A 57671-nucleotide genomic window follows, 5' to 3' on the forward strand; every position below is an offset into this window, starting at 1 on the left:
CGGACACGCGCGAAGCTAGGGCCCGCAAGGGGTTGGCTCCAGCGCATTCCGTTTTTGTCCCTTCCAGTGTTCAACAACACGAACGAAAAATAATCACACCAGGGTTTTTATATAAAACCAAACCATAAGAAAAATCATATACAAGTAGAAAGGAAAACAAGAATGAAAATTAACAGCAAGCCAGTCACCGGCACAAGCTTCGCATACGACGGATGCCACAAAATCTACATCTGCGAAAACACACAAGATGAGCAAGACGCGCAAAAAACCGGATACACCATCCACCCCATAAGCGAGCTTGAAAACACATACGAAAACTCGTGCGACCTACGCTTCATCCACAACTGGACACTCGATAAAGACTATGTCTCCCAACTAGAGCCCGCCTTATTCCAAGAATAGCCCATGCTTCACCAGAAAGCGCCGTATTTAATGCAATGCAGAAGTCTGCAACATTATTGTTAGCAAGCTCTACGCTATCAATCGTTGTGACAAGTTTTTCGCGCAACTGTTGCGTAGTAGTATGTGCCCAATTCATTTGAGCATCAGGATTAAGAGAGCGAATCTCTTCCCGTTTTTCCTCGTCAAACTGGAGAGCTGCGGAAGGAGCATTAAACGTTACAAGATCGTTGACGTTATCATCTGGGTTGGTTAAAATATTAAGTACTTTCATCAAAAGACTCCGCATTGTTTCTTGATGAAAAGGCTTATTCGATAGCTCAGAGGTATTGCTCTGAGCTATCTTAATTTTTAGGAAAGGAAAGATATTAAAATTTGTGGCTTTGTAAGAGATTAGTTAGGAAACCCAGAGGTCCATGGTTCAAATCCATGCCCCGCTACTGAAGCCAAGAATCACACGAATTTCTCACGATTGTTGTGGTTCTTGGCTTTTTTATTTAATAACGCATAAGTCAGTCAATCTGCAATCGCCAAAATACAAGTCATCTTCATAAGAATCAATAAAGAAGTATTGCAAGGCGACGGCGAGCGCGCGCTAATCGAGCATCATCTGCAGGAAGCATAGCAAAATACTCAAGCATTCTAGATCGAATAGCCTCAGCATCCGAACGATGTCCCGCAGCCAAAAAATCAAGCAAACGGCCAAAAGCGTCATCAATATGACCATCAATCATATCGACATCTGCCACAGCAAGCTGCGCATCTACATCATTAGGATTATCGCCAGCAGCCTTTCTAACCGCAGCAACATCAGTATTAGTATTACGCGAAAGCAACAAAGCTTTTGCATGTTCACGCGATGCGAGCACATCATGAGGATCCGCTTCCATTACTTTTGCATACTCACGTGCAGCACCTTCATAATCACCCTTCATAGCAAGCGAATGAGCTTGCTCATGAGCAGGCGGAACACTCTCAACAGAATTATTCTCGGAACTATCTTGATCTGAGTCTTTAGACGTTTCAGACTTTTTCTCAACCGAGGATTCCACAAAAGGAGCAGTTCCAGCAACACCAGAGCGTTCAGCAACCTGAACCAATTGCGGCAAAATAGTGCCACAAATCTGCTGTAATTCCTCATCGCTAGGTAATCCTTGCGAAATTGGCATAGGGCGTCCGCCAATCAAACCATAAATTGCAGGAAGTTGCTCAGCTCTCAAAGCTTGAGCAATACTTGGGCTTTCGTCTGCATCAATACGCGCCAACTGCATACGACCGTCGAGCGCGTTAACAGCATCCGCTAATTTCTGCGCCACATCATAATAGGCCTCGTCATTAGCTTGCCAAAGCAAAATAACAATTGGGAAACTTACAGACGTTTGCACCATCGCCTGAAAAGACTGCTCATTAACATCGATTACATAGCCGCCAGCTTTTGGAGCAGAAGAACCAGTAGAACCCGATGCAGCTTTAGCAGCTTGCTTAGCTTGAGCTTCTACGCGACGCTTTACGCCTTCTAAATCTACAGCCCCAGCAAGCGAAAATCCGCCAGGATTCATGCCTTGCGCTTTGCTACTCACCATTTTTCCTCTTTTCCAAGCACACTACATTGCACTTACAAATTTATAAAGCTTCTACCTTAATAGGCTGACGCTCAGCACCAACAGGAATAATCTTCATATGAGAACTAGCTGGAGGAACTACTAGAGCAATAACATTTACGTAAGTTACTCGCATAGTACCTTTTGCTTTACCGTCGCCAAATAATGCTTTTTCTTCATCAGAAGCAGGACGAGATTCACGCCCTTCACCAGCTTTACGAGTCCACACAGAATCTATGCGCGCAACAACCAAATCACTTCCATCGCTTGAACGCATAATGCTTATTTGTTTGAGATTTGGTGTAAAGACTTGTTCTTGAGAGCCTTTATTTCGCTCCATTCCAGCTTGCACTGCTTTAGAAAGTTCAACTAACTTTTTACGCAAATAATCGTCAGCAAAATGCTTTGCGTACTTGCTGTTTTCACCATTTTGTAAAACGTCAGCGTACGCAGCTACCGCTTCATCTGGAGTCATCACCAAACCAGTGTCATTTGATTTTCCCATTGAAGCACCAATACTTGGAACAGCAAATTTAGGAAGATGCACACCAGGGAAAAGTCGAGCCACAGCCCACAACTTATAATTCGACCTAGCTCGTTGCTGACGCAAAACAAGCAAACGCTTTGATTGCTGATCTTTAGTGGTGGTTGTAATTGTCATTAAGTCTCTAGGCCACCCAGCATTTGTTGGCACAATAGTTTGCGCGGCTTCACGCGGAATAGTGGCCTTAGGATCTAAGTTTCCAGTTTTGTTTGCAATCGTAAGCTCGCTCGTACGAATATCGAGAGCAGGTCCAGAAACTGCTTGAGATAATGAATCCACATCTTTTTCGTCGTTTGCCTTTTCTAGAGTGCGAAGCAACCCCAAGCGGATATCTTTTTCTTGCAGCATAGTCACATTAGGTAACTCTTGATTACTACGCGCTTCAGCAGGTTTCGGCACCTGCCCATCGCAAGCAGATAATCCGGTTACCATAACCGTTGATACAACACATGCTATTAATGTGACTACGTTGTTGCGCAATACGCCTCTATTTTTACTTTTTACTCGGTGAATATCGACATTACTATTACGCATTTTACTCATTTCCTCGCTCACTTGAAGAATTACCGCGGTAGCCTTTCCCATTTTTTCTGTAGCGACCGTTACCGCCGTCTCCTCTAAACCCATTTCGTTTTATGCGAGATTGCTTATCGTTGCTATTTTTAGACGAATTTTGACGTTTGTTTGATTCTGAGTTGCGATAGTTTTCGTGCTCATTAAGCTTTTTCTTACTAGATTCATGTGAAATCTTGCTATTACTATCTGAAGGCTTGACCGTTTCTAAACGTTTCTTTGCAAACTTTTCAGAATTATTAGCATTATTTCTATCGTTCTGACGATTACGCCTCTTGTTATTCTGCTGTGCATACTTATTTTGCTGCTGACGCTTATTCTTATAATCGTTCAGACTATTGCCATCCGACGCGCTTGCGTAAGATTTTTTCTTATTTCGCGGAGTCTTAATATTCTGAGAATTCCGCTTATATTGCTTATTTTCTGAATTTGCTGATTCTGCTGAATTTCCAGAATATTTCGCATTTCCTATATCTTCCGCATTTGCTAAATCTTCTCCGTTTGCCGCAGCATCCTGATTGTGCAAATCATTAAATTCATCATCAGCATTGTCTAAATCATCTAAATAAGAATTATCGTCATGTTGCTGCATAAAGCGCGTGGCAAACGCAAGCATTTCATCTTGCGCAATAACAGTAGTTTCAGCCAAAGAATCAGTAGATGCAACCGCTGTAGAAGCAGACGCAATTCGAGTTTGCATACCATTTGAGTCGCCGCTTTGCATTGAATCTTTGCGACGACGCGCATGATCTCCATGCCTTGCGTGGCTTCCAGAATCCTTCTTGTGTCGTTTGTGACCAAAAATACCAGACATGGTTCCAGAAATCGCCTCAGCAAAGGTGACTTCGTCACGCTGTGCAGACTTTACTGCCAACACTCCTGAACGGCTAGCTATTAATTGCTTATTACGACGACGATGCGGAGCCATTGCAAAAATAGTTGCAGAAAGTATAGCTAATACTGCAAAAAGCACTCCTACAAAATATAAAGGCGTTGCAAAATCTGGAATTTGATTACGACGCCACCGCAATTCTACGGAAGCTTCCGGCACATTATCCCCCAAATCAATTAGCAAAACACGTCTAGCAGCCTGCGAGCGCAGTGAAGAAGAAGACGCATCATGACTATTTGACTTACTAGCGCGAGTGCCCGATTTAGGCATTGTGCCGCTTGCAACAGCATGATCATACGACGCAGAACCAGAAGATTGAACATAATCTGCAGTATTTATTGCCAATTTCGCTAAACCAAGCTGGCATGTAACTATAGGCCATAAATTAGATTCTTGGAATTTTACGTCAGGATCCTTAATGTCCACAGAGTCACCCGCTTGCACAGAGGTTTTACCAGACACTTCAGAAACTGAAAGATTATTCCAATCACGCAAACCAGTAATTCTTTGTACTGGAGAACCTGCCACCCAGCCTCTTACGTCTTTCGTTAAACCTACAGCAACACAAATAGGCTTACGCGTATGCAAAGCAGCAACACTAATACGAACCCTGTTATCTACAAGATTCAAAACACCAGGATCAGTGACAATATAACGAGTTCCAGATACGTTAGCGTACGCAATAACAACGTTGCTAGGCTTCCAAAATGTTGCGTTAGCAACTCCAAGAACAACGCTTAATACTGCAAGCAAAGCAAAAAATGGAGCTACAACGCCGCGCATGATTTTACTGCGCAAAGTGAGCCGTCGCATTGGTCGTCGCATTGGTCGTCCTTCTATATCAGAAGCATCTTCTATATTTGTCATAACGATACCATTCTACAGTCTTTTAATATTACTTGCATGTTTTGATGTAAAAATCAGTGTCAAGCGGTAATGTGAGGCTATGAAAAAAATCAAAACATTAGAACAAAAATCCTTTTTGCTTCGCACTTTTGCAACTATTAGTGCAGTGGCAATGTGTGTAGTACTCGCTTCATGCGGAGAAAGTTCCAACAACAAAAACAATTTAACTGATGAGAACGCTCAAAAAGCTGGAATGCAGTTGCTGGAAGGCGTAAGCGCATCTGGAGCACTTGGGAAAAAGCCTAAAATAACACTGAAAACGCCTGTAAAAGTAAAGCAAAATACTTATGCTGTTTTGCAACGAGGCAACGGAGAAACAATTAAAGAAGGCGATCGCGTATGCTCTCAGGGCATTGTGTTCGACTCCAAAACCGGCAAAGAGCTTATGAATACTTGGGAAAAAGGCAAAGCTGATTGCTCGATTTACATTAATAAAAATTCTACAAGCCGCCCATATTACGCTTTGATTAAAGGCAAGAAAATTAATACAACTATTGCTTTTGGCGTAAGTGAAGGATATAAAAATCCTTCATATGTTATGGTTCTTACAATGGTTTCGCGATCAAAGGCTATAACTAGAGCAACGGGCAAGGCTGTTACGAATATTCCCGCAAATTTGCCGAAGGTAACTCTTGATAAATCTGGAGCACCAACCTTAGATAAAAATAACTACGTTCCAGACGGAAAGCTTGTTTCTCAGACTTTGATTGAAGGAACCGGCAAAAAAGTAACTGCAAAAGACACAGTTTCTGCTCATTACACTGGCTGGACTACTGATAAAGACGGTAAATTGCATCAATTTGATTCTTCTTGGCTTCGTGGCATACCTGCAGACTTCCAACTTGCTGGAGGAGTAATCCCTGGTTGGACTAAAGGCTTAACTGGAAAGAAAGTTGGCTCCCAAGTTCTTTTGGTAATCCCACCAGAAGATGGCTATGGTAAAGAAGAAAAGAAGGACGCGCGCGGAAACGTAACTATTCCTGCAAATGCCACGCTGTACTTTGTAGTCGATATTCTCTATGCTTCGTGAGATTTGTAATTTTGCAAACTGTTGCAAAATTAACTAGCGATTCATAAATAATAAACCCCTCCTTCCCGAGGGGTTTTTACATATTTAGAACACATATTTAGAACAGACGAAGATCGTTGGACTCGACTCCACGCATTTCATCGTAATCCAATATTAAGCAAGTAAATCCACGATCCTCAGCCAAAACGCGAGCTTGCGGACTAATAGTTTGCGCAGCAAAAATACCTCTAACCGGCTTAAGTAACGGATCTCTATTCAGCAACTCACAATAACGCGTAAGTTGCTCAACGCCGTCGATACCGCCATGCCGCTTAATCTCAATAGCGACATGTACACCATCCGCGTCCTGAGCCATAATATCCACTGGGCCGATAGCCGTAGGATACTCACGGCGCACCAACGTTGCACCATCGCCGATTCGTTCAATCTGCTCAGCCAAGTAACGTTGCAAATGATCCTCAACACCATCTTTAATTAAGCCAGGATCCTCACCCAAATCGTAAGTATTATCGCTATAAACATGCTCGAGCGAAACCATAAGCAAATCATCGCTTTTAGCGGCAGCAACACGCAAAATACAGCCATCTACAACAACGCCAGCATCGGATTCGCCGCTATCTTCTTTACGTAAAACACGCATACTACAAGGAGCTACCATCCAATTAAGAGGTTTATACGCACCAAGCTCAGAAAAAATAAGTACGCTGCCATCTGCTTTAATAAGCAACACTCGCTTAGCTAAAGGAAGCGTGGCATTTAACCTACCTGTATACTCTGCACTGCAATCTGCAACAATAATTCGCACACAGCAAGCATAACAGAAATCAAGTAAAGAAGTACCTTACTTCCCCAAAGCTTCAGCTAAATCGCGATTCTGCCAATGTTGATGTAAGGCGCAGTATCCGCCGAACAATACGAGCCACACTAGTCCGCCAATTGCAGAAGCTCGCGTATCGTCGCTAATAAACAAAGTCACATACACAAAAGCAAAGAACGCTATAGTAAGAGAATTCAAAAGCTTATAATGCGGCATAACGAAGCCATCTGGCATAAAATCAGCAGATTCACGGTATTTACGATGCGTAACCATAATCAAAATATAAATCATGATTATCACTGCCGAAGAAGCCGAAGCAAACAAAATAAACGCACCATGAATACCAGGGATCGAATTAATAATTGGTGAAAGAAGAATCAAAGCAGACGAGAACAAAATCGCGCGAGCAGGAACCTTCGTGCGTGAAACCTTACGCAACTTACCCAAAAGAGGCGAAGGTGACTCAAGCGCGATTTGATACATGTGGCGACCAGCAGAATACAGCAAAGAATTAAGCGCAGAAGAAGCAGCTGTAATAACCACAAAGAACACAAGCGCAGAAGCCCAATGCAATCCCGCGTATTGGAACACCATAATGAATGGTGACATAAATACGCCTTCCGCATTCGTAGCCCTAAACTGTTGCCACGGCACAATAAGCATAATCGCTATGAGAGCACCAACATAGAAAACCAGAACGCGTACAATAATCTCGTTAACAGCCTTTGGCAAAACCTGGCGAGGATTCTTAGTTTCCGAAACAGTCACACCAACAAACTCAATAAGCTGGTACGCGTAAAACACCATTTGGAAGCTCATTAAGAAGGAAAGCCAGCCATTTGGCATAAGCGAGAAATTGTTGAAAATATTATCTAATCCAGCGTGACCAGCAGGACTCATTACACCACCATGCAAAGGAGTTGCAGAGTAATGGTAACCAATTAAAGCCATAACTACGGCTGTGACAATAAGAGCAACAATTAGCGTAATTTTAATCATTGAGAACCAAAACTCAGTTTCCCCAAATAGCTTTACAGCTACCAAATTTATGCACACTAAAGCCGCTAAAAATACTACTTCTATCAGCCATTTCCAATGACTTACGTCAATATCGAAAGTTTGGAAGAATGTGACACAATACGTACTAACTGCCGTAATTTCGCTCATACCAATAAGTACAAGCACAAACCAATACGACCATCCGGCAAAATTACCCCAACCTCTGCCAAGATAACGTGTAATAAAACTAATAAAAGTATGCTGGTTCGGATCCTTATACATAAGTTCGCCAATGCCACGCATCAGCAGGAACATAATCAAGCCCACAATAATGTAAACGAATACGATACTAGGACCTGTTAAGCTAATAGATTTTCCGGAACCAAGGAATAAGCCTGTGCCAATAGTGCCACCAATAGCAATAAATTGCACGTGACGCTTGGTAAGACTACGCTCCATTTGGTTTGCATTGCTACTTGCATTTTCTTGCGCAGATACGCGAGAAGATTGGTTTGAAGATTGATTATGAGAAGATGTGCTATTGTGCGTCTCTGCAGATTCTGTTTGTTTAGAACCTACATTAATGTCACTATTCACAGTCTCACTCATTATTACAACTCCGTTCCTTAATAGCCACGAATTTCTAATTTTATAGGAACCCTTAACTATTCATTACGCATTCCACAATTCGCGCAACTATTCCACACTTTTAAGTGAGCTTACTGGATCTATGCGATCCAAAGCTGGGTTGGTAGCCCATTGCACAATTAACGCAAAAATTAGTGTTGCAACGCCAGCAATGCAATAGCTTAAAGGAGCTACTTCAACTTCAAAATACAAAGACGGCATACGAAGCGCGCTAGTCAACAATCCTGCAATAAGCCTTCCTAATGGCAATCCAACTGCAATGCCGATAACAGTTAAAGTAAGCATTTCTTTATGCACATAGGAATGAACTTCTCTACGATAAAAACCAAGAACTTTCAGCGTAGCCATTTCGCGAGTACGTTCCGAAATATTAGTACTTGCAAGAGTAAAAAGCACAGCTAAAGCTAAGCCAGCAGCCAAAGTTACGATTAAAGCAACAACAGCATTCATAAGATCAAAACTAAAAGCATGCTTCATACGCGTAATATTCATAACAGCAAGCACACCGTCACGTTCAGAAACCTTGTCGGCATATTTAATTTTATTATTATCGCTACCTCGCAAACGCAAAATTAACGCATTATGTTTCAAAAGCTTACTGTTTTCTCCATTAAATAAGCGTTCGTAGCAATGTTCAGTCATGTAAATATTAGAACCGATAAGATTACGAACAATAGCTTTAACTTTAACCTTCGCACGTTTAAAACTAGTATTCGTCACATTAATTTCGCTACCACGAGTAATGTCCAGAGATGCAGCAGCGCTTTGAGAAAGCAACGGACCTTCATCCGTAAGTTTAACAGTTTGCAAATTATTGTTCACATCCTGCAAATTTACAAGATGAGACAAAGCTTTTGTGTCTTTTACAACAATCAACTGCACGCTTTCCGCATCCTCAACATGACGACTATTCGACTTATTTGATTGATTTTTAGCTATTTCTCCAGAGCCCACATAAGCCGGAAGTATAGTTTCTACTTTATTATTTGACTTGTCTTGCTCAACGCTTTTCTTCATATTTTGGAAAGATCCTGGAGCCGAGATAGAAATCATATCGTATCGATAAATTCCCTCGTATTGGCGAATACCCAAGGTCGCAACAGTATCGTTCAAAGCAAGACCGCAAACAATAAGCGCTGTGCAACCGGCAACTCCACCAATAGTCATGCACAATCTGCCTTTGAATCGCGCCAAATTGCGAACAGTAACCTTATTTAAGAAACTCATTCGCTTCCAAATCCAAGGCAACCTTTCAAGAAGAACGCGAGAACCAGCTTTTGGAGCTTTTGGTCTTAACAAAGCTGCAGGAACTTGCTTTGTTTCTCGCCAACTAACAACGATTGTGCATATTGCAACAGGAATCACAAATGCTAGCACACACAAAGAGCCATATAGCCAGTCATACTTCAACCTAACGTCTGGAACGGCGTATAAACCACGCAAGATTTTTAGTAAAAGTGAAGGGATTGCAAGAAAACCCATAATATCGCCAATTCCGCCGCCAACAAAGCACGCAAATATTGCGAAGAAAGCATGTCTTGTTACTGCAGTAGAACGACCGTATCCCAAACTTAAGTATGTGCCAATAAGCCCTCGCTCTTCTTCAACCATACGAGCCATAGCAGTTAAACTCATCATCATTGCTACAACAAGAAATACTGCCGGGAAAGCGTATCCAAGTGACTGTATTGAAGCAACGTCAGAACGCAAACTAGCATAACTATCGTTAGCTATACGAGTAGATATATGCCATTGAGCTTGAGGAACACGTTTTTGAATCTCTGACTTAATTTGTTTACGAATTTGCTTTTTTGCTTGCTCTTTAACAAAATTTGGAGCGCGCTGAAGTCTAGGATCGTTTGCAATAATGTTTTTTACTTCTGAGTTAACTTGGTTGTCGATAATTTGATTACGTCGAGCTGTTTCTCGCTTAGATTGCACGCGTTCTTGAATCTGTTCAGATGCATCGTCGACAATGCCCCGATAATCTTTAGAAAAAACATTGACATGTTGAGTATCATTCAAACGTACCGATATTGCTGTATACGGCAAGCCGGTCACGTTATCAGGAGCAGCAGAAGTAAATATTGGATATCTAGACGTCACAGAGTTACGAAATGCTTTAGATTGATAGCCATCAGGATTGTTTAAATCGTTGCTATCTAGCACGCTACCAGTTATGCGCAAACGATAAGTTTTAGACTTTGAATTAGAAGAATCAAGATTTCCAACGTCCACATTTTGCTGCATGTTGACTACTATCACATTGCCAATGCTCAAGCCACTATCGTGTAAAAATCGCTGAGTTACAACAGCTTCACTATTATTTTTAGACATATTGCCCTTAAGCAAATGCAAACGATTAAGATTTTTTTGCGATTCTACATAATGCACGAAATTCATTGCGTATGAAGACTTTGCATCATCTGTCGCGTGTGCTGTTGCTTTCCAAGAACGCTCTGCTTCAACTTCACTCACACTTGGCAACGCGCGTAATGCTGCAACATCGTCTTTAGTTAAACCAAGAGTAGATACGATTTGCAAATCATAAGCATGCAATTTCGCATACATATCGTTAGTAGCGAGAAACATGTCGTTGCAGCCTGCATAAATACCAGTCATAACAGCAACGCCAAGCATTGCAATAACCGCAAGAACACAGAAGCGACGCCATTCGCGAACCCACATTCTAATTGCGCTAATAAATACTATTGGCAGCAATGAGTGCGTGCGCTTACCTTCACTGCCATTATTGGCGTTTTTATTATCAGATTGCTTTGAAACTGCTGTTACTTTCCGCATAACAACCACCTAATCACCACTCAATATCGGCTATAGCCATAGGATGTTCTTGCACAGTTTCGTCTACAACTTTTCCAGAACGGAAACGAACAACTTTGTGAGCCATCGGAGCAATGGCAGCATTATGAGTAATAATCAGCACTGTCATGCCTTCAGTTCGGCAAATATCTTGCAATAATTGCAATACTGCCTTACCTGTTTCATAATCCAAGGCACCAGTAGGCTCGTCACATAACAATAATTTAGGTTTTTTAGCAAGAGCTCGCGCAATAGATACGCGTTGCTGCTCACCGCCAGAAAGTTGAGCTGGGAAATTATGTAGCCTTTCTTTCAAGCCAACATCAATAAGCGTTTGAGCAGGGTCAAAATGATCTGCACAAATTTGCGAAGCTAACTCTACATTTTCAAGAGCAGTTAAATTTGGAACTAAATTATAAAATTGAAAAACAAAACCAATGTCTTCTCTGCGGTAGCGAACCAAATTACGACCTTTTAGCTTAGTAACATCGCAATCGCCAACAACAACACGACCGCTTGTTGCAGTATCCATACCACCCAAAATATTTAATGCTGTAGTTTTTCCCGCGCCAGATGCACCTAAAATTACTGTAAGCTCACCGCTCTGTGCAGTAAAACTGGCATCATCTAAAGCTCGCACAGCACCAGAACCTGATGGGTATTCTTTCACTACATGATCAAAAGTTATATATGCCACAACACACCTTCACAATATGAGAAACTATAAAAATTCAACTTCTATTTATTTGTATTATCTACCGTTATATTTCGTACTATTTTACTAAATGAGCGCAAAATTCGCTAACTTACTTCAGCGATGACACTCCACATCTTTCCATGCAATACGCATTACCAAGCCAAGTATGACGAGAATTTGGCCAGACAGCACCTAAACGCGGAGCACATTGACTCATCCATATACTTGGCACACGCCCATCTGCGCTTTGCGAACCAAGCAAATTAAATCCATTCTTGCTTTCAAGCCAATCTGGATGTTGTGTTGCAATAGCAAGCCCTTCTTCCAGCGTAAGAGGCAAACGCTCATCAGAATCAATAAGCTTACGAGCAACATCAGGCTCTCGATTCAAATACGATGAGCCAGTATGCGGATCGACAACTATATAGAACGGACCTTCAGGAAACTCATACCCGTCTTTAGGAAGAAAACTTATGATATCTCGCGGAGGCATAGTAGTGAATCCAGCCATGCGATTAATACTCGTCCGAGAAATCAACGATTCAGGCGAAACTAATTCACGCGTAGGAATCAATAAAATATTCGCACCTAAACTACTATTTTCAAGCGCACATAATATAGGATTTGCCAACTTACGAAAAGCATTGGCACTCATATCAGCCACATCTGGATACCCAAGTGCCACTATACGATCGAGTTGCTGCTGTATTTCTTCAGATGCTATTGACATAATTCCAGTTTACGCAAAATCTTACATAATCGCGAGCGCAATATAACCATAATTAGTTTAGGAAATTACGCTTTTTAGCAATAATTTCCGCCAATTGCACAGCATTTAATGCAGCACCTTTTCGCAAATTATCGTTAGTGATAAAAAGTGCCAATCCCTTATTTCCATCTACTGCTTGATCTTTCCTAATTCTGCCAACATAACTTGCAGATTTTCCGGCTGCTAGCTGAGGAGTAGGAATATCGTTAAGTTCAACTCCTTCAGCATTGCTCAATACTTCGCGAGCCATGTCTGGAGTTACATCATGCTCAAACTCAGCGTTTACACTCATGCCGTGACCAGTGAAAACACCTACTCGCACACAAGTACATGAGGCTGCAAGATTTGGCAAATGCAAAATCTTACGGCTTTCATTGCGCAATTTTTGTTCTTCGTCAGTTTCTTCAGATCCGTCATCAACTATTGAACCAATAAAAGGCACTACATTAAAAGCAATAGTACGAGCAACTTTTGTAGGCTCAGGGAAATCTATTGCACTACCGTCGAAAACGAGTTTATCTGCTCCTTGGTTTAATGCAGCTTGAGCCTCATTCATGAGTTGCAAAGCACCGGCTCGACCGGCACCAGAAACAGCTTGATAAGACGAAACTATTAAACGTTTTAATCCAAAAGCATCAGCAAGCGGCTTTAATACAGGCATGCAAGCCATAGTTGTGCAATTTGGATTTGCTACTATTCCTCTTGGAATAGTATCTAAATCTTCAGGATTTACTTCCGCAACTACCAAAGGCACATCGTTATGCATACGCCATTGCGAAGAATTATCTACTACAATTGCGCCAGCTTCAGCGAATTCCGGAGCCCAAATTTTTGAAGTTCCGCCGCCTGCAGAAAAAATAGCTATATCAATTCCGTGCAAATCTGCTTTTTCTACATCTTCTACAACTACGTCTTTGCCACGATATTGCAAAACTGTGCCAGCAGAATGAGCAGAAGCCATAAAACGTAAATCTTTTATTGGGAAATCACGCTCGTCAAGCACTCGACGCATTACCATACCAACTTGGCCAGTTGCGCCAAGTACTGCCACGTTCACGCCTTTTTCGTTGATAATTGTCATCGAGACTCCCTTAAAAGTAAGCACGTATAATTTCTACAGTTTTTACAATTCTACAATTTAAATAATTTAGTTAATTTAATAATTTAATAATTTAAATTGCTTCAGCGCCCGCTTCCGCCGTACACTACTGCTTCAACCTGACTTGCGTCCAAACCGTAAGCAGTATGCAAAGCGCGAACAGCTTCATCAATTTGTTCAACAGGAACCATGGCAGCAATACGAATTTCCGAAGTAGAAATCATCAAAGTATTTATACCATGTTCACTTAGCGCAGTGAAGAAGGTAGCAGCTAGGCCTGAATGTGTTTTCATACCAACGCCAACAACAGCTACTTTTCCTACTACTGGAACGACATCCATAGAAGTAAATTTCAATTCATCATGCGCTTCTTCTAGAACTTTACGGACTGCTTCCATTGATGCTCCTGGAGCAGTAATAGAAATATCTGCTGTACCAGTAGAAGCACTTGCTTGCGCAATCATGTCAATATTTACATTTGCTTTTGCAAGAGTTGTAAATACTTTCGCAGCCATACCAGGAATATCTGGAATACCGCGAACCGTAATCATTGCCTCACTGCGATCATGAGCAACGCCAGAGATAACAGGAGTTTCCGGACCTAAATCAGGAAATAAATCGCCCATAGTCGAAAGAATATCGTGGTTTACCATTGTTACCGCCTTTAAGCTCGAAGATTATTTGACATTATCTATTAATATTTAGTTTTGTATTTTCTAACTCAGATTAGGCAAATCGTTCGGATTAATATTATTTGGAACTATAAGCGTTCCGTTCCTATGTGAGAATGAACTTCTAACATGAAGAGGCATACCAAAACGCTGAGCGTACTCAACACAACGCAACGCAAGCACGCGCGAGCCGCAAGATGACATTTCAAGCATTGAATCATAATCAATTACAGGAATACGTTTTGCAGTTGGCACAATACGTGGGTCCGCAGTAAATACTCCATCTACATCCGTGTAAATCTCACATACATCAGCACCTAAAGCAACCGCAAGCGCTACAGCGGAAGTATCCGAACCGCCTCTACCGAGAGTCGTGTCATCTCCAACTTCGTTAATTCCTTGGAACCCGGCAACAATTGCAACACTGCCTTTGCTAAGAGCTCTTCTGACACGATCAGGCTTAACCGCACGAATATGCGCAGCTCCAAACTGAGTATCTGTCATAAATCCAGCTTGAGAACCAGTAAAAGAATAAGCATGAGATCCTTGAGCATGAATAGCCATTGCAAGCAAACTCATAGAAATTCGTTCGCCTGCTGTCATAAGCATATCCATTTCGCGAGCAGGAGGATGAGTGTTTACACTCATTGCTTGATCAATTAAATCGTCAGTCGTATCTCCCATCGCTGAAACTACAACAGCAACATCATTGCCTGCTGCTTTTGTAGAAAGAATGCGTTTGGCAACACGTTGTATGGAATCCGTATCCGCTACAGAAGAACCACCGTATTTCTGTACGATAAGCGACAATTTTTACCCCTTGCTCATGTCAATATTGATAAACGCACAGGATATGCCAAATAATGGCTTCAATATCAGACTACCAACTATGCCCTATTTACTAATAATGATTTGTGCTCATAAAAACAATATTCAAAATTACACAGATTGACGACCAGAAAATGCACGACCTAAAGTGATCTCATCCGCATACTCTAAATCTCCACCAACAGGCAATCCACTTGCCAAGCGAGTAACTTTAATTCCTAGAGGATCGAGCAATCGAGCCAAATACGTAACAGTCGCTTCACCTTCTATATCAGGATCAAGCGCAAGAATAATTTCTTGAACTTTTGCATCTTTAAGACGTTCAAGTAATTGCGTAATTGCTAAGTCCCCAGGCCCAACATTTGCCATTGGGTTAATTGCACCACCAAGAACATGATAAACACCTGAATATTCATGAGTTCGCTCAATACTCATAATGTCTTTAGGTTCTTCAACTACACAAATTTTGCTATGATCACGCCGAGGATCTGCGCATACTATGCAAGGGCTCTGCTCACATACGTTTCCGCATACATCACAAAAACGCACACTTTCTTTCATGTTATTAATTGCGTCTATTAGCTCTTGAACATCTTTATCCGAAGAAGAAAGTAAGTAAAACGCAATGCGCTGAGCGCCTTTAGGTCCAATCCCTGGAAGCTTTGAAAATGCTTCAATTAAATGACCAATTGCTCCATCATATGACGATGAATTATGCACTGTAAACTACTCCTCTTGCTTTTTCTTAACGCTCATAATCGCATTTTTAGGATTTTTAGGATCAGTAGAAGCAAATTCTTCAACAGATTTAACTTCAAAAATTTGTTTAAGCTCATCAGTGCTTACAGACGTTGCGGATTCTAATGAAGCATCATCCATCGAACATTCGTCAGCAGTAGCTCCATTCGTAGGAGAAACAGTAGTCTGAATTGATTCAGTAGACAATTCTGAAGTATTAGTTGCATTCTGAACTTGAGAGTGTAGTTTAGCTTGATCCAAGACACCAGAAATAGCTTCAGATTGGTTATGAGAATGCGAACTCTTCTGTATTGCAATCTCGTCATCATGATTCATGAGCTCATCTTCAATAGAAGAGTCTTTAGTAGAAGAATCTTCCGGCATTGCAATCACATCCGACATGGGCATAGACGACATATCTGCCCAAACATCATCATCCGCATTCGCAACATCACTTAACTCATCCGCAGTATTTTCAGAAGCTACTGATGCTGCGGAGCCATCAGCGCCACTAAAACCCGAAGATTCTTTTTTAGTAGGATTTTTATTTATTCCGCTGCCATCAGAATCAGTTTTATTACTAAATCCAGCAGATAGGCCAGTTTTGCGTAATAAAATATCTCGCTTAACTTTGGCAAGATTTTGCGGATCCATTCGAGCAACAGATTCTACTTGTTCACCATTAGCAGCAACTGGTGCAGGAGCAATCATTACTTGCGCACCAAATACTTCATGCACTTCATTCATTACTACTTTTGGCACTTTTTGCCCATCATATGGAGAAGTAGTGCATACTGCGAGCGCAAATGCATGTTGACTCATAGGCTCATTAAAAGTCAAAATAAGACGCTGCCGACCTGATTGTACTGGAGTAAGTTGCACTGTAGGAACATACTCACGAGTTACATATTCACGTACGTCATCAGGCAATTTTGAAACTACTTTATCCCACATTGCATCAGTATCCATGGAATCATTCTTTGAATTAGCATTATGTGCATCGTTCAAAAACGCTTTTTTAGATTCCATTTCTTTTGTGCGTGGAGCAGATTGCGTTTCTGCTTTAGCAATAGGAGATGCCGTAGTTTCAGAAGGTAGCGAAGAATTTGAAGTACTATTATTCTCACTATTTGCAGAAACATATTTTTTATTGCTTGTAGAACCTACGAAATGAGCACCAGAAGATACTTTATTTTGAATATTCTGCTTAGAAGTTGAAATATTTTGTTGCTGCACGTTATTGATGCGCAAATTAGTTGCAACAGTATTTGAAGTTTCGCTGTCTGCAAGCAAACGAGCAACTAAAATTTCCAAATTCATTCGAGGAGAAATTGCACTAGCCATTGCACTTAAAGCATCATTAATTGTTTGAGCCATACGTGCTAAATCATGCAATGTCATGCTTGCAGATTGCTTATTCAATATTTCCAAATCTTCTGGAGAAACATCATTAAGTAAGCTTGAAGCCGCTTTAGGACCTGCAGATACCATAAGCAACAAATCACGAACTCTACCTAATAAATCTTCTACAAACTTACGAGTATCGTAGCCTCCAACAATAACGCGACGAACTACATCGTATATCGAAGCACCATCATGATTAATAAGATTGTCAATGAATTCACTAATCAATGAATTAGGCGTAAAACCTAATAAAGCAACCGCAGAATCCAAAGAAATTGAACCATCAACAGCACCCACCATAAGCTGATCGAGCACAGATAACGTATCTCGCATTGATCCTGCACCAGCGCGCATGACAAGGCGAAGAACTCCCGGCTGTGGCAGAATACCTTCTTTTTTGCAAATATCTTCAAGATATGGAGACATTACCTCTGGAGGCACAAGTCTGAAAGGATAATGGTGTGTACGCGAGCGAATAGTGCCAATAACTTTATCCGGCTCAGTGGTAGCAAAAATAAACATTACATGTTCAGGCGGCTCTTCTACAATCTTAAGCAAAGCATTAAAACCTTGCTGCGTAACCATATGAGCTTCATCGAGAATGAAAATCTTATAACGGTCACGAGCAGGAGCGAAGCCAGCACGCTCACGCAACTCTCTAGCATCATCGACACCGTTATGGCTTGCAGCATCAATCTCTACAACGTCGATAGAACCGGCACCGCCAGTAGCTAAATCTTTACAGCTTTGGCACTCTCCACATGGGTGCGAAGTTGGTCCTTTTTCGCAATTAATGCAGCGAGCTAAAATTCGCGCAGAACTTGTTTTACCGCATCCACGCGGCCCAGAAAATAAATATGCATGCGTTATTTTTCCTTGGTCTAATGCTCTAGACAAAGGTATGGTAACCTGATCCTGCCCAATAACACCATCAAACGTGTCAGGACGATATCTACGATACAGTGCAAGTGCCATGTTTCCTAACCTACCGCGACCTAACTATTTCCCCGATATATCTTAGTTAAGACTATCAGCAGCCGCCACCCGACTGCTGATATTTATATTCGTTTTTGCTACTTACTACTTATTGCAATCTTCTAGTCCTGCTCTAGCAGAAACTTCCACGTTAGAAGCAAATGGAATATTTAGCCCAACAGAAACACGAACAGTTACATCATTACTAGTAGAGTTGCAAGATTTCAAAAAAGCATTGCTTGAAGCAACAGTACGCGCAACAACCTCACACGCATTATCCTCCATCCTTTGCAACGCAGAAGCACCAGATAAAGCAGCAGAAGTTGCAACAGCATAAGCTTGATGTTTAGCTCCGAGAACATTACATAAAATAGCAGAAAGCACTACTATTGAGCAGACTGCGATCACTAGCATAATGCCAAGCATAGTGCCAGAACCGCAGTCAATGCCCTTACATCGCTTATGAATGAAATTTATTGAATGCTTCACAAAATTCTTGCGCCTACTCATACTAAAACCTGGCTTACATGACTTTCCACTAGAGGCGGCAAAATATGAAGAGGATCGGGAATAAGAGGACATTTAACAACAATATTCGCCATATTATTGCTACGACTTATTTTCACCGACGCTCCTTGACCTGCGACCGACTGCACAATACTTGCGGCAGCTTTATCGTCCTTATGAGTCACAAGATAATACGCAACTTGCGCAGCAGCATCATGACAATTCATAGTACATACAACTGCTCTACCTATGCCAATTAATACAAATAACAGTATTAATACACAAGGCAAAACAATAGAAAATTCAGCAGTTACCGTCCCTCTGTCATAATCACTAATTTTGCGCAACAATCTTTTGCACACAATAACTTTCCGCATCATAAGCTCATTTCATCTGCTAAAACATGCCGTTAGCCGATTTTCAATGCTTTTTTCACTAAATCTGTCAACGTTGTGCGAACCGTATCTGATTTCAAAATAGCAACTAGCAGTGCAGCAAAACCAGTAGCAGCAATAATAACTACTGCATACTCAGCTGTTACAGCTCCGGAATCCTTATTTTTAAGACCTTCAGCGTACAGTTTTCTTTTTTGACACAAACGTGACTCAATATTCACTAATTGTTCATTTACTTGAAGCATAGACACAGCGTATCGTGCAACAAGTTTTTGCATTATCCCAACCATCATCTTGTACCTTTCACTTCAAACTATCCGAAATTTTCGGATAGAAATATTATTACAACTTGTTTTGCGAATGAAAATAAAAAAATTGCATTGTGGATAAAAGCTAATTTATTTTTCTAAAAATTTATTTTTAAAAAGCTAGCGCATAAGCGACATAACTGTTGGCAAAATTCCTATGCATATAAAAGACGGCAAAAAACATAATCCAACAGGAAGCAGCAATCGCACAGACAACTTAGAACTTTCTTGTCTAGCAATATTGGCCATATTTATCTCATAATGTTGAGCAAGTGCAGACAATACAGGAACTGGAGATGAACCATAACACCATGATTCTTTTAAAGATGTCATTAACCATCTAGCTAATATTTCTGAAGAATCTAAGTTTTTACGATTAGTAAATTTTGATTTATTTTCTAATTCAAAATTATCTTGTTTAGTATAAGTAGAAGACCATGCTTCATGCCACGTATCTCCTGCAAGTAAAGCATTGGAAACAGAGCAAAGCCACATGCCTTGACCACAAGGAAACACTTCTCCAACAGCACTAAGAGCCCTAGTAATAGCAACACCACTACGAAGTGAAACAATAATCATATGTAAACCAAGAAGAGGATCTACATATGAAACTTTGGAGTTACGCCATTCGTATTTAACTAGCATAATTTTACTGTTAAAACGCATACGATTATCTAATGAATCGCACTCTAATTTCAAACTCACCCATTGCCAAACAATTACAACAAACAATGGGATGATAAACAAAAGCTGCTTTGTGGATTCCATAAATCATCCTTCCAGCGAGGCAGCATCCATTGCATGCTGAGATATTTGCAACATAGAACTAACCCATGCCAAACCCAATCCATAACATATTCCACCTATTGTTAATAAAATCCATCCATTTACTGTTGTAATTAACATCAAAATAGGGTGCCCACCTAATAATTCACCAGCAAAAAGAGCCAAAATAGGTAGAGCAGTAAGTAGTTTTATTGTTGCTTTTGGCATTGCAGCTACGTCAGCACGTAAATCTTCTGCACGCTTCTGAGCATGATATGACGCTGCCGTAGCTTCCACACATTCTGCCATAGCACAACCAAGAGTATTACTCAATTCATATGAAGCCATAAGACTTTCAGAAACAGTATGCATATGTTTTTCAAGCTGACGACGTTGATTCTTATTCATATTGCGGTTCTTTGGAAAACAACGTTCATAAAGCCATTTATAAATAATTTTTGTATTAACTGCACTACTGCAAATACATTGTTGAGACTTAGAGTCACTGTGAACAATCATTGCAAAAGTAGAACCAGAACGTAATGCAGCAATCATTCCAGCAAGAACTTCTTCAATATCCATTTTTACGCTCCAAGCAACACAATCGACTACTAATTATTTGAACTGTCAACACATATGTTGGCCATATTTTCGGGAAGATTCCAATAATTTGAAAACTTAACCCATGCAGGCAAAAATTTCATGACAATACTGCCGTCAATTCCACAAGATAATTGCAAAACTGGAATGCCACACAGCAACGAAGCGCTAGAAGCGTATTGCAAAATACCGAGTTCTTTGATCATTCGACGCCCGTTAGAGGATCTCTCTACATGAATAACAACATCGAATGCTCCAGCAGCTAAAGCACATAAAGCTGCAGGCTCCAACCCAGCCAATAACCCTAATGCCATAAGACGAGCAGGAACTTTTTCTATTTCATCTGCATGAAGAGTTGTCATTCCACCCTTATGCCCGGAAGTAAACACTCTCAACAAATCAGCAATTTCTTCCCCACGACATTCACCAAGAATAATGCGATCCGGGCGCATTCTTAATGTTGCTTTTACTAATTGAGATAAGCCAATTTCTCCTACACCTTCTACATTAGCTTCTCGCGCACTTAACGAAACATGATTTTGTGTCAACTCGCCGAGCTCTCTAATTTCTTCAACAGATACAATACGATCTTCGCAATCAGCAGCAGCCAACAAAGCCTTCATAAGTGTGGTTTTCCCAGATCCAGTACTTCCAGTGATCATTATATTTGCTCGCTTTTTAACTAAAACGCTTAGAATACAAGACAATTCTTTTGGAAACATGCCTTGATCGCTTAAAGAAACAAGATCATAACGATTAACTGAAGGAAAACGAATTGACAATGCTGCTCCTTGAGATACAAGTGGTGCTAAAACAGCATGTATGCGAATGCCAGAAGTACTTGAAGCATCAGCAATAGGACACGCATCATCCAGTCTTTTGCCTAATTGTGCACAAAGCCATACAGCATATTCTCTTAACAAAGCAGGGTTGTTAAGCGGAACTCGAGTTGCGCGTTCCTTGAGACCTTGCCCACAATCTACCCACACACGACCGGACTCACTTACAACCATGTCTGTAACTCTTACATCATTGGCAAATTCCTGCAGAATTCCAAAATCGATATCACGAATATTATTTACGATCATATTTACCTCTTGAGTATTTCGAACGACGATATTGCGAACGACGATATTTAGTTACAGCATTTTTTGTATTTGATATAACATCTCCGATAAGCCAATTATTTATGCGTTTCATGGTTTCCTTCATTGAAGATGGCACATTTCGAATACCATATCCCCCTATAATGTCGGCGTACATGCGAGCATCGTGTTGCAAAGAACCAAGAAATGTAGTTGATAGATATTCAGAAGCTTCATCGATACTTAAAACATAAGATTTTTGCGTTAAACCACGAGGAGACAATCCAACAACAGCAAATTTATTAAACTTTACTTCAGAATCACACAAAGTATCTAATTTTTGTAGCAACGCTCTAAACCTTGCTAAATCAAGCACAGATAGCTCAACAGCAGCAAGAGTCGCACTGTCAATAAATTGCGGAATATTATGGTAAGACTTCATAGCAGTCTCGCCAGAACCTATATCTACAATAACTACATCAACAGCATCAGCTAAACCTCTAATAGCAGCCTCTAAAACCCAAGGTTCAGGATACTTACCATGCCATGGAGAAAATGCTAAAACATCCACATTGTCCCAATGCAATAGCTCATTGCGTAACACATAGCCATCGCATTTACCTAAAGAAGCATCAACTTCTTGCAACCTGCGGCCTTCATCTGATTCCAAACCAAGCAGAACGTCTAAACCACCATGAGTCAAATCAGCATCTACAAGAGCAACACTATGACCTTGTTCACTTATATAGCGCGAAAGAATAGATAGCGAAGTGCTTAGCCCAATGCCATCTGCAGCAGACATTCCAACTAAAATATTTTTAGGCAACGGATCTAAAGAATCACGCGCAATAAGATTATCTTCTTCAGAATTATTAAACATGCAAGACTTATGCTTAATAGAAATATCTTGTGAGCGTTCAGTGTGTTGAAAACTCTCCACATCTTGAGAACTCTTAGGCAAAAGAGTCATAACAGTATGATCGTCAGCTATACAAGGCGTGCTTTTTACACCATTAGACGCAGATTCGTATATAGATTTATCTGCAACTTGAGGAGGATAAACATAACGTTTAACATCTCTAAATGCGCCTACAGCTTCGCCATTGTTATAATTTTTATCAATCTGCTTAACGCCAATTGATTTGTTGCTTACACTCATATTCATACTCATGCGCCTATTGAAACGCATACAGCAATGAGTTTTCAACAATATTCATGCAATGTGGTTAAAAGCTCAGGAAATATTAAGAATAAGCAAATATTGCACAAAAATTATCTATAAAAACATCTATTTTACAGAATTTACAGATGGCAATACTAAATCTTTATTAACTTTCATATAGCGTTCAAGTAACTCACCATAAATTGGCTTAGTTTTTAGAATATCCGAAATAAGCAATGCGATAAATGCAGAAGCTGCAACTGGAAGCGTATGAATCATAGTTCCAGACATTTCAACAGTAAGCAAAATCGAAGTGAGTGGAGCTTTTACAGATGCAGACAACGTACCAGCCATAACGCAAACTGCAAACACAGATACAAATTTTGTATCAATGCCAAATGCTGAAACGCTAGTAATCCAGCGCGCAGCAACACCACCTGCGAGCGCACCTACTGCAAGAATAGGCATAAAAATACCACCGGGAGCGCCACAACCAAAACTCGTAGAAGTAAACAACATTTTTGCCACAAATAGCAAACAAAGCATTGCAAGACTTGCTTTTCCATATTCAGAAAGTCGCACTAAATTAGATCCGCCACCAAGAACTTCAGGCAGGAACAAGCCAACTGGTATTGCAATTAAGCAAGCAATGGCAACAGGCATCCACTTTGGCAAATATCCGTATAATGTTTGCAAACCAAGTAACGAACGATTCATTATCGAGCCTACAAAACCTGCAAAAATACCAAGAGGAATAATCCAAATATGCAAGTTCATTGGCAAATCTGGAATCTGACCAAAATCAAGAACTGGACGCAACCCGAAACAAGTTTGCGAAACAAAATCAGCACATAAAGCAGCTGCAGCAGCTCCTATAAGAACAATTGAAGTTAAGCCGTGCTGAATCTCCTCCATAGCAAACATAACTCCAGAAAGTGGCGCAGAAAACGCAGCAGATAAACCGGCTGCAGCTCCAGCAGTTACCACATAATGCTCTTTAATATCGTCACGCCTACCTTTACGAAAAATTCGAGACAACATCTGAGCACCACATGCACCTATTTGAATAGATGGACCTTCACGTCCAAGAGACAATCCAAATAAAGAACCAAGTAAACCGCCAACAAAACGCACTGGCAGAATCGTGTGCCATCGCATATTCAAACCGCGATTAACATATCCCACGACTTGAGGAATACCACTTCCAGAAGCCATACTTTCTTTACGACTCATCCAGCCAATAATTAAACCTGCAATTACAGCAAAAATTAAGCATGGCAAAATCCACCATGCGTTATGCCGGATTTGTAAATACATCCAACGCGCAAAATCCGTACCGTATTCAATACCGAGCCTGTAAGAAGCTACTAATGAACCAGAAACAACGCCGACAAATATCCCAGCTAATATTACTTTCCAACGAAGCTGGCAAAAAGTTTTTGATATTTGCTTTAAGTTATTACTCAAAAAGCTCAATGCATTCTTAAACTTCACTACAACTCGATTCTGCGCACAACACTTAACTTCTAAATACTAAATTACGTACAGTAACAATATTTGCGAAACAATATACCCAACAGAAGCAGCAAAGAATGGAACAATAAGTTCTGCAAAAAGCAAGAACACTCCATCTTTTATGCGCTTTCTTTGAATAAGATCCACACCTTCAAAAATTGCAGTAGAAAACGTGGAAAATCCACCCAAAAATCCCAAAATCATCAAATAAGCAAAACGTACTCCACATATTGCAGCTGCAACCATGAAAACATTAGACATAACACCTATAGCAAATGAAGCAACGCAATTGATAAATAGCGTTGCAACTGGAACTTCGCTTTTATGAGCAGCTGAAATTTTTTTAGTCATTGCGCATCTTAAAACAGCACCTAAACCGCCAAAAAAGCAAGGCAAAATAAACATAATAAAAACGTATAAAGAATTCATCACTTCATCACCTTAGTATTAGCTTCTGCAACAGATCGAGTTTGCTTTTTGTTCATGCAATTCGCAATTCCTGTTCCAACCCAATTACCAACAAAAGCCATAAAAACGCCAAAAAGCAGCGAAAAAAGCATGCCCAAAACAACAAGCGTCATGCGTGGAGACATAAAAGACATTGCACTTTCAAACGCGAAAGTAGACATAGTCGACAATCCGCCACAAAAGCCTGTTCCTAGCGCATATTTATACAAAGTTTGCTTTTCTTGCGTTAAAGCTTTAACAGATATTGCAGTAACAAGAGCAAAAATAAAGCATGCAATCATATTCGACAAAAAAGTTCCTAAAGTAAGCTGACCAAATATAAATGATTGTCCGTCTACTTGGTGAATCGTGTGCGCATAAGAAGAAATTACTGCGCGCACGAAAGCTCCACATGTACCACCAATAAAAACTAAAAAGTATAATCGACAATTATTTTTTTTATTTTTTCCGCTTATTTTACTCATTTTCACTCTTTTTGAAATTATCGTCATAAACCAAAACGACACTCCCAACCGAGAAGTGCCGTTTTGCTAAGTTGATCATAAAATAATAAACAATTTCAGTCAGTTAGTGAGTGAACACTAATGATATGATCACGCTGCGGACCAGTTCCAATAGCAGAAATACGGCAATGAGAAAGCTCTTCCAAACGCTTTACATAACTTTGCGTATTTTGAGGCAAATCTTCAAACTTATGAATTTGAGAAATATCCTCATTCCAGCCTGGAAGCATCTCGTATACTGGTTTCGCAGAAGCAAACAGTGATTGATCTACAGGCATTTCTTCCATACGCTGAACTGTTCCATCAGACAAAGTCACATTATAAGCTACGCAAACTGGGATTTCCTTCAAACCAGTCAAAACGTCAAGCTTAGTAAGAACAATATCCGTCAAACCATTTACGCGAGTTGCATAACGGCTTACTACAGAATCAAACCATCCACAACGACGAGGACGACCAGTTGTAACACCATATTCATGGCCTTGCTCACGCAACCAGTCACCCTGCTCATCCAAAAGTTCAGTTGGGAATGGACCTTCACCAACACGAGTAATATACGCTTTCGCTACTCCAATTACGCGCGTAATACGAGTAGGACCAACACCAGTACCCGTGCAAGCGCCACCAGCAGTAGGGTTTGAAGAAGTTACAAACGGATAAGTGCCATGATCGACGTCAAGCATTGTGGCTTGTCCACCTTCAAACAGCACAGTTTTGCCTTCATCCATTGCTTCATTCAATACTAATGAAGTATCAGCAACATATTTCTTCAAGCGTTTGCCAAGCTCCACAAGTTGAGCAGTAACTGCATCAATATCAATAGGATGTTGATTATAAAGTTTTACAAGCATTTGATTCTTTTGATGCAAACTTGCTTCAACTTTGTCGCGCAAGTGATCAGCATTAAATAAATCATGCACTCGAATACCAACACGATTAATTTTATCTGCGTAAGTAGGTCCAATACCACGACCAGTCGTGCCGATCTTGTGTTTGCCAAGAAAACGCTCAGTTACTTTATCAATAACTCGATGATACGGAGTAATAACATGCGCAGCTTCGCTCACAAGCAAGCGCGAACAATCTACACCGCGAGATTCCAAAGCGTCAATTTCTTCAAGCAATACCTCTGGATCAACAACAACACCATTACCAATTACAGGCGTAACATTAGGGCTGATAATTCCGCTTGGAAGTAAATGTAATGCATAAGATTTATCACCAACAACGACAGTGTGCCCAGCATTATTACCGCCATTAAAACGTGCGACAATATCAACCTTTGAACCAATTAAATCTGTTGCTTTGCCTTTACCTTCGTCACCCCATTGAGCTCCAATAAGCACAATACCAGGCATGCCGCACCTCCATTTTTGAGCTAACGCTGCTCAAATAAGCACAATCCTTACCTGTTAAGACTATCTCTATGCCCCTACCGAATAAGAAAATGAAATATATAAAATTAAAAATTTACTATTTCAGTGCTTTACCAGCAGAACTTAACTGCACACAAGCTTCTGCTACACGCTGAGCCATGGCTTTTTCGGCTTCACGACCCCAAGATCGAGGATCATACAACTTCTTTTCGCCAACTTCTCCGTCTATTTTAAGAACAGAGTCATAATTGCTGAACATGTGACCAGCGATTGCACGAGTAAAAGCGTATTGAGTGTCGGTATCTATATTCATTTTAATTACGCCGTAACGCACAGCTTCAGCAATCTCTTGAGCAGTAGAGCCAGATCCGCCATGAAATACCAGCAGGAACGGCTTTTTAGAAGCGCCAAAGGTGCGAGTATCACAAATATTTTGATAGTTCTGATATACAGTTTTTTGGATTTCTTGCAATAATTTAGGATGCAGTTTTACAACGCCAGGCTTATAGGCTCCATGAACGTTGCCAAAAGTAAACGCTGCCATATACCTGCCACGTTCACCCAAGCCAAGTTTATCTACAACACGCAAAGCATCTTCAGGCGTAGAATACAATCTCTCGTCAATATCAGCACGATGCCCATCTTCTTCTCCACCAACAGCACCAATCTCAATTTCAAGAATTGTGCGAGATTTTTGCGAAGCATCCAGCAACTGTTCTGCAACGTCTAGATTATGTTGCAAAGGCACCGTTGAGCCATCCCACATATGCGACTGAAATAATGGTTCTTCGCCTTTTTTGACTCGTTCTGTTTCATAAGAAATTAGTGGTTGAATCCAATCATCTAAATATTGCTCAGCACAATGATCTGTATGAAGCGCAATAGTGATATTAGGATATTGAGCTGCTACTTCGTGCGCAAATTTTGCAAATGCTATTGAACCAACAACACGATTATTGAGAGATTGACCCGAAAAATAAGCAGAGCCACCGACAGAAACTTGGATAATGCCATCAGATTCAGCTTGAGCAAATCCCTGCAAAGCTGCATTAAGAGTTTGCGTACTAGTAACATTGATAGCAGGGTATGCGTAGCCACCTCGACTTGCAGCATCAAGCATATGCGCATAACGTTCAACAGTTGCAATAGTCATACTTGTATTATCCGCCTTTATTACTCAGATAGCCACGCATATGCACAAAAACATTACATACCGATATGCGAAAATCTATTTTCAAAATCTACAAACTGATTGTGATTCATAGTTCAACGCAATTAAAATAACAGAAATATCTAATCTCAAGACTGCATTTGCTGATGACGTTTCTTAGCCTCAGTAACAACAAACTCGTGATATTTCAACGCAATCGAAGAATCTAATCCGGCATTTTCCGCAATATTTAGCAAACTTTCTATTTGCTGCTGCTCTCTTTTAGAATCCTCAGGAGCAAATCCAGCTTCAGCCTTCAACTCACCAATTCGTTTCGTAGTTTTAAACCGCTCAGCAAGCAGCGCAATTATTGCATTATCAAAATTATCAACAGATTGACGCAACACAATAATCTCTTCGGCAGCAACTTTGCAACATGTCGTAAGAGATGTATCGCGCGCGTCAACCGTTGTTTCAGAAAAATCACACATATTATTTAATCGAAATATGTTTGCAGAACCATAGTTGTTTCTGTACTGACAGGGACTATGCGATGAATGGTATTAATAAGTTCTTCCAATTTGCTTGGCGTAGCAACACGCACTACCAGCATAAAACTTGGACTACCAGTAATCGAATAGCAAGCTTCAATACCAGAAATATCACGCAATTTGTTAGGTATTGTAGCTTCCTGCCCAAAATCAAGTGGCGTAACAGACACAAATGCGCTTACAGGTAAACCACGACGCTCATAATCAATTAACGCGCGATAACCAGTAATAACACCTTTACGCTCAAGCTTTTGCACTCGAGATTGAACTGCAGAAACAGACAAACCCGAAGCCTTCGCCAAACGAGTTAACGTCGCTCGACCATCATGTTCGAGAATATCAACAATGATTGCATCAGTTGAATCCATAGCTATACTAGTTTCAGCTTTATGAGGATTTCCAGCCATACGTCCTCCATTCTCCAGTCGACGCTGAATTGAGAATCTAAAACGAATCTATGTAGCGCCACATTGCAGTCTCTTTCATGGTACAGTATTTTTTACAGAAAAAGAACAAATTTATTCAAAAAATAATAAAAAATACAAATTATTACGTTAAAAATAATTTTTTCTTTTAACATCAGCCGTAATAGTGTTGTACAATTCGCATAATAAGCGTATAAACGAAGCCTATAACCTTTAAAGATTATTCTTATAAAATCAAAACCAACAATCAAAAAGGAGCACAGCATGGCAAAAGTAGCGAAACATGCAATTTCAATACCTCGTTCAGGTATTAGAGATGTATTTGACCGTGTAGAACAAATACCAGACGCTATTTCACTATGCCTAGGAGAACCAGGCGAAACTGCTTCCTCACACATTGTTGAAGCCGCGTGCAACTCATTACGAGAGGGAAAAACAAAATACACAGACGTTTTAGGCATACCAGAATTCCGCGAGGCAGCTGCAAATTATACGAATAGAGTAAAAGGTTTAAACTACAACGCAGACACAGAAATTCAAGCCGTTGACGGCGCTACTATTGGATTATATTTAGCTATTAAATCAGTAATAGATCCGGGAGATGAGGTTATTATTCCATCTCCATACTTCACATCATACGATGCAGAAGTGCTAATGTGCGAAGGAATTCCAGTAACTGTAGCCCTTAAGCCAGAACATGGAATGCATATTAATGCAGCAGAAATACGCAAAGCTATATCGCCACGCACTAAAGCCATCATTATCAATTCTCCATGCAACCCAACCGGTGCTGTAACAACCGCAGAAGAACTCGAAGAAGTTGCAAAATTATGCCAAGAATTTAATCTTTGGGTAATTTCTGACGAAGTCTACCATCCATTCGTATTCGCAAGCAATCCAGAAACTGAACCTTGCGGAAATGCTGTAGCACCATCTATTGCAGCAGCTGAAGGAATGCACGAACGAACCATTATTGTAGAAAGTTTATCGAAAACTTATGCAATGACAGGATGGAGAATTGGATATATTCTTGCACCAAGTCAAGTTATTGAGCAAACCAGCAAAATTGCAGAAATGATGCATTCTTCTGTAAATTCTACCGCACAATATGGCGGCGTAGCTGCATTAACAGGTCCGCAAGATCACGTGCGCGAAATGAGAGAAGAATATCGTGCAAAACGTCAGCTTGTTATAGACGGATTGGCAAATTGCAATGCATTGCGTCTTATAGAGCCTCAAGGTGCATTCTACGTTTTTGTTGACGTTCGACCAACTGGTTTAAGTTCAGAAGAATTTAGCAAAAAACTTTTAGATGAAGAAAAAGTTGCTGTTGTGCCAGGAGAAGCCTTTGGCGCAGAAGGAAGCGGATTCGTGCGACTATCTTACGCTGGGAAAGCAGAAGAACTTAAAGAAGGCGTAGCGCGCATAAGCAAATTTGCACTTGCGCAACAAGCTTTACATGCTGCATAAAATATTAGTTATTAACGAATATAAATATAAATAAAATTATTGCCCCTTGGTAGATAATCCAAAGGGCAATAATTTTAATTCCTTACGAAATAAGAACTACGCAATAGTCGTAGAAGAAGAATTATTCGTAGCAGTGCCAGTTTGTTGAGTTATGGCAGCCAAGAAATCACGGTTTGAAGCAGTTTTCTTCAATCGAGGAATCAAAGTCTGATACGCTTGCTCTGCCTCAAGACCACCAAAGAGACGGCGCAAACGATAAATAACTGGCAAATCTGCAGCTGGAGTAATTAACTCCTCGCGACGAGTTCCAGAAGCATTAATATCTACTGCTGGGAAGAGACGCTTATCAGCCAAATCTCTACTCAAACGCAATTCCATATTTCCAGTGCCCTTAAACTCTTCGAAGATTACTTCATCCATCTTAGAGCCGGTTTCAACCAATGCAGAAGAAATAATCGTCAAAGAGCCGCCGTCTTCAATATTTCGAGCAGCACCGAAGAACTTCTTTGGTGGGTACAACGCCTGAGCATCAACACCACCGGAAAGAATACGACCAGAAGTAGGAGCAGCAATATTGTAGGCTCTAGCCAAACGAGTCATAGAATCAAGCAAAACCACAACATCCTGGCCAAGCTCAACCAAACGCTTAGCGCGCTCAATAGCAAGCTCAGCAACAGTAGTGTGATCCGTTGCAGGACGATCGAATGTAGAAGAAATCACTTCGCCTTGCACAGTGCGTTCCATATCGGTAACTTCTTCTGGACGCTCATCGACAAGCACAACCATAAGATGCACTTCAGGATTATTTGTAGTAATTGCATTTGCAATATTCTGAAGAGTAATGGTTTTACCAGCCTTTGGTGGCGACACAATCAAACCGCGCTGACCTTTACCAATTGGGGCAACTAAATCAATAACACGTCCCAACATGCGATTCGGAGTAGTTTCTTGCTTCAAACGCTCTTGTGGGTATAACGGCGTCAACTTAGCAAATTGCGGTCGAGACTGAGCTTCTTCAACGCTCATTCCATTAATGCTATCGATTGTTTGCAAAGGAACAAACTTTTGGCGCTGATTTCGACGATCGCCTTCGCGAGGAGCACGAATGGAGCCTTGAACTGCATCACCCTTGCGTAAGCCATATTTTTTAATTTGGCTCATTGAAACATAAACATCGTTAGGACCAGGCAAATAACCAGAAGTGCGCACGAATGCGTAAGATTCTAAGACATCAACAATTCCAGCTACTGGCACGAGCTCTTCCTGAGACTCTTCACGACGAGACTCACGTAAATCATGCTCTTCGCGAGCATCGCGTGCATCGCGATCAAGACGAACATTGCGATCGTTACAATCTTGACGTTCTCCACGCTCAGCACGACGTTCATCACGATCTTCACGTTCTACTCGATTCATGCGTTCTGAATGATTCTGTCGATCTGAATAATCTGAACGAGACTCATCGTAATCACGTGCACGACCGCGCATACGACGCTGGAAACGATCAGCACGATTTTGTTGTTCTTCTCTATCAAAGTCACGAGAAGCTACACGCTGACGACGCGGTTCACCCTCTGCATGAGAATCTTCACCAGGCAATGTTGCCAAAATTTGATCCAACTCATGCGAATCCATACCATCTTCTCTACGATCGCGATTATCATTACGATCTTCTGAGGAACGACGACGCTGGAATGTATTATTACGATTCGCATCGCGTCGATAATTTTTATTCCCAAAATCTTCTTCGTCTCTATAGCGACGATCTGAAGCAGCATTGGGAACCAAAACTTCTAACGCTTCTAAATCACTATTGTCTTTCGATGACCTAACATCTTCTATATCTGTACTAGTATCTGCAGTTTTATTAGCATTCACAACATCACGAGGAACACGAACACTTACACCTGCAGGCGCTTCTCCCCCATTACGAGCAGCCGTCAGTGTAGCCACCAACTCAGGCTTACGCATTGTAGATGTACCGCGCAAACCCATTTGTTTCGCAAGATCTTTCAATTCTGAAAGCTTCATTTTTTCAAGATTCTGGCCTGTTGCCACAATTTTACCTTTCCTTAACTCGCACGGAATAGAGACCCGGCAAGTCTTTACATGGAAGATTACGGAAAAATCCGTCACGAACTCGCTGCTATTTCATAACAATTCATATGTACATAACAACGAACATTATGTATGCTACTACAGCTATACGACGCTGTACAATGCGACGCGCCATAGTATTTAGTATTTTATTGCAATTTCTATAAAGTTTTTAAAGAGCTACTCACATAAACAAAAAGCGCCAATAACTTGGGTAACACCCAGTATTATTGACGCTATATCGCTAAATTATTTGCGCTTTAAAATCAAACGCTCAAATTTATACGAGAATTAATTACTACTTCTTTTCGTGATACGACTTTTCAGTATTAACAGACCACACGTTCTTCTTAGAAGTTTCTCCAGTTCGGATATCTTCTACAGCCTCAATAGCAGTTGCCATTGAATGATCTTGGTTATTATAACGATGCTGTCCATTACGACCAACGCAATACAAATTACCAAAGCCATCAAGATAATCAATCAATTCAGGCATCTGAGCGTATGTGTCAAAGTAAGCAGGATATGCCTTTGGAACTCGCTCACGGTGAGAATCAAGAACGTCTTCCTCACCATTGATAACCTGCATACGAGTCAACTCGTCAATAGCCATCTTGCGAGCATCATCATCACTCATATTCCAGAAGTCGTCACCTTCGTCGCAGAAGTACTCAAGACCAATCCAAACAGTGTTATCAACATCCTTAACGAGATATGGGCTCCAGTTGTTGAAGATTTGCAAACGTCCGACTTTATATCCAGGATCCTGCACGTAAATCCAGCAATCAGGAACAATAGGAGGATTACCAAGCGTTGGAATAGTGGTAGTATTACGCAGACGCACGCGCTTAACAAGCAAGCCTACAGTCACAAAATCGCGATAAGGTAAACCTTTGGCAACGCGTTGCATTTCTGCTGGAACTTCAGCCTTTTCGTCACCATTTGCACCCTGCTCAAGAGCAGCTACCAAATCCTTAATTGGCATAGAAGATATAAACTGGTCGGCGTGCAATTCTGAACGCTCTCCATTTGCATCTTCAACTACAACACTGGAAATCTTTCCGTCTGCTTGCTTAATAGCAACTACCTTTGCGTCTGTGCGCACAGTAGCACCGTTTTCGCGGCAACGACGCTCAACCGTTTCCCACAACTGACCAGGACCAAGCTTTGGATACCAGAATTCCTCAATTAATGAGGTTTCTACTTCCTTTTCCTTGCCTTTTTTCTTAGGGAAAAGCTTGGAAAAAGCGTTCTTCAACACTTCCACAATGCTCAAGCCCTTAACGCGCTGAGCACCCCAATCGGCAGAAATTTGGCTTGGATGCCTACCCCAAAGCTTCTCTGTATAGCCCTCAAAGAACATGGAATAAAGTTTCTTGCCGAAACGATTAATGTAGAAATTCTCAAGATTAGTTTCTGGCAACTTGTGAATCATAGACCACAAATAGCTGAAGCCAACCTTCATAGTCAAGATAAAGCCCATAGAACGCAAGGTTGCTGCAGAAAGAGAAATTGGATAATCAAAGAAATGATGATTCCAGAAAATACGAGAAACGCGATGACGCTTCAACATCACTTCATCTTCAACTTCAGGATCAGGTCCACCTGCTTCCAAATCATGATGACGACCAAGCTTTTTATCATCATATGAAGGCGCACCCTGGAGAGGTAGCATTTCACGCCACCACTGCATAATACGGTCATCTTTTGAGAAGAAACGATGACCGCCAATATCCATACGATTGCCGTTATACTTCACAGTACGCGAAATGCCGCCAAATTCACGCGTGGCTTCGAGTACTGTTACGTCGTAGCGGCTGGATCCGCCATCCTTAACGAGTTCCCAGGCTGCCGTCAACCCTGCCGGACCACCACCAATAATTACCACAGATTCCTTTGGGGATTGTGTATCCGTCACTTGTCCTCCATCTTAATACATCAAATTTTTACGAAAACACTTTGCGTGCTAGGTAAGCAATTCCTATACATCCTTATTGAGCATACGCGCATCACGCGATAGATTCAGGAATGTCAATGTCTGTTTTTTGTACTTCTTCAACATTTACATCTTTAAAAGTTACTATTCGTACATTTTTAACAAAACGCGAAGGGCGGTAAACATCCCATACCCAAGCGTCCGTAAGTTGAACATCAAAATAAACATCCTGACCTGCTGAACGCACATTAAAATCGACTTTATTGGCTAAATAAAATCGTCGCTCTGTTTCTACAACATAAGTAAAAAGCTTAATAACATCACGGTATTCTTTGTATAACGCAAGTTCTGCATCGGTTTCATAGTTGTCGAGATCTTCGGCGCTCATTACTTACCTTCCGTATTACGTTTGCGTCCACGACCTATAATGCGCCACCAAGCTTTTTTTGATGAACTTCCTTCAGAGACGTTTACATTGTACGGCCATGCTTCATCAAGATTATCACGATGCACAGGTATAGCCACAGAATGTTCATGCGCACTCAAAGCTTCAATTACACCAGGATTTTCTTCAATAACGTGTAACCCAAAAGCATCTAGCGAGCGAATAGCATCATATTCATCTACAAGAGTGTCCATTACAACAAAATCTTGATATTTTTGATTCTGGGCATCCCATAATGCATCGCGCGCAGTGCCTGTTTTTACAAAGCCAAGCGATTGATACACCGAAAGCGAACGAGTATTAGTTGCCGGAACTCCCACCCAAATTCTATGCAACCCTAGACCAGTCGGCTCTGATGCAAAAGCATAAGTCATAACTCTAGGCATCGCATCGCGCGAATAGCCTCTTCCTCGATAATTTTTGCCTAAAACAACTTGAATTCGAGCACTGCGAGACCATCCGTCAATATCTATAAGGAAAATCATGCCAATAATGTCGCCGGAAGCGTTATTTGAATCATCCAAAACATCAGGAACAATCGCCCACGCAATAGTGTGACGCAATTGAACATCGCCAGCAAAACGACAAGATTCAGAAGGATTTTCGCCAATAAGACTATCTTTAGTCCATTGCATAGAGCTTTCAACCCACGAATGAACCATAGAACGCTCTGAATTAGCATCCTTTCCAGTAATAACTGCAGCACCATCAAATGCGCACAAATCATCCATTCTTTGCAAATCATTGCACGTAGCTGGACGAAGGTGCGCCATCTCTCCACGAATTTGAGGAATTACTATAGATTTTGGTAACTCGCGAGAGTTAATAACACCATCATTGGTTTGTTGCATAGTCACCTACTTGTATTGTGCCTTTGAGAATTAAGCCCTTCGCATAATTCTCATGTCGCATAATATATGATAATCCCGAAGACGAAAAATGCCTCGCAATGTTGATAAATAGTAAATTCTGCGCACCTGCTACACAAACAAATCTGATTTGAGCATGCAGCAAGTACGCAGCACTTACTTTTGAATATTGATTACGCTTTTACGTTTATACATTAGCGTTATCAAATATTAAATTTTTCAGCCTTTACGGCACTTTTCAGCCTTTGATTTTTGCCATCACAATCTTAGTAACAGCCTTAGCATCAGCCTGACCTTTAGTCGCACGCATAACGGCACCAATAATCGCGCCCATCGGCTTCATATTGCCTGCCTTAAGCTTTTCTGCAACTTCAGGATCGGCTGCAAGAGCAGCGTCAACAGCAGCTTCCAAAGCACCGTCGTCGTTCATAACCTTAAATCCGTGCTTCTTAACAACTTCATCAGGTTTACCCTCGCCAGCCAAAACGCATGCAACAGTTTGCTTAGCGAGCTTATCGTTAAGATTGCCGTCTGCAATTAACTTTTCAACTTCAGCCACATCTTGCGGAGTAATAGGCAATTCCTCCAAAGTCACGCCACGAGTGTTTGCTTCGCGAGCAAGCTCACCAAGCCACCACTTCTTAGCACCTGCTGCAGTTGCACCTGCTTTAACGGTTTCTTCAACCAAATCAAGAGCATCCGCGTTAAGAATATCTCGCATTTCAAGATCGCTAATACCCCATTCGCTTTGCAAACGGTTACGACGCTCGCGAGGCATTTCAGGCATTTGCGCCTTCATGCGCTCAATATGCTCTTTAGTGATATGAAGCATAACCAAATCAGGATCTGGGAAGTAGCGATAATCGTCAGCATCCGACTTCACACGACCGCCAGCAGTAGTCTGAGTTGCCTCATCCCAGTGACGAGTTTCCTGCAAAATCTCGCCGCCTTCACTCAAAATAGCAGCTTGACGACGAATCTCATATTGGAGCGTCTTTTCGATTCCGCGGAATGTGTTCACATTCTTAGTTTCTGAACGCGTACCAAATGGATCGGTTGGCTTGCGACGGAGCGAAACGTTCACGTCAGCACGCATATTGCCCTGCTCCATGCGAGCGTGAGAAATGTTGAGAGCGCGAACAATATCGCGAATAGCACGCATATAGGCACCAGCAATTTCTGGAGCGCGGCTGCCAGCGCCTTCGATTGGCTTAGTTACAATCTCGATTAAAGGCACACCTGCGCGATTGTAATCAACCAAAGAATGATTTGCGCCTTCAATACGGCCGTCAGCACCACCAACGTGCGTATTCTTACCAGCATCATCTTCAATGTGAGCGCGCTCAATCGGAACGCGGAACACGGTTCCATCTTCAAGCTCAACATCCAAGTAACCGTTGCCATTAGTAGGCTTATCGTACTGGGAGATCTGATAATCGCGAGGCATATCTGGGTAGAAGTAGTTCTTACGAGCGAACTGGCTCCACTCAGCAATTTCGCAATGCAATGCCAAACCAAGCTTAATTGCATAATCAACTGCAGTCTTGTTTACAACTGGCAAAGAGCCTGGCAAACCAAGGCTTACAGGAGTTAGCTGAGTGTTTGGCTCGCCACCAAAAGACACTTCCGCTGGGCAAAACAGCTTTGTGCGCGTGCTAAGCTCAACGTGAGTTTCCAAACCGAAAACTGGGTCAAATTGCTCCACAGCATCGGCGTATTTCATAAGTTTTTCAGCCATGAGAATCCTTCTTACTTAAGCTTTGCTTAACTTTACTTAGCCAATGAATCGAGCCAGCCAGCCTTAAGCGACTTCCAGATTGAGCCGCCCCACTGCTCTTCGAGAGCAGCTTCCAACGCTGCTGCAGGCTTGTACATCTTTTCATCATGGCATTGCGGAGCAATAATCTGAATGCCAACAGGCAAACCGTCGTCGCTTAAGCCAGCTGGGAGACTCAAAGCAGGAACTCCAGCCATGTTTGCAGGAATCGTAGCAATATCGTTCATATACATAGAAAGCGGATCGTCCATCTTCTCACCAAACTTAAATGCCGTTGTAGGGCTTGTTGGAGAAATAAGAACATCTACTTTCTTAAACGCTTCTTCGAAATCGCGAATAATAAGCGTACGAACTTTCTGTGCAGAACCATACCAAGCATCGTAATAGCCAGCGGAAAGCGCGTAAGTACCGAGAATAATACGGCGCTTTACTTCGTCACCGAAACCAGCTTCACGAGTTGCAGCCATCATATTTGCAGCAGTCTGAGGCTTGTCTGCTGGCGGCATTACGCGCAAACCGTAGCGCATGCCGTCGTAACGAGCCAAATTAGAGCTAACTTCTGAAGGCATAATAATGTAGTAAGCAGCCAAAGAGTAAGGGAAATGAGGGCAAGAGACTTCTGTTACTTCTGCACCCATATCCTTAAGCAATTGCACAGCTTCATTAAAGCGTGCTTCAACTCCCGGCTGGAATCCGTCGCCACTAAGCTCTTTAACTAAACCAACCTTCAAGCCCTTCAAATCACGGCGAGCGCCCTCACGAGCAGCTTGAGCCATTGGAGGAACAGGAGCTGGAATAGAAGTAGAATCGCGCCTATCGTTACCACCGATAATTTCCTGCAAAAGCGCAGAATCAAGAACGGTACGAGAAACAGGTCCAATCTGATCCAAGGAACTTGCCATAGCGATTGCACCAAAACGGCTAACACCGCCATAAGTTGGCTTTGCGCCGACTGTACCAGTTAAAGCACCTGGCTGACGAATAGAGCCACCTGTATCTGTACCCAAAGCAATAGGAGCCTCGAATGCAGCAACAGCTGCAGCTGAACCGCCGCCGGAACCACCAGGAACACGCTCAGTATCCCAAGGATTGCAAGTAGTTTGATAAGCAGAATGTTCTGTAGAAGAACCTTGAGCAAACTCATCCAAATTAGTCTTGCCGAGAATTGGCATGCCAGCTGCTTTGAGCTTTTCAATAACAGTAGCATCGTAAGGTGGAACCCAGCCTTCGAGGATCTTCGATGCTGCAGTGGTTGGAATGCCTTTAGTGACAATCATGTCTTTAATTGCAATTGGAACGCCTGCAAGCTCAGGCAAGCCTTCAGTCTCACCATTAGCGTTCTTAGCATCAAAAGCATCTGCCTGCTCGAGAGCAATATCTGCAGAAACATGCAAGAATGCCTTAATTTCTGGCTCTGCAGATTCAATGACTGCCAAGTGAGCTTCAACAAGTTCACGGCTAGAAACTTCTTTAGCTTTTACAGCCTTTGCCATATCGGCAGCAGAAAGTTTTACCAAATCTTGAGTATTAGTCATGTTTTTATTCCTCCCCCAAAATTCGAGGCGCTACAAACATGCCAGACTCACTTCTAGGAGCATCCGAAAGAGCTTCTTCTTGAGTCAAAGGTGTAGCAGGCTCATCTGGACGCAAATAAGCTTCCAAAGGCACTGGATTTGCAGTAGGTGGCACATCTTCGCCAGCAACTTCCTGCACTTTATTAATAGATTCTGCAATGACGTTCAATTCGCCTTGCAAGCGACTGATTTCTTCGTCGCTTAAAGCAATCTGGGATAAAACGCCCAAATGCTCAATTTCTTCGCGTGTGAATGTAGGCATAACCTCAACTATATGTGTGATACGTGACCTTCGTTAGTAGAAAAAAGCAATGTGGATAAAAGCTTTATGAGAATTATTTGTTGATTATTTTGTTTTATTGAGAAAGTACTACAAATTAATTCTTTAAGACTGAAGCAATTAAAAATTGCGCATGTGTAACACTAAATAATACTTGCACAAATATTTTGCATATATTTTCACAAAATTATCACGAATCAAAATACGTAAAATCCGTTCATTTTATCTGTCAACACGCCGAAACGACAAAACTGACGTAACAAAAAAGTGTTGGTATTTCAGCATTATTTAAACTTTTGTTTGAAACTTAAAAAATTATTTTAAACAATTATCGCATAAATAAAAAGTGTGTAATAATCGTGTGATGTGAGAAGCTGAAGCTGATGCACTGAAGCATATATATGCACTGAAGCACGTATTTGCAGCATCTCACTGAAAAAATAATTTGAAATAAAATCTAATAAAAATCGAAGGATACATATGAAGAGCACAAAGTTCTACCGTAATGCAGCAATGTTGTTGCTCGCGGGCGCGACTATTATTCCACAATGCTTAGCAGTTCCAGCAATGGCAGATTCTTCTGCAAAGCCTTCTGCACCAGCTGCATCTTGCGCAGCCAGCAAGGACTCGCTGAACAACTACTTGTGGGATTTGCATTACGATAAAACGAATATTCTCGCACGTCACGGCGAAACAATTAACAATAAATTCTCCAGCGACAGCTTCAACAAGAACGGCGAATTCGTTGTTGTTGAGCATCAGAAGAAGAACATCACCAATACAACGTCAAACTTGTCGGTAACTTCGGCCAACAATGATCGCGTGTATCCTGGTGCATTATTCCGCGCTGACCAGAATTTGATGGATAACATGCCAAGCTTGATTTCAGCAAATCGCGCACCATTAACTTTGAGCATTGATTTGCCAGGCTTCCACGGCGGCGAGAGTGCTGTAACTGTGCAACATCCAACCAAGAGCTCCGTTACTTCAGCAGTTAACGGTTTAGTTTCTAAGTGGAATGCACAATATGCAGCAAGCCATCATGTGGCAGCTCGTATGCAGTATGATTCCGCAAGCGCACAGAGCATGAACCAGCTCAAGGCTAAGTTTGGTGCTGATTTTGCAAAGATTGGCGTACCGCTGAAGATTGATTTCGATGCAGTACACAAGGGTGAGAAGCAGACTCAAATTGTGAACTTCAAGCAAACTTACTACACAGTAAGCGTCGACGCTCCAGATAGCCCAGCAGATTTCTTTGCTCCATGCACTACGCCAGAAAGCTTGAAGAACCGTGGCGTTGACAGCAAACGCCCACCAGTTTACGTGTCAAACGTAGCTTATGGTCGCTCAATGTACGTAAAGTTCGATACCACCAGCAAGAGCACTGATTTCCAGGCTGCAGTAGAAGCGGCAATTAAGGGCGTAGAAATTAAGCCAAACACCGAATTCCATCGCATTCTCCAGAATACTTCTGTTACTGCAGTGATTCTCGGCGGCAGCGCTAACGGCGCAGCAAAGGTTATTACCGGCAATATCGATACGCTGAAGGCTTTGATTCAGGAAGGTGCAAATTTGAGCACCTCTAGCCCAGCTGTTCCAATCGCTTACACTACTTCCTTCGTAAAAGATAACGAAGTAGCAACTCTCCAGAGCAACAGCGATTATGTTGAGACTAAGGTTTCTGCTTACCGTGACGGTTATTTGACCTTGGATCACCGTGGAGCTTATGTAGCTCGCTACTACGTCTACTGGGATGAGTACGGCACTGATATCGACGGAACTCCATACGTACGTTCTCGCGCTTGGGAAGGAAACGGCAAGTATCGTACCGCTCACTTCAGCACAACGATTCAGTTCAAGGGCAATGTGCGCAATCTTCGCATTAAGTTGGAAGAAAAGACCGGCTTGGTATGGGAACCATGGCGTACAGTGTACAACCGTACTGATTTGCCGTTGGTTCGTCAGCGCACAATCAAGAACTGGGGCACAACCTTGTGGCCTCGCGTTGCTGAAACTGTAAAGAATGACTGAACTCATATTGCAATTGAGCATAAATAAATAAAACTGAAAAAATTAAGGACTTTATCTTGTAGCCAGTTACGAGATAAAGTCCTTAATTTTTTACACAAATAGGGTTTCTATTACATTTTTCGCAGTAGGATTTAGTTATGTTAGAGATACAAAATATATCCAAGTACTATAAAAACAGCAAGTACTCAATAATATTTCTTTTGTAGCAGAAGATAGCAAAGTTACGGGATTTGTTGGCCCTAACGGTTCAATCAACTGCGCTATATTGCGCATTGGGACTCATAAAAGCCAATGAAGGTGAAGTATTATTCGACGGCGTCCCATACAAAAAGCTTAATTCCCCAATAAAAACAGTCGGCAAAGTATTAGATTTAAAAGCTAATTATAGAAATACTAGTTCTATAAAAAGCTCACATTCGTTGCAAAATATTGTAAAATTCCAAAAAGTCGCGTATCAGAGATTATGGATATTGCCGGAATCAGCTCTATGCAAAATATGAAAATCAAAGAAATATCAACCGGCATGCGCAACCACAACATACTAAGCCTACTACCGAGCTACCATTGCCTGATACTTCATATATTGGACCAGAGTATGCTCATCCTCAATTTGCTAAAAAGAAACAAGATGATCAGGATTCTCAAGAAAATGCACAATGAGCTTAGTGCCAGAATTAGTGCCATCTATTATTGCTATGGTTGCTTGAGCCGTTGTGCTATTTGCAGTGGGTGCTTTACTTCTAGCAAAAAGAATTAAAACTAGTATCAGCAAATAGTTGCAACAAATAAACCCCGCTCGTTTGCTCAGTAATGATTGCAATCGAACGGGGCTTATTTTTTATTTATACTTACTATGTTTAAATATCGCGATGCTTTTCAATAACGTAGCCAATTGCGTACATGACTACAGCCCAAGCGAGAACCACTAAACCGGACTGCCACCATTCGAAAGCAACATTTACATTTGATGCGAATTTTCCGTTAGAGCTAGAAGAATCACCCAAGAATTGACTTACAGCTGTGGCTGGCAAAAGCTGAGTAAGCACTAAAGTCCATTTTGCAAAACCACTTGAAATCACAATAATGCTAAGAACAGTAGGCAAAATCATCACAGCTCCAATAACGCACATAATTCCGCCAGCAGTTGACTTGCAAATCATGCCGAAACCGTACGCCATTGCTGCCACAACAACCATAATTACAGGAGATCCAAGGAACAGCATAAGAGGTAATTGCCATGTTCTACTTCCAGACAAACCTGAGATATTCTCACCCATAAATGCTAATTCTGCAGCAACTAACGAAACTGCCATTGCAATAAGTTGCACCACAAAAACGTAGATTGCGATTGCAACAAACTTAGCGGTAAAGAACATACCCCTTCGAGGTACAGAAGTAAGCGAAGCTTGAATTGAAGTTGTGGAATGCTCAGCTGTTATAGCAAGCACTGCAAAAATCGCAATAACAATCAAAGATATAGAGGCAAAACTAATAACTAAGTTGAAAATACCTTCTTGAGAAGAAATAAGGCTGCTTTTATCGCTCGGCCCCATGGTGACTGCACCGCTTGATTTGCTAGCAGACGCACCCTGTTTAGTAAAGTCAACTTTAGATATTGCTTTTTGCACAATCGCGATAATAAAACTGAAAACTACAGGCAAAACAATGGCCAATGCCATGCACCACCAAGTGGATGTAAGCCCACGCAACTTAACCATCTCAGATTTAAGAGAGTGCATAAATGTAAGACGTAGGTGCTGAGCGTTCATGCTTCTGCCGGTTTTGTAAGAGTTGCTTGTTGCTTGATCAACAGATTGATTAATTTGCCCACTCATTTTGCGCTTCCTCCATCTGCATATTGCGTTCCAGTCGCAGCAGTAGCATTTGGCAATGCTTTTGTTACGTACTGCTCTTGACCGTGCGTAAGAGCCAAATATGCTTCCTCAAGCGATGCGTGCTCTTGATTTAGCTGGTAAACCATAATTTGATTATCTGCAATTTCGCGAGCAAGTTGATTAAGCTCGCAACCTGTTACCTTAAAAAGTTCGCCTTCTTGAGCGTCTTGAGGCGTGCGCTTATCAGGCAAAATCTTGCATTCGGGATGATTTTGTGTAAGCACTTGCTTTAGTTTTTCACCTTCTGGAGTTACAAGTCGCACAGCGTGCTGAGAATGTGCATTAACAAAATCTTGTACTGTTGTGCGCTCCAAAATTTCTCCGTGCGCAATAATCACAAGATTATCTGCAGTAAGAGCAACTTCGCTCATTAAGTGGGAACTAAGTAAAATTGCACGGCCTTCGCTTGCATAATACTTGCATAATTCGCGAACCCACTTAACACCTTCCGGATCCAAGCCGTTAACCGGTTCGTCAAGTATGAGATTGTGCGGATCTGCTAAAAGAGCCGCAGCAATGGAAAGACGCTGACCCATGCCAAGCGAGAATGAACCTGCCTTGCGATTTTTTACACTAGTCAAACCAGTAATATCAATGACTTCATCGACACGTTTCTTTGATATTCCGTGAGTTAAAGCCAATGAATACAGGTGATTGTAAGCCGTTCGACCTCTGTGAGCAGACTTTGCATCAAGAACCGCGCCAACTTCCGTCATTGGGGATGTGATTTTTGCGTAAGGTTTTCCGTCAATAAGAGAAGTGCCACTATTGGCGTGAATAAGATTTAACGCGCAACGCATGGTGGTAGATTTACCAGCGCCATTAGGACCTAAAAAGCCCGTGACTTTACCGTCTTCGGCGACGAAAGAAACGTCGTTAAGCACTGTTTTTGCGCCGAAACGCTTTGTAATATGTTGAAATTCTAACATAAATTAACAATATCACAAATAAAAAAAATACACATTAAATGTAAGCGTTTATAAGTACAAGCTGCTACGTTTTAACTAATATTGCTGATGAGATTCTGCTGACAAAATTCTGCTACCGAAATTCTAATTAATATTTTATTAAGATTCAGCAATTTGGTACTGCATGCTGAGCAATCCACGCGTGCATAGAAACAGCTGCAGCAGCTCCTGCATTTAGTGAGCGAACAGAGCCGAATTGCGAAATATAAACAACGTCATCCGCCATCTCTAGTGCTTTTTTAGAAAGACCTGGACCTTCTGCACCAAAAAGCATAAGACAACGTTTAGGGAACTTGTAGTTTTCCATAGCAACAGCACCTGGAATAATATCTAGCGCTATAACGCGAGCGTTTTTAGCGTCTTGTTCCTTAATATTTGCGATTTTTTCGGCTTCTTTATTGCCTTCTGCTTGTGCTTTAAGCAAAAATTGATGCGCTTCTTCTGCTTCTTTAAGCATATTTTCGCGCCAATTAGTTACTAGAGTTTCAATAGTTGGGCAGCACTCAACGTATTGGTATAGCTCAGTCATTAATGAGCCTTTACGATTCCATTTATGAGGCCCTACGATATACACTTTTTTCGCAGTAAACGCGTTCGCAGTGCGAACCATAGAGCCTATGTTGAAATCGTGAGTCCAATTTTCTACAGCTACTTCAAACTCATGACGGCCTTTAGAATCGAGATCCGCTTTTATGGCTTCTACTTTCCAGTATCTGTAGCGATCTAAGACGTTACGCTGATCGCCTTCGTCTAGTAATTCAGTGCTAAACCGCGCATCATAATTTGGCGATTCTGGATTATCTGGACGAGGCTCACCTGGATGTTCTTCTTCCCATGGGCCAACTCCTATAGGTCGGAATTCTGGCTCATCGGAAGCTTTTGCAGCCAAAGTAATTGGATTCGGTTCGTGCATGCGTGAGTTTTGCTCCGTTTAATACTTTTGCTTAGTATTGCAGCTAGTCTTGGCAGCCGTCAGTTGCGCAATCACCTGTGCAACTTGACTTGCAATGGCCACCACAGCAGTTATCCTCGCAGCAAGGCTCAGTGCAACCATCATGAGCACAATCACCAGTGCACTCTACCTTGCAATGACCGCCACAGCAGTTATCTTCACAGCATGGCTCAGTGCAGCCGTCATGCTTACAATCGCCAGTGCATTTAACCTCGCAATGACCGCCACAGCAATTGTCGTTGCAGCAATCGTCGTGATCTGCATCTGCACGTAATTCTTCTTCATCGAAAGCTTGAACAAATGCCATTTTAGTACTCTCCTCACTTATTGGATTTACTAATTGAAGATGCCTTGTGCCTTGTTCGTCGGCGTCAACACCACCAATTAATGCAACTATAGCAAGAATTTGCGCGCCTTGCTGATGAACAATGCCAAAATCAAGACTTAATTCATTTCCGTGTCGTAAAGTCACAAGCGAAGAAGTTTGAACATACGATTTTTCAGAAAGCCAAGAGTCAAGCAACAGCACTCGCTTGCCTTTAACTGACGGGCCTTTTGTTGCAGGAAAAACAAAATCCATAACAAAGCCGTCGAGTGCAATTCCTTTACGTTCTGCAGCATGAATAAGCGCAAAAACCATCGGCACCGCAGCAGCAGTTAACGCGCCAACAGCGTCAACATCGCGTTCTAACGAATACCCAGCTTTCTCAATTGCGTCAAAAAGAACATCTCCAACCAGCTTAGAGCCACGCTGAGCAAATGTAACAGAAAACAGTTCACTAAATGGTTTCGCAATCATATCTGCACAAAGCATGCGTTTAAGCTCAGCGCGTTCCTCTTGTAATTCTGCCATTTTTGCACTCCTTAGCGTTAGAGTTCTTCAATTTTTGATGCTTTAATGTTTTTATGCTTAACGATCTTCTACTGATACTTCCGGAGCGCTCAGCTCTTTAACATCAGCTTTATCGGAATCTATAAGATCTATTGAAGCAATAACTTTACTTTGATCTAACTTCTGAAGTTTACGCGCTGTTACCAACACTCGCGACTCAAGCGAAGAAGCAAACTTATTGTAAGCTGCAACTGTTCTTGCCAAAGATACGCCAAGTTTTGAAGCATTTTCCCCAAGAACCGCAAAGCGATCATATAATTCTCGAGATAAATCGAAAAGTTCTTTTGCATCATCTGTAAGACTTTGCTGCTGCCATGCGTACGCAACAGACTTAAGCACGGCCCACAAAGTAACTGGTGAAGTGAGTGCTACTTTTTGCGCAAAAGCATCATCCATAAGCGTTGGATCCGCTTCAAGAGCCGCCTGAAGCAATGCTTCGTTTGGAATAAATGCAACTACAAAATCTGGTGCTGTTTCAAAAGCCTGCCAATACGCTTTAGCCCCTAATACTCTAACATGCTCTCGCAAAGCCTTAGCATGCGCTTTTAGAAGCTCGCTCCTTCTAGCTAATTCTTCGTCACTTGCGTTATCTGGGATTTCGCAAGCGCGCTGATAATCCGCATACGGAACTTTTGCATCAACTGGAATTGTTTTGCCTCCTGGCAGATGCACAACCATATCTGGCCTCTGCTGTTCGCCATTTACTCCAGTTACAACAACCTGCGTATCAAAATCAACATGCTCAAGCAAGCCTGCAGATTCAACAATATTCTTTAGTTGAGCCTCGCCCCAAGCTCCGCGAACCTTATTATTTCGCAATGCTGCAGAAAGCGAACTTGTTTCGCGGTCAAGCCTTGTTTGCTGCTCACTTAGGCCTTTAAGCTGAGTGCTTAGCACACCCATTTCTTGCTTACGCCCTTCTTCAATCTGCGAAACTTTATTCTTCAATGCTTCGAGATTGTCTTTTACTGGAGCAAGCGCTTCCAAAACTTTACCTTGCTCTTTCAAAGTTTTTTCACGATTTAACCGTTCGCGTTCTTCTCGCTCTGCGCGCAATTGTTCTTCGCGATTCACTCGCAATTGCTCTGCCTGCTGCGCCTTAGCAAGTTCTGCTTCAACAAACTTTAATCGCTCAGCAAGCTGCTCTGCTTGCGTGCGATAGCGTATAGCCTGATTGCCATTTTCTTGAGCTTGAGCGCGCGCTTGTTCATACTGCGAGCGCAATTCGTTAAATTCGCGCTGGTTTACGCCATTAGCGCCTTGCGTTCCAGAGTTGTGCTTAACAATAGCCAGCACAACAATGGCGGTTATTACAACAGCAACCACCATTAAAACAAACATCACAATATTATCGAACATACGTTCTATTAAACACTATTGAGTTGACTTTTGAAATATAATTAAACACGTCTTTTAAGCACGTTCAAAATAAAGCAATCCACGTCCACACGTGCCGCTCCATAGGCAAACTGCAATTACAGTAAGAACAACAATGACGTATAACAATATGGATTGTCCAGGAATTACAGGCAAAGTTCCAGAAGGATACCATCGCAAAATCAATCCAATTTTACTTTGCAAACCTTGTGTGGCAATATTCATCACCGCTAAAAAGACACCAAATGCAAGGCCGTAAAACCTTCCAAAACAGGCTAATCCAATCATTATGAGCACAATATCAATCCAAGCATTACCTAAAATCATCTGCAATGTACTCAATAACTGCAAATCAATTATACGAACAATTAACACTGAAGCGCCAAATGAAACAAACAAACACAATAAAGCAGCACTCAATGCATATATTCGCAACCTTTTCATCACGAAACGTTCCCACGATACCATAATCGGAGCAAGACAAACGAATGCCGCGGCAATAAACCCAACTACAATAACTTCATACAGAGGAACAACAAAATTAACAACACTACTACCAGATTGACATTGAAACGTTATACCTTCTACCGCATTATGCACATTAGCAGAATCCGGCAAACAAATATAACCAACATAAACTGGCAACTGCGTTACAAATGATCTGAATATAACAAGCATTAAAGAGGGAAGGACTACGGACAATAAAATTGCAACGATTGCAACAATATAATGCCTACCTTCAAGCCAAGCGCGAAAATTATTTTTCATGCTTATCACCAAGTTCCGATAAGACTTGTTGTGGAGTTATGAGACATTGATTAAGTTCTTTAACATGATTTTTTACAAATTGTTTCAGCTTAGCATCATCAGCATTATTAATACTCATAGCCACTTTATCGTTTGCTTCACCTGTAATAAATCCATATGACCCATACACATCATTACTTATACGAGAAGGAAGCTGAGCAAGCAAAAATGCTGTAACAGAAGCGTTTGAATCAAGATTCTTTTTTACATATACTTCTTTCATAGCACTTGATGCACATTTTGCAGGCACAAATCTTTGTAACACTTCTTGAGCGATACCAGTCATATCACCATATTTCTCAGAACGCCTAACAAATGTATCTGTTTGTTGTTGAATAACAGTAGCTTTAAGATTACGTAACTTTATTAAACCACTATTAGTAAGATTCCAAGATTTTTCAGTATTTGTTGGAGTAAACGCATTTCCAAGCACAAGCACAATTCCTTTGCCTTGCGAATCTCTCTGATTCTTAGGAAACCAAGAAGCAACAGTTTTCAAATGTTTAACAGCACGAAGTTTACGAATATAAGCTTCTTCAGGATGTACACAAACAGAAAAAGCAGTATCTTTAAACGTCGTACACTGAGGCACAAAAGGTCCAGAGCGAATCCAAGGTTTTGGACCCCACATAGCTATACAACAAGCACATACTATTGGCATAATTAAAGAAATACTTATTGCTTTTATGCACCAATAAGATCCCTTTTGCCAAAAATATCTAATATGCGCGCAACAAAGAATGCATGAAACGATAACAACACACACAAAGAATATGCGCAAAGTCACCAACCATGGGTTCATACGCAAACCAGGCTCAGCACCAATACCAGCATCCGACACTGGAAGTATTGCATATAAACTACTACCCCAATATCTAGGAAAAATATCTCCCTGAGGTATGGTGCCATTATGCATTATAATGACACCATAAATACAGCACCAAATTATTGCAAAAGATAATAAAGCTGAGAATACAATTGCCCAACGATTGCCAATAATTACTCCTAAAGCAAAACCAATTGCAAAAAATGCACTTGGCGTCACGCCTCCACATAATAGTGGAAAATACGGAAAATTTGTAATATTTACATCACTCTGAATTACTGTTGGCAATATACTTACGCAATATAACAAACTGCACAGTATAGCGCCTTTTAGTATAGGAATAGCGTAACGACTGGCTGATTTTCCTGCACACCACGCAGAATTAACCAAACATCTAGGCGAGCAAGCTTTACATGAACACCATGCGCCAAAAATGCAAGCAACAATATCAGACAAACAATGCATCCACGTGACATCAATTCTTAACCAAAGCGCATAATTATTATTATGCGCTAAAAAATTTGCCACACCCAAAAAAATAGGATATGCAATCAAAAATAAGCTAAAAATACAACTGCTTATTAGAGATAATGGGTACATAATACGTGAAATAATTGTGCACTTCTTATGACTTTTCGTAAAAAATCTGAATTCAGTTAAAAAGTTAGAATATTGACGCATATTTAATCACATCCCTACTTGCTACCACATTAACGAAATAAGAAACTATACATATCTAGTTACTGCTACTACTAATTTTTATGAAATTTAGATAGCAAATGCCTATACCCTGATTCCCATGGAGTTACCATAAGATCTTCACGATTAGCATATTGAAGAAGATTATCCATTTTCCCATCAAGCAATATAATTCCTTCATTAAGAACTATAACCCGATCCGCAATTACTGCTAAATCTTCTACTAAATGTGTACTGACAATAACAGTATGCTTTTGCGAATAAGACTTAAGAAAATTACGAATATCAATACGCTGCTCAGGATCTAAACCAACAGTAGGCTCATCAAGTATTAGTACTGCAGGCTGACTAGCAATCACACAAGCAATACCAGCACGCTGACGCTGACCTCCTGATATTTTTGCAACTATGCGATGTGCTTGTTTTTCCAAGCCAACCTGTTTGAGAGCATTCCAAGCAGCTTGATACGCAGCACTCCACGATAGACCTCGCGCCCATGCGGCATATTGAACATTTTTTAACACACTCGATGCATTCATAAGTTCAAATGATTGTGGCAAATAACCAATATTTGACCGAGCTTTAGCCCTTTCCGCACGATCAGTTACGTCAAAGCCATGAACAAAAAGTTTCCCACTAGAGGGAGCATAAATCGTCGCTATAACGTTAAGCAGAGTAGTTTTCCCAGCACCATTTGGCCCCAAAAGACCACATATGCCAAAAGATAAATCTATAGAAAGATTATGCAAAATTTGTTTTTTCCCATACGAAAAATTCACATTAACAAGTTGCACATCTGAGCACGTATATGATTCTTGCATATCTCACCACTTAATAACTAGACTACTTACCTACAACTTCGTATATTTTCTCTGTCTATTCCAACTACAGAACCACTCATCTGAGCATAAGCTGACATTGGCATAGCATAAGCAATAGTAGAACGCGCAACTATTGCAAATCCTTCCTTTGCGAACATATTCGTATCTCCATTTTCAATCTGCTTCATAACGTATTCAGCCTTGAATACATACACGCATTTTATAATAATTCAATATAAAAAAAATAGATTTTTACAAAAACCAATTAAAATTTTAAAAGATACGCATATTCGATAATGCCAATTATCAGCAATAACTCGAAAAATTAAGGGGGAATTCCACCTTTTTATTTCAAGTTCATTCTACAAATATTTTTTATTTAGATAAAAAAATAGCGTGCTGTCTACTGGGGAATAATCCAACAAACAGCACGCTTTGTTTTATTTGACTACATTATTTGACTACATTAAAGAATGCAGGCACTACGCAATCTTTAGGGTCACATGGTCGCTAGTATTCTCACAATCTGCAACTACGCGAGCGCCATCATGCACCTTTCCAGAAAGCAACAATCGCGCAAGCTGGTCGCCAATTTCCGTTTGAACCAATCTGCGCAAAGGACGAGCACCATAAACTGGATCGTAGCCATGCTCCGCAAGCCAAGTGCGAGCAGAGTCACTCACATCCAAGCTAATGCGGCGGTCGCTCAAGCGCGCAGCCACTTGACGAACTTGAATATCCACAATTCCACCAAGCTCTTCACGAGTAAGCGGATGGAACATAACAAGTTCATCCAAACGGTTGATGAACTCTGGCTTAAACTCAGCGTGAACAGCGTTCATAACAGCTTTACGTTTAGCAGCATCGTCCAAGCCTTCTTGCACAAGGAATTGCGAACCCAAGTTTGACGTCATAATCAAAATCGTATTCGTAAAATCAACCGTTCTACCCTGACCGTCAGTCAAACGACCATCATCCAAAACCTGCAACAAAACGTCGAATACTTCCGGATGTGCCTTCTCAACTTCGTCAAAAAGCACTACAGAATACGGACGCCTACGCACAGCTTCAGTAAGCTGGCCGCCTTCCTCATAGCCAATGTAACCAGGAGCAGCACCGATTAGACGCGAAACGGAAGCCTTTTCCATGTACTCGCTCATATCAATGCGAACTATTGCGCGCTCGTCGTCAAACAAAAAGTCGGCAAGAGCCTTAGCAAGCTCCGTCTTACCAACGCCAGTAGGGCCCAAGAACAAGAAGGAGCCAGTTGGACGATTCGGGTCTGCAATTCCAGCACGGCTTCTGCGCACAGCATCTGCTATAGCCTGAATTGCTTCACTTTGACCAACAACGCGCTTAGAAAGCTCCTTTTCCATGTTGAGCAGCTTCTCATTTTCGCCTTGCATTAAGCGACCAACAGGAATACCAGTCCATTCGCTAACAACTCCAGCAATAGAATCGGCATCAACCTGGTCTGGAACCATCGGCTCTTTTGCTTCACTCTTAGCATTAGCAGCCTCGGACTCCGCCTCTTCCAAAGCTTTTTGAATGCTTGGGATTTCGCCATACAAAATACGGCTCGCCTGCTCCAAGTTGCCTTCGCGCGTGAATTTGTCGGCTTCTACGCGCTTAGCATCGAGTTGCGCTCGCAAATCACCAACCTTGTTGTGACCAGCCTTTTCCGCATCCCAACGCGCTTTCAATCCAGCAAGCTTTTCGCGCGAGTTTGCCAATTCTTCCTGCAACTTTTCTAAGCGTTCGCGCGCAGCAGCATCTTCCGCTTTCTTTAATTGCATTTCCTCCATTTCAAGACGCGTAACTTTGCGCTGCAATTCATCGATTTCTTCTGGCTGAGAATCAAGCTCCATACGCAAGTGAGCTGCCGCTTCATCCACCAAATCAATCGCCTTATCTGGAAGCTGACGACCGGTAATATAGCGGTTTGAAAGCGTTGCTGCAGCTACGATTGCATCGTCACTAATCGTCACCTTGTGGTGCGCTTCGTAACGTTGCTTAAGTCCACGCAAAATCGTCACCGTATCTTCAACAGATGGCTCGCCAACAAACACTTGCTGGAATCTGCGTTCAAGCGCAGAATCCTTTTCAATATGCTCACGATACTCGTTAAGCGTAGTCGCGCCAACCAAGCGCAGCTCACCGCGCGCAAGCATTGGCTTAAGCATATTGCCAGCATCCATTGAACCTTCTGCAGATCCCGCGCCAACAACAGTGTGAATTTCGTCAATAAACGTAATAATTTGACCGTCTGATTGTTGAATTTCCTTCAACACTGCTTTTAAGCGTTCCTCAAACTCGCCGCGATACTTCGAACCTGCAACCATCGAAGCCAAGTCAAGACTGATAAGACGCTTGTTTTGCAAAGTCGTAGGCACATCCCCTGCAACGATTCGCTGAGCTAATCCTTCTACAACTGCCGTTTTTCCAACGCCCGGCTCACCAATCAGCACAGGATTGTTCTTCGTGCGGCGAGAAAGAATCTGAATTACGCGACGAATCTCCTGGTCGCGCCCAATCACAGGGTCAAGCTTTCCCTCGCGAGCGCGCGCTGTCATATCAACTGAATACTTTTCGAGCGCTTTGTAGTTGCCTTCAGCATCCGGACTTGTCACTTTTGCGCCACCGCGTACAGTTGGCACAGCTTTTCGCAACGCGTCTGCGGAAACGTTGTGCTTTTTGAAAATATCCGCAACAGCATTCGGCGCGCTTGCAACTATGCCAATAAGCATGTGCTCCGTAGAAATGTATTCGTCTCCCATTGCGTGCATCTCTTTTTCTGCCTGGCTTAGCGCAGCCAAAAGCTGACGACTTGCATCTGGCTTAGTTGTAGTTGAGCCAGTAGATGAAGGCAATGCCACTAATGCGTTGCGAATTTCAGCACCGATTTGTTGCGCATCTGCCCCTGCCTGCGCAATAAGCGCGCGCACTACGCCCTGCTCTTGGCGAAGTAAAGCATCCGCCAAATGCAAAGTGTCAACTTGCGCATTGCCAGCAGCCGCTGCACTTTGCACAGCATCACTTAATGCGTCTTGCGCTAAGGTTGTAAACTTTTGTTCCATATCTACCTCATTTCCACGAAAGCTGTAGAAACCATTTCAGTTAAGTCAAATCGCTGCAATTTTTATTGCAATTTTTATTGCAACTCTCGTTGCAATTTCAAGCTTTTTGACAATACTTTCGAGTTCTAACGAGCTTTCACTTTCATGTATCTGATACGTATAACAGATTTTCCTATAACTTTATTCCTAAAACTTGAGTGTACTAGACTCAAGTTTTGAAATCAAGATTAAGGGCTATTCCCTAAAATCAATCACATGTTGCATATTTAAGGTGAAATTGCAATGTTTTACGAATATTTTATAAACTGACTTCTGCAAATAATATACAATATAAATATGTCGTCGGCGACATATTACAGGTAAAATTATCCACAATAACAATGAGGCTATTATGAATAAGAAACTTTTCAAAACAATTACAATTGCAGCTGTTTTATGCGTACTATGGCCTACATCTTCCGCTTTTGCCAAAGAATCATATGATGATAAATTATCAAATTTTGCAAATGCGTTACCTTATTACGTAAATAAAGAAAAGCTAGATAAAAGCGTGCAAGAAATAGCTCAATATCATCATTGGAGCAAAGAAAAAGTGCTCGATGCAGAAATGGAATTATTGCAAAATCCAAATATCAATAAATACCAACAAGATAAATCTTCCAGCCAAACAACTATAACGCTACCAAACGCTCAACATCGTGGTGATTTTTATTTCACTCCTGCAGGACTACATGGTCACACAGGCATTTACTCGCAAAAAAATAAAATTGTTGAGACAGTAGGACCAGGAGAAGTAGCTAGAGAAAAACTAGCTTTCAAGACTCTTGTAGCTCCAGGAGCAATAATACGTTCTGTTAATACATCTAATGCCAATAGAGCAAAAGCTGCAGATCGAGCTCGAACTTATATCGGTCGTGGATATAATAGTGCTTTCTTCCAACCGCATAAAAACGACTGGGGAGGACTACATTGCGCGCAATTAGTCTGGGCTTCTTATAAATATGGCGCTGGAATAGACATTGACGATGGCAACGATGAACTCGTCTGGCCTTGGGATCTTGAAAAAACAACAAAAGCCACAACATACAGAAAGCTTTGATGACAAGATGAAACAATTAAGCAAGAAGATAATTATTGTTTTACTGTGCTTTTCTGCCACCGTCATCGCATCAGCTATATTGTTTCTACTGTTTTGGCAGCAGATGCCTACACAAATTAGTTATAAACAAGCAAATCTTTCACATGCCGTTGGCGCTGTGGCAATAAGTGACATGACTGCCGGCAAAGAGAAGAAGCGAGATGGATTCATCGTATTACTCAACAACGATGGAACTTCTCAAACTATTACCACTTCTGCCATTGAATCTCCTAACATATTATGGAACACTGATGGTTTGTATTTCGTAGACGCTAAATTTGACTATTTCCTTGCCCAAAAAAGTAACATGCGTATTGCAATTAAACATCACAAAAAATTACCTGCTGCACAAGCTGGAATTTTTGAAAATAATCAGCACGAAGTTATTAGTGTTCTTGACCACGGTTTTACTCGCACTAGGAAAAATCAACTCGAATTCAATAGTATTACCCTTGGCAAACCGCGAAATACAGATATTATGCAATCACGTATATATGATGTATCGAGCGCTTGCGAGAGTGGCACGTACACCATTAGCCCCAGCGACAATGGAACTAATAGTTTTAATGGAACAAATGGATTCGTAATAAAAAAACTCCAAGATTCAATACCCATAAAACATATACTCAAAAATTCTGAAACGACGGTACATAGTTTTTCTACGATAGGAAACGATACAGCTCCTTGCATTCGCAACACCATCATTTCGATTGGAGACACAACGGAATATAAAAAAGACGATCCTGAATTCACTTTCACCACGTACGGTATTAATCGGTGGAATACGCAATCAGGAAAATTCGATTTTATACCGCTAACCTTGCAAAATAAGCGCATAGCCTATAACTATGGGGAAAAACACGATTTTGAAAATATTTCATATGGGAATAGGACAATGCTCAATGATCGCGAGCTCTTAGCACTCGACCAAGGCACAGGCGCGCTGTATAAAATTAATACAATTACTGGGAAAACGCAAATTACATTTACCATCCCAGTAAATACTTCAAGCAAGTTCAATCCAAAAAGATATTGGATGCAAACCACTAAAAATGCTATAGCAATTTTAGATAACGCAAATGGAGAAAAGACACCACAATCTACATTGTATTTTCTTAACAAAAAGAATTTTAAACTACAACAAACCGTGCATTTTGATAACACAACAAGTAATCTTCTTGCTGGGAAAGTAGATGGATGTCATTTCAGCGATTTTGCAATTAATCCACAAATGTAGACGATTTGCTAAATTACAGTTTATGGAAAAACTTAGGGGTGTCTTACAAATAAGACACCCTTTCCTTTAACTCTTATTCACTTACAACAACGTTTCGCAAAGAGCCAATGCCATCTACGTGCACGATAGCTTCGTCACCCGCGCGTAAAGTCCCAGCCGGGTATGGAGTTCCTGTCAAAATCACATCTCCCGGAAGAAGCGTTGAGAAGCTTGAAATCGCAGCAATTTGCTCAGGAATACTGTGAATAAGTCGAGCTGTGGTGCCACTCGCTTCTGGCACATTTTCACCATTAAGCGTAAATGAAATATGTGCATCGCGCCAATTTAGCTCGGTTGTAATCCAAGGTCCAAGCGGGCAAGAAGTGTCGAAACCTTTTGCGCGCGTCCACATTGGGTCGCTTCCTGCGCAATCTCGTAAAGTTACGTCGTTTACGCATGTAAAGCCAAAAACGTAATTCATTGCAGTATCTGCCGTCACATTTTTGGCGATTTTGCCCATAACAACTGCCACTTCTGGCTCAAAATTCATGTCGTTTGAGCAAGTAGGAATAACAATCGGATCGTCAGGTCCTATTACAGAAGTGCTCGGCTTTGTAAAAATCACCATATCTGCAGCAGTATGTGAAGAAGCCGCAGAAGAAGTAGCGCGCTCATCGTCGGAACGTGTATCGTAATTTTTTGCCAAGCCGTAAACTTTCGAAGGAATTACAGGTACAAGCAAGCGCACGCCATCGGCGTCTAACGCGTAACGTTTACCAGTTGGCTTAACTCCTTGTGGACTTAAAGGATGCCCTTCAAGCGCTACTAAATAATCTTTACCGTCGGTTTCGTCTTTTTGAACGAAAGCGTATTGCGGAACTTCATTATACGAAAAACGTGCAATTCTCATAGTTCAAGATTACGCAGCACACTACACAAATGCGCGTGGGCCAAAGATTGCCGAACCGATTCTGACCATTGTTGAACCTTCGGCAATCGCCCACGCAAAATCGCCGGACATTCCCATCGAAAGCTCTAATTTTGCAGAGTTTCCATCATGATCCTGCGCAAGTTGTTCACTCACACAATCTCTAATTTCTCGCAATTTTGCGAAACCACTTCTCACTATTTTTTCATCATCCACGCGCGCTCCAAGTGTCATAAATCCGTGCAAATTAAGTGCCGGAAGACTAGATATAGCGAACGCTTCGTCAATCGCGCGTTCTGGCGCGCACCCCGATTTCGTAGCTTCTCCCGAAACGTTCACTTCCAACATAACGTCTACACAAAGTCCCAAATTTTGC

General features: G+C 41.5%; 52 protein-coding genes (1 of these 52 only partly in view). 5 read left to right on the forward strand and 47 right to left on the reverse strand.

From position 1 onward, the window contains the following. Positions 1–334 precede the first annotated feature (334 nt). The 4 genes from HXT32_RS06265 to HXT32_RS06280 form a co-directional block, all read right to left on the reverse strand. Positions 335–673, reverse strand: coding sequence for a hypothetical protein (locus HXT32_RS06265; RefSeq protein ID WP_004109968.1), 339 nt, complete (start codon positions 671–673; stop codon positions 335–337). 283 nt (positions 674–956) lie between these two features. Beyond that, the gene (locus HXT32_RS06270; RefSeq protein ID WP_422118955.1) at positions 957–1982 is read right to left on the reverse strand and encodes a co-chaperone YbbN; all 1026 of its coding nucleotides are present in this window, start codon (positions 1980–1982) and stop codon (positions 957–959) included. Positions 1983–2022: 40 nt separating this feature from the next. Then, on the reverse strand, positions 2023–3087 hold the full coding sequence (locus HXT32_RS06275; RefSeq protein WP_422118956.1) for a hypothetical protein: 1065 nt from the start codon (positions 3085–3087) through the stop codon (positions 2023–2025). After that, a complete protein-coding gene (locus tag HXT32_RS06280) occupies positions 3080–4876 on the reverse strand; it encodes a hypothetical protein (RefSeq protein WP_064621457.1) in 1797 nt (598 codons plus the stop codon). The genes HXT32_RS06275 and HXT32_RS06280 overlap by 8 nt, the downstream gene beginning before the upstream one ends. A 79-nt stretch (positions 4877–4955) precedes the next feature. Here HXT32_RS06280 and HXT32_RS06285 point away from each other — a divergent pair, with 79 nt between their 5' ends. Beyond that, the gene (locus HXT32_RS06285) at positions 4956–5945 is read left to right on the forward strand and encodes an FKBP-type peptidyl-prolyl cis-trans isomerase (protein WP_004109977.1); all 990 of its coding nucleotides are present in this window, start codon (positions 4956–4958) and stop codon (positions 5943–5945) included. Between the two features lie 97 nt (positions 5946–6042). Here the strand turns inward: HXT32_RS06285 and nucS are convergent, their stop codons facing one another. The 24 genes from nucS to HXT32_RS06405 all read right to left on the reverse strand — a co-directional run bounded on the left by nucS (position 6043) and on the right by HXT32_RS06405 (position 29202). Beyond that, complete coding sequence (nucS, locus tag HXT32_RS06290) at positions 6043–6750, reverse strand: endonuclease NucS (RefSeq protein WP_064621458.1); 708 nt, start codon at positions 6748–6750, stop codon at positions 6043–6045. 36 nt (positions 6751–6786) lie between these two features. Then, a complete protein-coding gene (locus tag HXT32_RS06295; RefSeq protein WP_100066729.1) occupies positions 6787–8220 on the reverse strand; it encodes an amino acid permease in 1434 nt (477 codons plus the stop codon). 237 nt (positions 8221–8457) lie between these two features. Then, positions 8458–11211: an FtsX-like permease family protein gene (locus tag HXT32_RS06300; protein ID WP_422118957.1), complete on the reverse strand. Its 2754-nt coding sequence runs from the start codon at positions 11209–11211 to the stop codon at positions 8458–8460. Between the two features lie 13 nt (positions 11212–11224). Further along, on the reverse strand, positions 11225–11926 hold the full coding sequence (locus HXT32_RS06305) for an ABC transporter ATP-binding protein (RefSeq protein WP_004105770.1): 702 nt from the start codon (positions 11924–11926) through the stop codon (positions 11225–11227). 109 nt (positions 11927–12035) lie between these two features. After that, positions 12036–12656 carry a DUF5701 family protein gene (locus HXT32_RS06310; RefSeq protein ID WP_004109989.1) on the reverse strand — a complete coding sequence of 207 codons (621 nt, stop codon included), beginning with the start codon at positions 12654–12656 and terminating at the stop codon, positions 12036–12038. 52 nt (positions 12657–12708) lie between these two features. Further along, the gene (locus tag HXT32_RS06315; RefSeq protein WP_004109990.1) at positions 12709–13776 is read right to left on the reverse strand and encodes an aspartate-semialdehyde dehydrogenase; all 1068 of its coding nucleotides are present in this window, start codon (positions 13774–13776) and stop codon (positions 12709–12711) included. Positions 13777–13877: 101 nt separating this feature from the next. Beyond that, entirely contained in the window at positions 13878–14447 is a 570-nt protein-coding gene (locus HXT32_RS06320; RefSeq protein WP_004105778.1) for an ACT domain-containing protein, read from the reverse strand. A gap of 63 nt (positions 14448–14510) precedes the next feature. Further along, positions 14511–15275, reverse strand: a complete 765-nt coding sequence (locus tag HXT32_RS06325) for an aspartate kinase (protein WP_004109991.1) — start codon at positions 15273–15275, stop codon at positions 14511–14513. A gap of 129 nt (positions 15276–15404) precedes the next feature. Beyond that, positions 15405–16013: a recombination mediator RecR gene (gene recR, locus HXT32_RS06330; protein ID WP_004109996.1), complete on the reverse strand. Its 609-nt coding sequence runs from the start codon at positions 16011–16013 to the stop codon at positions 15405–15407. Positions 16014–16019: 6 nt separating this feature from the next. Further along, positions 16020–18410 (reverse strand): DNA polymerase III subunit gamma and tau, encoded by a 2391-nt coding sequence (locus HXT32_RS06335; RefSeq protein ID WP_004109999.1) that lies wholly within the window; start codon positions 18408–18410, stop codon positions 16020–16022. Positions 18411–18515: 105 nt separating this feature from the next. After that, positions 18516–18920: an Rv3654c family TadE-like protein gene (locus HXT32_RS06340; protein WP_033888548.1), complete on the reverse strand. Its 405-nt coding sequence runs from the start codon at positions 18918–18920 to the stop codon at positions 18516–18518. Next, positions 18917–19297 (reverse strand): TadE/TadG family type IV pilus assembly protein, encoded by a 381-nt coding sequence (locus tag HXT32_RS06345; protein ID WP_033888547.1) that lies wholly within the window; start codon positions 19295–19297, stop codon positions 18917–18919. The genes HXT32_RS06340 and HXT32_RS06345 overlap by 4 nt, the downstream gene beginning before the upstream one ends. A 29-nt stretch (positions 19298–19326) precedes the next feature. Then, on the reverse strand, positions 19327–19602 hold the full coding sequence (locus HXT32_RS06350; RefSeq protein ID WP_033888546.1) for a DUF4244 domain-containing protein: 276 nt from the start codon (positions 19600–19602) through the stop codon (positions 19327–19329). Between the two features lie 138 nt (positions 19603–19740). Beyond that, entirely contained in the window at positions 19741–20388 is a 648-nt protein-coding gene (locus HXT32_RS06355; RefSeq protein ID WP_004110027.1) for a type II secretion system F family protein, read from the reverse strand. Positions 20389–20391: 3 nt separating this feature from the next. After that, positions 20392–20967 carry a type II secretion system F family protein gene (locus tag HXT32_RS06360; RefSeq protein ID WP_004110029.1) on the reverse strand — a complete coding sequence of 192 codons (576 nt, stop codon included), beginning with the start codon at positions 20965–20967 and terminating at the stop codon, positions 20392–20394. Positions 20968–20996: 29 nt separating this feature from the next. Then, complete coding sequence (locus HXT32_RS06365; RefSeq protein ID WP_004110032.1) at positions 20997–22073, reverse strand: CpaF family protein; 1077 nt, start codon at positions 22071–22073, stop codon at positions 20997–20999. Next, the gene (locus HXT32_RS06370; protein WP_033888545.1) at positions 22060–23235 is read right to left on the reverse strand and encodes an ATPase; all 1176 of its coding nucleotides are present in this window, start codon (positions 23233–23235) and stop codon (positions 22060–22062) included. Before HXT32_RS06370 ends, HXT32_RS06365 begins: the two co-directional genes overlap by 14 nt. A 123-nt stretch (positions 23236–23358) precedes the next feature. Next, positions 23359–24726 (reverse strand): ClC family H(+)/Cl(-) exchange transporter, encoded by a 1368-nt coding sequence (locus HXT32_RS06375; protein WP_004110037.1) that lies wholly within the window; start codon positions 24724–24726, stop codon positions 23359–23361. A gap of 39 nt (positions 24727–24765) precedes the next feature. Beyond that, positions 24766–25176, reverse strand: a complete 411-nt coding sequence (locus tag HXT32_RS06380) for a fluoride efflux transporter FluC (RefSeq protein ID WP_004110041.1) — start codon at positions 25174–25176, stop codon at positions 24766–24768. Then, positions 25176–25679: a fluoride efflux transporter FluC gene (locus HXT32_RS06385; RefSeq protein WP_116431977.1), complete on the reverse strand. Its 504-nt coding sequence runs from the start codon at positions 25677–25679 to the stop codon at positions 25176–25178. Before HXT32_RS06385 ends, HXT32_RS06380 begins: the two co-directional genes overlap by 1 nt. 95 nt (positions 25680–25774) lie before the next feature. Beyond that, on the reverse strand, positions 25775–27076 hold the full coding sequence (locus tag HXT32_RS06390; RefSeq protein WP_422118958.1) for an adenylosuccinate synthase: 1302 nt from the start codon (positions 27074–27076) through the stop codon (positions 25775–25777). Between the two features lie 115 nt (positions 27077–27191). After that, positions 27192–28247 carry a class II fructose-bisphosphate aldolase gene (gene fbaA / locus HXT32_RS06395; protein WP_422118959.1) on the reverse strand — a complete coding sequence of 352 codons (1056 nt, stop codon included), beginning with the start codon at positions 28245–28247 and terminating at the stop codon, positions 27192–27194. Between the two features lie 146 nt (positions 28248–28393). Then, entirely contained in the window at positions 28394–28735 is a 342-nt protein-coding gene (locus tag HXT32_RS06400) for a chorismate mutase (RefSeq protein ID WP_004110050.1), read from the reverse strand. Between the two features lie 5 nt (positions 28736–28740). Next, on the reverse strand, positions 28741–29202 hold the full coding sequence (locus HXT32_RS06405) for an Lrp/AsnC family transcriptional regulator (protein WP_004105907.1): 462 nt from the start codon (positions 29200–29202) through the stop codon (positions 28741–28743). A 282-nt stretch (positions 29203–29484) separates the two neighbouring features. Between HXT32_RS06405 and HXT32_RS06410 the strand changes: the two genes are divergently transcribed. Continuing rightward, positions 29485–30690, forward strand: a complete 1206-nt coding sequence (locus HXT32_RS06410) for a pyridoxal phosphate-dependent aminotransferase (RefSeq protein WP_004110055.1) — start codon at positions 29485–29487, stop codon at positions 30688–30690. A gap of 96 nt (positions 30691–30786) precedes the next feature. Here the strand turns inward: HXT32_RS06410 and rho are convergent, their stop codons facing one another. The 7 genes from rho to gatC form a co-directional block, all read right to left on the reverse strand. Further along, complete coding sequence (gene rho, locus HXT32_RS06415) at positions 30787–32748, reverse strand: transcription termination factor Rho (protein WP_004110057.1); 1962 nt, start codon at positions 32746–32748, stop codon at positions 30787–30789. 337 nt (positions 32749–33085) lie between these two features. Next, complete coding sequence (locus HXT32_RS06420) at positions 33086–34705, reverse strand: NAD(P)/FAD-dependent oxidoreductase (protein WP_012913735.1); 1620 nt, start codon at positions 34703–34705, stop codon at positions 33086–33088. A gap of 91 nt (positions 34706–34796) precedes the next feature. Further along, on the reverse strand, positions 34797–35111 hold the full coding sequence (locus HXT32_RS06425; protein ID WP_004105898.1) for a DUF2469 domain-containing protein: 315 nt from the start codon (positions 35109–35111) through the stop codon (positions 34797–34799). Then, positions 35111–36019, reverse strand: coding sequence for a GNAT family N-acetyltransferase (locus HXT32_RS06430; RefSeq protein ID WP_012913734.1), 909 nt, complete (start codon positions 36017–36019; stop codon positions 35111–35113). The genes HXT32_RS06425 and HXT32_RS06430 overlap by 1 nt, the downstream gene beginning before the upstream one ends. 256 nt (positions 36020–36275) lie before the next feature. After that, positions 36276–37775 (reverse strand): Asp-tRNA(Asn)/Glu-tRNA(Gln) amidotransferase subunit GatB, encoded by a 1500-nt coding sequence (gene gatB / locus HXT32_RS06435; RefSeq protein WP_004110063.1) that lies wholly within the window; start codon positions 37773–37775, stop codon positions 36276–36278. Between the two features lie 32 nt (positions 37776–37807). Next, entirely contained in the window at positions 37808–39349 is a 1542-nt protein-coding gene (gene gatA, locus HXT32_RS06440; protein WP_004110065.1) for an Asp-tRNA(Asn)/Glu-tRNA(Gln) amidotransferase subunit GatA, read from the reverse strand. Positions 39350–39353: 4 nt separating this feature from the next. Continuing rightward, a complete protein-coding gene (gene gatC, locus HXT32_RS06445; RefSeq protein WP_004105888.1) occupies positions 39354–39650 on the reverse strand; it encodes an Asp-tRNA(Asn)/Glu-tRNA(Gln) amidotransferase subunit GatC in 297 nt (98 codons plus the stop codon). Positions 39651–40148: 498 nt separating this feature from the next. On the opposite strand from gatC, the gene vly reads away from it, so the two are divergent. Further along, complete coding sequence (gene vly, locus HXT32_RS06450) at positions 40149–41699, forward strand: cholesterol-dependent cytolysin vaginolysin (RefSeq protein ID WP_004110067.1); 1551 nt, start codon at positions 40149–40151, stop codon at positions 41697–41699. An 857-nt stretch (positions 41700–42556) separates the two neighbouring features. Here vly and HXT32_RS06455 read toward each other — a convergent pair. From HXT32_RS06455 to clpB, 10 genes are all read right to left on the reverse strand, one after another. Next, positions 42557–43534, reverse strand: a complete 978-nt coding sequence (locus HXT32_RS06455) for an ABC transporter permease subunit (RefSeq protein WP_004110071.1) — start codon at positions 43532–43534, stop codon at positions 42557–42559. Further along, positions 43531–44523, reverse strand: a complete 993-nt coding sequence (locus HXT32_RS06460; protein WP_004110073.1) for an ATP-binding cassette domain-containing protein — start codon at positions 44521–44523, stop codon at positions 43531–43533. Before HXT32_RS06460 ends, HXT32_RS06455 begins: the two co-directional genes overlap by 4 nt. Positions 44524–44668: 145 nt before the next feature. Further along, positions 44669–45475, reverse strand: coding sequence for a TrmH family RNA methyltransferase (locus HXT32_RS06465; protein ID WP_076002563.1), 807 nt, complete (start codon positions 45473–45475; stop codon positions 44669–44671). 43 nt (positions 45476–45518) lie between these two features. After that, complete coding sequence (locus HXT32_RS06470) at positions 45519–46367, reverse strand: hypothetical protein (protein WP_004136511.1); 849 nt, start codon at positions 46365–46367, stop codon at positions 45519–45521. 57 nt (positions 46368–46424) lie between these two features. Continuing rightward, positions 46425–47765, reverse strand: a complete 1341-nt coding sequence (gene rmuC, locus HXT32_RS06475) for a DNA recombination protein RmuC (RefSeq protein WP_004105862.1) — start codon at positions 47763–47765, stop codon at positions 46425–46427. A gap of 54 nt (positions 47766–47819) precedes the next feature. After that, positions 47820–48551, reverse strand: coding sequence for a hypothetical protein (locus HXT32_RS06480; RefSeq protein ID WP_004136512.1), 732 nt, complete (start codon positions 48549–48551; stop codon positions 47820–47822). Further along, positions 48541–49635 carry a hypothetical protein gene (locus HXT32_RS06485; RefSeq protein WP_004136513.1) on the reverse strand — a complete coding sequence of 365 codons (1095 nt, stop codon included), beginning with the start codon at positions 49633–49635 and terminating at the stop codon, positions 48541–48543. Before HXT32_RS06485 ends, HXT32_RS06480 begins: the two co-directional genes overlap by 11 nt. 533 nt (positions 49636–50168) lie before the next feature. Beyond that, positions 50169–50936 (reverse strand): ABC transporter ATP-binding protein, encoded by a 768-nt coding sequence (locus HXT32_RS06490; RefSeq protein WP_004136514.1) that lies wholly within the window; start codon positions 50934–50936, stop codon positions 50169–50171. Positions 50937–50962: 26 nt separating this feature from the next. Further along, on the reverse strand, positions 50963–51124 hold the full coding sequence (locus HXT32_RS06495) for a hypothetical protein (RefSeq protein WP_004136515.1): 162 nt from the start codon (positions 51122–51124) through the stop codon (positions 50963–50965). Positions 51125–51418: 294 nt separating this feature from the next. Continuing rightward, positions 51419–54013, reverse strand: coding sequence for an ATP-dependent chaperone ClpB (gene clpB / locus HXT32_RS06500; protein ID WP_422118960.1), 2595 nt, complete (start codon positions 54011–54013; stop codon positions 51419–51421). A 391-nt stretch (positions 54014–54404) separates the two neighbouring features. Here clpB and HXT32_RS06505 point away from each other — a divergent pair, with 391 nt between their 5' ends. After that, complete coding sequence (locus HXT32_RS06505) at positions 54405–55112, forward strand: cell wall hydrolase (protein ID WP_285089564.1); 708 nt, start codon at positions 54405–54407, stop codon at positions 55110–55112. Continuing rightward, complete coding sequence (locus HXT32_RS06510; RefSeq protein ID WP_240318946.1) at positions 55039–56388, forward strand: hypothetical protein; 1350 nt, start codon at positions 55039–55041, stop codon at positions 56386–56388. The genes HXT32_RS06505 and HXT32_RS06510 overlap by 74 nt, the downstream gene beginning before the upstream one ends. Before the next feature lie 73 nt (positions 56389–56461). Here HXT32_RS06510 and HXT32_RS06515 read toward each other — a convergent pair whose 3' ends face one another. Both HXT32_RS06515 and HXT32_RS06520 read right to left on the reverse strand, forming a co-directional pair. Further along, the gene (locus HXT32_RS06515) at positions 56462–57277 is read right to left on the reverse strand and encodes a fumarylacetoacetate hydrolase family protein (RefSeq protein ID WP_415707391.1); all 816 of its coding nucleotides are present in this window, start codon (positions 57275–57277) and stop codon (positions 56462–56464) included. A gap of 21 nt (positions 57278–57298) precedes the next feature. Next, positions 57299–57671, reverse strand: partial view of a YggS family pyridoxal phosphate-dependent enzyme gene (locus tag HXT32_RS06520; protein ID WP_415707389.1) — the 3' end only. It continues 428 nt past the right edge of the window; 373 of the gene's 801 nt are visible here — the last part of the coding sequence; the start codon falls outside the window, past its right edge; it ends in the stop codon at positions 57299–57301.

It is taken from the genome of Gardnerella sp. DNF00747 (genome assembly GCF_049262675.1).
GTDB lineage: Bacteria > Actinomycetota > Actinomycetes > Actinomycetales > Bifidobacteriaceae > Bifidobacterium > Bifidobacterium swidsinskii.

Coding starts and splice junctions, on each gene's coding strand:
- HXT32_RS06510 (WP_240318946.1), top strand. CDS start 55,039: ATGGCAACGATGAACTCGTCTGGCCTTGGGATCTTGAAAAAACAACAA.
- HXT32_RS06480 (WP_004136512.1), bottom strand. CDS start 48,551: ATGAAAAATAATTTTCGCGCTTGGCTTGAAGGTAGGCATTATATTGTT.
- HXT32_RS06265 (WP_004109968.1), bottom strand. CDS start 673: ATGAAAGTACTTAATATTTTAACCAACCCAGATGATAACGTCAACGAT.
- HXT32_RS06465 (WP_076002563.1), bottom strand. CDS start 45,475: ATGCACGAACCGAATCCAATTACTTTGGCTGCAAAAGCTTCCGATGAG.
- HXT32_RS06390 (WP_422118958.1), bottom strand. CDS start 27,076: ATGCCTGGTATTGTGCTTATTGGAGCTCAATGGGGTGACGAAGGTAAA.
- gatA (WP_004110065.1), bottom strand. CDS start 39,349: ATGACTAATACTCAAGATTTGGTAAAACTTTCTGCTGCCGATATGGCA.
- HXT32_RS06345 (WP_033888547.1), bottom strand. CDS start 19,297: ATGATGCGGAAAGTTATTGTGTGCAAAAGATTGTTGCGCAAAATTAGT.
- HXT32_RS06410 (WP_004110055.1), top strand. CDS start 29,485: ATGGCAAAAGTAGCGAAACATGCAATTTCAATACCTCGTTCAGGTATT.
- HXT32_RS06505 (WP_285089564.1), top strand. CDS start 54,405: ATGAATAAGAAACTTTTCAAAACAATTACAATTGCAGCTGTTTTATGC.
- HXT32_RS06370 (WP_033888545.1), bottom strand. CDS start 23,235: ATGAATATGAGTGTAAGCAACAAATCAATTGGCGTTAAGCAGATTGAT.
- HXT32_RS06335 (WP_004109999.1), bottom strand. CDS start 18,410: ATGGCACTTGCACTGTATCGTAGATATCGTCCTGACACGTTTGATGGT.
- HXT32_RS06270 (WP_422118955.1), bottom strand. CDS start 1,982: ATGGTGAGTAGCAAAGCGCAAGGCATGAATCCTGGCGGATTTTCGCTT.
- clpB (WP_422118960.1), bottom strand. CDS start 54,013: ATGGAACAAAAGTTTACAACCTTAGCGCAAGACGCATTAAGTGATGCT.
- HXT32_RS06315 (WP_004109990.1), bottom strand. CDS start 13,776: ATGACAATTATCAACGAAAAAGGCGTGAACGTGGCAGTACTTGGCGCA.
- HXT32_RS06425 (WP_004105898.1), bottom strand. CDS start 35,111: ATGAGCGCCGAAGATCTCGACAACTATGAAACCGATGCAGAACTTGCG.
- HXT32_RS06310 (WP_004109989.1), bottom strand. CDS start 12,656: ATGTCAATAGCATCTGAAGAAATACAGCAGCAACTCGATCGTATAGTG.
- HXT32_RS06355 (WP_004110027.1), bottom strand. CDS start 20,388: ATGGAATCCACAAAGCAGCTTTTGTTTATCATCCCATTGTTTGTTGTA.
- vly (WP_004110067.1), top strand. CDS start 40,149: ATGAAGAGCACAAAGTTCTACCGTAATGCAGCAATGTTGTTGCTCGCG.
- HXT32_RS06360 (WP_004110029.1), bottom strand. CDS start 20,967: ATGGATATTGAAGAAGTTCTTGCTGGAATGATTGCTGCATTACGTTCT.
- HXT32_RS06515 (WP_415707391.1), bottom strand. CDS start 57,277: ATGAGAATTGCACGTTTTTCGTATAATGAAGTTCCGCAATACGCTTTC.
- HXT32_RS06430 (WP_012913734.1), bottom strand. CDS start 36,019: ATGCAACAAACCAATGATGGTGTTATTAACTCTCGCGAGTTACCAAAA.
- rmuC (WP_004105862.1), bottom strand. CDS start 47,765: ATGTTCGATAATATTGTGATGTTTGTTTTAATGGTGGTTGCTGTTGTA.
- fbaA (WP_422118959.1), bottom strand. CDS start 28,247: ATGACTATTGCAACTGTTGAACGTTATGCGCATATGCTTGATGCTGCA.
- HXT32_RS06490 (WP_004136514.1), bottom strand. CDS start 50,936: ATGCAAGAATCATATACGTGCTCAGATGTGCAACTTGTTAATGTGAAT.
- HXT32_RS06340 (WP_033888548.1), bottom strand. CDS start 18,920: ATGAGTAGGCGCAAGAATTTTGTGAAGCATTCAATAAATTTCATTCAT.
- HXT32_RS06460 (WP_004110073.1), bottom strand. CDS start 44,523: ATGTTAGAATTTCAACATATTACAAAGCGTTTCGGCGCAAAAACAGTG.
- HXT32_RS06405 (WP_004105907.1), bottom strand. CDS start 29,202: ATGGCTGGAAATCCTCATAAAGCTGAAACTAGTATAGCTATGGATTCA.
- HXT32_RS06275 (WP_422118956.1), bottom strand. CDS start 3,087: ATGAGTAAAATGCGTAATAGTAATGTCGATATTCACCGAGTAAAAAGT.
- HXT32_RS06495 (WP_004136515.1), bottom strand. CDS start 51,124: ATGAAGCAGATTGAAAATGGAGATACGAATATGTTCGCAAAGGAAGGA.
- HXT32_RS06285 (WP_004109977.1), top strand. CDS start 4,956: ATGAAAAAAATCAAAACATTAGAACAAAAATCCTTTTTGCTTCGCACT.
- HXT32_RS06350 (WP_033888546.1), bottom strand. CDS start 19,602: ATGGTTGGGATAATGCAAAAACTTGTTGCACGATACGCTGTGTCTATG.
- HXT32_RS06400 (WP_004110050.1), bottom strand. CDS start 28,735: ATGTGTGATTTTTCTGAAACAACGGTTGACGCGCGCGATACATCTCTT.
- HXT32_RS06320 (WP_004105778.1), bottom strand. CDS start 14,447: ATGGTAAACCACGATATTCTTTCGACTATGGGCGATTTATTTCCTGAT.
- HXT32_RS06280 (WP_064621457.1), bottom strand. CDS start 4,876: ATGACAAATATAGAAGATGCTTCTGATATAGAAGGACGACCAATGCGA.
- HXT32_RS06380 (WP_004110041.1), bottom strand. CDS start 25,176: ATGAATTCTTTATACGTTTTTATTATGTTTATTTTGCCTTGCTTTTTT.
- gatB (WP_004110063.1), bottom strand. CDS start 37,775: ATGGCTGAAAAACTTATGAAATACGCCGATGCTGTGGAGCAATTTGAC.
- HXT32_RS06365 (WP_004110032.1), bottom strand. CDS start 22,073: ATGATCGTAAATAATATTCGTGATATCGATTTTGGAATTCTGCAGGAA.
- HXT32_RS06455 (WP_004110071.1), bottom strand. CDS start 43,534: ATGAGTGGGCAAATTAATCAATCTGTTGATCAAGCAACAAGCAACTCT.
- HXT32_RS06295 (WP_100066729.1), bottom strand. CDS start 8,220: ATGGAGCGTAGTCTTACCAAGCGTCACGTGCAATTTATTGCTATTGGT.
- HXT32_RS06300 (WP_422118957.1), bottom strand. CDS start 11,211: ATGCGGAAAGTAACAGCAGTTTCAAAGCAATCTGATAATAAAAACGCC.
- HXT32_RS06385 (WP_116431977.1), bottom strand. CDS start 25,679: ATGAGTAAAATAAGCGGAAAAAATAAAAAAAATAATTGTCGATTATAC.
- HXT32_RS06470 (WP_004136511.1), bottom strand. CDS start 46,367: ATGGCAGAATTACAAGAGGAACGCGCTGAGCTTAAACGCATGCTTTGT.
- gatC (WP_004105888.1), bottom strand. CDS start 39,650: ATGCCTACATTCACACGCGAAGAAATTGAGCATTTGGGCGTTTTATCC.